At 71.1% G+C, this 56,959-nt stretch carries 53 protein-coding genes (1 of these 53 only partly in view); 29 read left to right on the forward strand and 24 right to left on the reverse strand.

The features are described 5' to 3' along the window. Positions 1-225: 225 nt before the first annotated feature. From ABZT12_RS01870 to ABZT12_RS01885, 4 genes are all read right to left on the reverse strand, one after another. Positions 226-756, reverse strand: coding sequence for a hypothetical protein (locus ABZT12_RS01870; RefSeq protein WP_356375629.1), 531 nt, complete (start codon positions 754-756; stop codon positions 226-228). A gap of 125 nt (positions 757-881) precedes the next feature. After that, positions 882-1,595 carry a TetR/AcrR family transcriptional regulator gene (locus ABZT12_RS01875; RefSeq protein WP_356375632.1) on the reverse strand — a complete coding sequence of 238 codons (714 nt, stop codon included), beginning with the start codon at positions 1,593-1,595 and terminating at the stop codon, positions 882-884. Positions 1,596-1,683: 88 nt separating this feature from the next. Continuing rightward, on the reverse strand, positions 1,684-2,382 hold the full coding sequence (locus ABZT12_RS01880) for a DUF6445 family protein (protein WP_356375635.1): 699 nt from the start codon (positions 2,380-2,382) through the stop codon (positions 1,684-1,686). 224 nt (positions 2,383-2,606) lie between these two features. Beyond that, on the reverse strand, positions 2,607-3,008 hold the full coding sequence (locus ABZT12_RS01885; protein ID WP_356375638.1) for an ATP-binding protein: 402 nt from the start codon (positions 3,006-3,008) through the stop codon (positions 2,607-2,609). A gap of 226 nt (positions 3,009-3,234) precedes the next feature. Between ABZT12_RS01885 and ABZT12_RS01890 the strand changes: the two genes are divergently transcribed. The 4 genes from ABZT12_RS01890 (at position 3,235) to ABZT12_RS01905 (ending at position 5,848) form a co-directional block, all read left to right on the forward strand. Then, positions 3,235-4,086, forward strand: coding sequence for a helix-turn-helix transcriptional regulator (locus tag ABZT12_RS01890; protein ID WP_356375640.1), 852 nt, complete (start codon positions 3,235-3,237; stop codon positions 4,084-4,086). A gap of 8 nt (positions 4,087-4,094) precedes the next feature. Continuing rightward, positions 4,095-4,292: a DUF397 domain-containing protein gene (locus ABZT12_RS01895; protein WP_356375643.1), complete on the forward strand. Its 198-nt coding sequence runs from the start codon at positions 4,095-4,097 to the stop codon at positions 4,290-4,292. Positions 4,293-4,383: 91 nt separating this feature from the next. Next, positions 4,384-4,857, forward strand: a complete 474-nt coding sequence (locus ABZT12_RS01900; protein WP_356375646.1) for a carboxymuconolactone decarboxylase family protein — start codon at positions 4,384-4,386, stop codon at positions 4,855-4,857. A 253-nt stretch (positions 4,858-5,110) separates the two neighbouring features. Then, positions 5,111-5,848, forward strand: a complete 738-nt coding sequence (locus ABZT12_RS01905) for a DUF4142 domain-containing protein (RefSeq protein ID WP_356376691.1) — start codon at positions 5,111-5,113, stop codon at positions 5,846-5,848. Between the two features lie 12 nt (positions 5,849-5,860). On the opposite strand, the gene ABZT12_RS01910 is transcribed toward ABZT12_RS01905, so the two are convergent. Next, a complete protein-coding gene (locus ABZT12_RS01910; protein WP_356375649.1) occupies positions 5,861-7,507 on the reverse strand; it encodes a glycoside hydrolase family 13 protein in 1,647 nt (548 codons plus the stop codon). Positions 7,508-7,563: 56 nt separating this feature from the next. Further along, on the reverse strand, positions 7,564-8,523 hold the full coding sequence (locus tag ABZT12_RS01915; protein ID WP_356375652.1) for a nucleoside hydrolase: 960 nt from the start codon (positions 8,521-8,523) through the stop codon (positions 7,564-7,566). Positions 8,524-8,772: 249 nt separating this feature from the next. Between ABZT12_RS01915 and ABZT12_RS01920 the strand changes: the two genes are divergently transcribed. Then, positions 8,773-9,564 (forward strand): hypothetical protein, encoded by a 792-nt coding sequence (locus ABZT12_RS01920; RefSeq protein ID WP_356375655.1) that lies wholly within the window; start codon positions 8,773-8,775, stop codon positions 9,562-9,564. A 65-nt stretch (positions 9,565-9,629) separates the two neighbouring features. Here ABZT12_RS01920 and ABZT12_RS01925 read toward each other — a convergent pair whose 3' ends face one another. Further along, positions 9,630-10,973: a helix-turn-helix domain-containing protein gene (locus ABZT12_RS01925; protein WP_356375658.1), complete on the reverse strand. Its 1,344-nt coding sequence runs from the start codon at positions 10,971-10,973 to the stop codon at positions 9,630-9,632. Positions 10,974-11,364: 391 nt separating this feature from the next. Beyond that, positions 11,365-11,976 carry a Uma2 family endonuclease gene (locus tag ABZT12_RS01930; protein ID WP_356375661.1) on the reverse strand — a complete coding sequence of 204 codons (612 nt, stop codon included), beginning with the start codon at positions 11,974-11,976 and terminating at the stop codon, positions 11,365-11,367. 168 nt (positions 11,977-12,144) lie between these two features. On the opposite strand from ABZT12_RS01930, the gene ABZT12_RS01935 reads away from it, so the two are divergent. Beyond that, positions 12,145-13,386 (forward strand): amidohydrolase, encoded by a 1,242-nt coding sequence (locus ABZT12_RS01935; protein WP_356375663.1) that lies wholly within the window; start codon positions 12,145-12,147, stop codon positions 13,384-13,386. Here the strand turns inward: ABZT12_RS01935 and ABZT12_RS01940 are convergent, their stop codons facing one another. The 5 genes from ABZT12_RS01940 to ABZT12_RS01960 form a co-directional block, all read right to left on the reverse strand. Beyond that, the gene (locus ABZT12_RS01940) at positions 13,387-14,775 is read right to left on the reverse strand and encodes an extracellular solute-binding protein (RefSeq protein WP_356375666.1); all 1,389 of its coding nucleotides are present in this window, start codon (positions 14,773-14,775) and stop codon (positions 13,387-13,389) included. After that, the gene (locus tag ABZT12_RS01945) at positions 14,775-17,369 is read right to left on the reverse strand and encodes a substrate-binding domain-containing protein (protein ID WP_356375670.1); all 2,595 of its coding nucleotides are present in this window, start codon (positions 17,367-17,369) and stop codon (positions 14,775-14,777) included. Before ABZT12_RS01945 ends, ABZT12_RS01940 begins: the two co-directional genes overlap by 1 nt. Positions 17,370-17,373: 4 nt before the next feature. After that, positions 17,374-17,742: a hypothetical protein gene (locus ABZT12_RS01950; RefSeq protein WP_356375673.1), complete on the reverse strand. Its 369-nt coding sequence runs from the start codon at positions 17,740-17,742 to the stop codon at positions 17,374-17,376. 45 nt (positions 17,743-17,787) lie between these two features. Then, entirely contained in the window at positions 17,788-19,179 is a 1,392-nt protein-coding gene (locus ABZT12_RS01955) for a hypothetical protein (protein ID WP_356375676.1), read from the reverse strand. Positions 19,180-19,400: 221 nt separating this feature from the next. Then, positions 19,401-20,039, reverse strand: coding sequence for an NAD(P)H-binding protein (locus tag ABZT12_RS01960; RefSeq protein ID WP_356375679.1), 639 nt, complete (start codon positions 20,037-20,039; stop codon positions 19,401-19,403). A 102-nt stretch (positions 20,040-20,141) separates the two neighbouring features. On the opposite strand from ABZT12_RS01960, the gene ABZT12_RS01965 reads away from it, so the two are divergent. Further along, on the forward strand, positions 20,142-20,588 hold the full coding sequence (locus ABZT12_RS01965) for a hypothetical protein (RefSeq protein ID WP_356375682.1): 447 nt from the start codon (positions 20,142-20,144) through the stop codon (positions 20,586-20,588). A 102-nt stretch (positions 20,589-20,690) separates the two neighbouring features. On the opposite strand, the gene ABZT12_RS01970 is transcribed toward ABZT12_RS01965, so the two are convergent. Beyond that, entirely contained in the window at positions 20,691-21,311 is a 621-nt protein-coding gene (locus tag ABZT12_RS01970; RefSeq protein ID WP_356375685.1) for an SH3 domain-containing protein, read from the reverse strand. A 178-nt stretch (positions 21,312-21,489) separates the two neighbouring features. Between ABZT12_RS01970 and ABZT12_RS01975 the strand changes: the two genes are divergently transcribed. The 8 genes from ABZT12_RS01975 to ABZT12_RS02010 all read left to right on the forward strand — a co-directional run bounded on the left by ABZT12_RS01975 (position 21,490) and on the right by ABZT12_RS02010 (position 32,586). After that, complete coding sequence (locus tag ABZT12_RS01975; RefSeq protein ID WP_356375688.1) at positions 21,490-22,413, forward strand: hypothetical protein; 924 nt, start codon at positions 21,490-21,492, stop codon at positions 22,411-22,413. Positions 22,414-22,559: 146 nt separating this feature from the next. Next, positions 22,560-23,558 (forward strand): endonuclease/exonuclease/phosphatase family protein, encoded by a 999-nt coding sequence (locus ABZT12_RS01980; protein ID WP_356375691.1) that lies wholly within the window; start codon positions 22,560-22,562, stop codon positions 23,556-23,558. A gap of 27 nt (positions 23,559-23,585) precedes the next feature. After that, positions 23,586-25,559, forward strand: coding sequence for an FUSC family protein (locus ABZT12_RS01985; RefSeq protein ID WP_356375694.1), 1,974 nt, complete (start codon positions 23,586-23,588; stop codon positions 25,557-25,559). Positions 25,560-26,314: 755 nt separating this feature from the next. Continuing rightward, a complete protein-coding gene (locus tag ABZT12_RS01990) occupies positions 26,315-27,688 on the forward strand; it encodes a VWA domain-containing protein (RefSeq protein ID WP_356375697.1) in 1,374 nt (457 codons plus the stop codon). A 124-nt stretch (positions 27,689-27,812) separates the two neighbouring features. After that, positions 27,813-29,045, forward strand: a complete 1,233-nt coding sequence (locus ABZT12_RS01995; RefSeq protein ID WP_356375700.1) for an AAA family ATPase — start codon at positions 27,813-27,815, stop codon at positions 29,043-29,045. 59 nt (positions 29,046-29,104) lie between these two features. Further along, entirely contained in the window at positions 29,105-29,713 is a 609-nt protein-coding gene (locus ABZT12_RS02000; protein ID WP_356375703.1) for a hypothetical protein, read from the forward strand. Between the two features lie 200 nt (positions 29,714-29,913). Continuing rightward, positions 29,914-31,644: a methionine--tRNA ligase gene (gene metG / locus ABZT12_RS02005; RefSeq protein ID WP_356375706.1), complete on the forward strand. Its 1,731-nt coding sequence runs from the start codon at positions 29,914-29,916 to the stop codon at positions 31,642-31,644. Positions 31,645-32,094: 450 nt separating this feature from the next. After that, positions 32,095-32,586, forward strand: a complete 492-nt coding sequence (locus tag ABZT12_RS02010) for a hypothetical protein (protein WP_356375709.1) — start codon at positions 32,095-32,097, stop codon at positions 32,584-32,586. A 218-nt stretch (positions 32,587-32,804) separates the two neighbouring features. Here ABZT12_RS02010 and ABZT12_RS02015 read toward each other — a convergent pair whose 3' ends face one another. The 3 genes from ABZT12_RS02015 to aspS all read right to left on the reverse strand — a co-directional run bounded on the left by ABZT12_RS02015 (position 32,805) and on the right by aspS (position 36,299). Next, a complete protein-coding gene (locus ABZT12_RS02015; protein ID WP_356375712.1) occupies positions 32,805-33,233 on the reverse strand; it encodes a hypothetical protein in 429 nt (142 codons plus the stop codon). A 212-nt stretch (positions 33,234-33,445) separates the two neighbouring features. Then, the gene (locus ABZT12_RS02020) at positions 33,446-34,411 is read right to left on the reverse strand and encodes an intradiol ring-cleavage dioxygenase (RefSeq protein WP_356375715.1); all 966 of its coding nucleotides are present in this window, start codon (positions 34,409-34,411) and stop codon (positions 33,446-33,448) included. A gap of 124 nt (positions 34,412-34,535) precedes the next feature. Next, positions 34,536-36,299, reverse strand: a complete 1,764-nt coding sequence (gene aspS / locus ABZT12_RS02025) for an aspartate--tRNA ligase (RefSeq protein ID WP_356375719.1) — start codon at positions 36,297-36,299, stop codon at positions 34,536-34,538. Between the two features lie 165 nt (positions 36,300-36,464). Between aspS and ABZT12_RS02030 the strand changes: the two genes are divergently transcribed. Beyond that, a complete protein-coding gene (locus ABZT12_RS02030; RefSeq protein ID WP_356375722.1) occupies positions 36,465-38,648 on the forward strand; it encodes a SpoIIE family protein phosphatase in 2,184 nt (727 codons plus the stop codon). On the opposite strand, the gene ABZT12_RS02035 is transcribed toward ABZT12_RS02030, so the two are convergent. The 3 genes from ABZT12_RS02035 to ABZT12_RS02045 form a co-directional block, all read right to left on the reverse strand. Beyond that, positions 38,588-39,664 (reverse strand): AI-2E family transporter, encoded by a 1,077-nt coding sequence (locus ABZT12_RS02035; protein WP_356375725.1) that lies wholly within the window; start codon positions 39,662-39,664, stop codon positions 38,588-38,590. The two genes, ABZT12_RS02030 and ABZT12_RS02035, sit on opposite strands and share 61 nt — an antisense overlap. 65 nt (positions 39,665-39,729) lie before the next feature. Further along, positions 39,730-40,707 (reverse strand): pirin family protein, encoded by a 978-nt coding sequence (locus tag ABZT12_RS02040; protein ID WP_356375728.1) that lies wholly within the window; start codon positions 40,705-40,707, stop codon positions 39,730-39,732. 111 nt (positions 40,708-40,818) lie between these two features. Further along, entirely contained in the window at positions 40,819-41,292 is a 474-nt protein-coding gene (locus ABZT12_RS02045) for an SseB family protein (protein WP_356375731.1), read from the reverse strand. Between the two features lie 152 nt (positions 41,293-41,444). Here ABZT12_RS02045 and ABZT12_RS02050 point away from each other — a divergent pair, with 152 nt between their 5' ends. From ABZT12_RS02050 to ABZT12_RS02065, 4 genes are all read left to right on the forward strand, one after another. Next, positions 41,445-43,271, forward strand: a complete 1,827-nt coding sequence (locus ABZT12_RS02050) for an acyl-CoA dehydrogenase (protein WP_356375734.1) — start codon at positions 41,445-41,447, stop codon at positions 43,269-43,271. A 178-nt stretch (positions 43,272-43,449) separates the two neighbouring features. After that, entirely contained in the window at positions 43,450-44,745 is a 1,296-nt protein-coding gene (locus ABZT12_RS02055; protein WP_356375737.1) for a M18 family aminopeptidase, read from the forward strand. A gap of 84 nt (positions 44,746-44,829) precedes the next feature. Continuing rightward, positions 44,830-45,069, forward strand: a complete 240-nt coding sequence (locus ABZT12_RS02060; RefSeq protein WP_356375740.1) for a DUF6458 family protein — start codon at positions 44,830-44,832, stop codon at positions 45,067-45,069. A gap of 359 nt (positions 45,070-45,428) precedes the next feature. Then, entirely contained in the window at positions 45,429-45,920 is a 492-nt protein-coding gene (locus ABZT12_RS02065) for an LURP-one-related family protein (RefSeq protein WP_356375743.1), read from the forward strand. Positions 45,921-45,934: 14 nt separating this feature from the next. Here the strand turns inward: ABZT12_RS02065 and ABZT12_RS02070 are convergent, their stop codons facing one another. Next, positions 45,935-46,732 (reverse strand): carbon-nitrogen family hydrolase, encoded by a 798-nt coding sequence (locus tag ABZT12_RS02070; protein WP_356375746.1) that lies wholly within the window; start codon positions 46,730-46,732, stop codon positions 45,935-45,937. 220 nt (positions 46,733-46,952) lie between these two features. Here ABZT12_RS02070 and ABZT12_RS02075 point away from each other — a divergent pair, with 220 nt between their 5' ends. Next, a complete protein-coding gene (locus ABZT12_RS02075) occupies positions 46,953-47,777 on the forward strand; it encodes a maleylpyruvate isomerase family mycothiol-dependent enzyme (RefSeq protein WP_356375749.1) in 825 nt (274 codons plus the stop codon). Positions 47,778-47,964: 187 nt separating this feature from the next. Here ABZT12_RS02075 and ABZT12_RS02080 read toward each other — a convergent pair whose 3' ends face one another. Both ABZT12_RS02080 and ABZT12_RS02085 read right to left on the reverse strand, forming a co-directional pair. Next, complete coding sequence (locus ABZT12_RS02080; protein WP_356375752.1) at positions 47,965-49,293, reverse strand: MFS transporter; 1,329 nt, start codon at positions 49,291-49,293, stop codon at positions 47,965-47,967. Beyond that, positions 49,290-49,928, reverse strand: coding sequence for a GntR family transcriptional regulator (locus tag ABZT12_RS02085; RefSeq protein WP_356375755.1), 639 nt, complete (start codon positions 49,926-49,928; stop codon positions 49,290-49,292). Before ABZT12_RS02085 ends, ABZT12_RS02080 begins: the two co-directional genes overlap by 4 nt. A gap of 324 nt (positions 49,929-50,252) precedes the next feature. Here ABZT12_RS02085 and ABZT12_RS02090 point away from each other — a divergent pair, with 324 nt between their 5' ends. The 8 genes from ABZT12_RS02090 to ABZT12_RS02125 all read left to right on the forward strand — a co-directional run bounded on the left by ABZT12_RS02090 (position 50,253) and on the right by ABZT12_RS02125 (position 56,130). Further along, on the forward strand, positions 50,253-51,164 hold the full coding sequence (locus ABZT12_RS02090; protein WP_356375758.1) for a D-alanyl-D-alanine carboxypeptidase: 912 nt from the start codon (positions 50,253-50,255) through the stop codon (positions 51,162-51,164). Between the two features lie 56 nt (positions 51,165-51,220). Further along, the gene (locus ABZT12_RS02095; RefSeq protein WP_356375760.1) at positions 51,221-51,703 is read left to right on the forward strand and encodes an ATP-binding protein; all 483 of its coding nucleotides are present in this window, start codon (positions 51,221-51,223) and stop codon (positions 51,701-51,703) included. Positions 51,704-51,834: 131 nt separating this feature from the next. Beyond that, positions 51,835-52,254 (forward strand): WXG100 family type VII secretion target, encoded by a 420-nt coding sequence (locus tag ABZT12_RS02100; protein ID WP_356375763.1) that lies wholly within the window; start codon positions 51,835-51,837, stop codon positions 52,252-52,254. A gap of 45 nt (positions 52,255-52,299) precedes the next feature. After that, the gene (locus tag ABZT12_RS02105; RefSeq protein ID WP_356375767.1) at positions 52,300-52,614 is read left to right on the forward strand and encodes a WXG100 family type VII secretion target; all 315 of its coding nucleotides are present in this window, start codon (positions 52,300-52,302) and stop codon (positions 52,612-52,614) included. Between the two features lie 119 nt (positions 52,615-52,733). Beyond that, positions 52,734-54,350, forward strand: coding sequence for an RNase A-like domain-containing protein (locus ABZT12_RS02110; RefSeq protein ID WP_356375770.1), 1,617 nt, complete (start codon positions 52,734-52,736; stop codon positions 54,348-54,350). A gap of 16 nt (positions 54,351-54,366) precedes the next feature. Beyond that, complete coding sequence (locus ABZT12_RS02115; protein ID WP_356375773.1) at positions 54,367-55,086, forward strand: hypothetical protein; 720 nt, start codon at positions 54,367-54,369, stop codon at positions 55,084-55,086. Positions 55,087-55,109: 23 nt separating this feature from the next. After that, on the forward strand, positions 55,110-55,409 hold the full coding sequence (locus ABZT12_RS02120) for an RNase A-like domain-containing protein (RefSeq protein WP_356375776.1): 300 nt from the start codon (positions 55,110-55,112) through the stop codon (positions 55,407-55,409). 40 nt (positions 55,410-55,449) lie between these two features. Next, positions 55,450-56,130 (forward strand): contact-dependent growth inhibition system immunity protein, encoded by a 681-nt coding sequence (locus ABZT12_RS02125; RefSeq protein WP_356375779.1) that lies wholly within the window; start codon positions 55,450-55,452, stop codon positions 56,128-56,130. 60 nt (positions 56,131-56,190) lie between these two features. On the opposite strand, the gene ABZT12_RS02130 is transcribed toward ABZT12_RS02125, so the two are convergent. Next, positions 56,191-56,959, reverse strand: the 3' portion of a protein-coding gene (locus tag ABZT12_RS02130) for a dihydrolipoamide acetyltransferase family protein (RefSeq protein ID WP_356375783.1). It continues 665 nt past the right edge of the window; only the last 769 of its 1,434 coding nucleotides appear in the window; the start codon falls outside the window, past its right edge — the gene reads right to left on this strand; the stop codon is at positions 56,191-56,193.

The raw sequence follows: 56,959 nt of genomic DNA on the forward strand, positions 1-56,959 counted from the left end.
CCGTGCGCTCCGCTACCCCGCCAGGTTCCGCGTTGCGCGGCGCCACCCCCGACGCCCCGCGAGATCACCTGTGCGCACCGCCGCCCCGCAGGGGCCGCCCCTCTCACCCGGCGACCCCCACGGACCCGAGGGCACCGACGGCCAGGCGAACCGCAAGGCGAACGGCCGTGGTGCGGGTTCTCCCGTCACCACGGCCGTTCGACTCGCCTGGGATCGCCGGTGAGTTCAGACGCGTGCTCCCGATCGTCCGGCGCCGGCTGGATCGTGGGACGCGAGGGCCCAGATCACGAAGACGTCGATCGCGATCATGATCACTGACCACACCGGCGCGTAGGGGAGGAACACGAACTGGAGGATCGCGCTCAGGCTCGCCAGCACGATGCCGCTCACCCGCGCCCAGCCGGCGCCCTTGAGCACGCCGTAACCGGTGGCCGCCGCGACGACGCCGAGGCAGAGGAGGATGACGCCCCAGCCGGTGAGGTTGATCTTGTAGACGTAGTCGCCGACGCGGGTGTACACGTCGTCCTTGGAGATCGCGGAGATGCCCTGAAGGATGGCGATGACGCCGTTCACCAGCAACAGGACGCCGGCGAAGACGACGCCGCCGGTCGCCAGGTGGTTGCCCCCGGCGGACTGCCCGTGACCGCCCTGGCCGGTGGTGTGGCGGGTGTCGCCCCAGGCCGGGGATGTCTCATCGCCTCCGGCGGACGCCGAGGGCGGTTGTGTCGAGTGTGTCGAGTGCGGCTGCTGCGTCATGGCCCTTGCCCGTCTCTCCCGGGGCGGCGGCACCGTACGCGCCGACCGCCGTGGTGTCGTGCTACGACCATCCGGCCGCGTGGCACCGCCCACCACGGGGGTTACGCCATCCGAGTGAACGCCGCTCAGGACGCCGTGCCGGATTCCGCGCCGGATTCCGCGCCGGACTGCGCGCTGGGCCCGGCTTCCCGCCCCGGTCGGCACAGGTCCGTCAGCTCGGCCTCGTAGAAGGATTCCGGGGAGAAGCCCATGCCGTCGAAGTGGCCGGCGAGTTCCAGGGAGAGGACTCCGTGCAGGCGGGACCAGAAGGTCAGGGCCCGGTGCAGGACGGCGGGCGGGGCGGGGTGCCCGCCGACCCAGTCCCGGTGGTCGGCGAGGTGGCCGTCGAACGGGCCGGCCGGGTCCGCCACGGGCAGTTCGGCGCACGCGTCCAGCAGCGTCGTCATGATCTCGCGGGCGATCGCGGTGATGTCGTCGGGCGCGTGATAGCCGGGGACCGGGGTGCCGTAGATGAGGAAGTAGCGCTGCGGGTCGGCCACGGCCCAGGCGCGCAGGGCGTGGGCGAGACCGGCCGGGCCGGCACCGGCGGCGCGGGCCGCGAGGCAGGCGTCGGCGAGGCTCCGGTACGCGTCCCGGACCAGCTCGGTGATCAGCTCGTCACGGCTGGCGAAGTACCGGTACAGGGCGGGGCCGGTCATGCCCATGTGCTTGGCGATCGCGTTGAGGGAGAGCGCCGACGCGCCCGCCGTCGCGAGCTGCTCCCAGGCGCGCTCCTTGACCTCCGCGCGGACCTGGGCGCGGTAGCGCTCGCGCGGCGTCCGGGCCTCTGTTCCGGCCATGACCGACCACCTCCCACAGTGCTCGGTTACAAGCTATCACGAAGGTTACCGGCTCTACCGTCCGTCGCTTCGCTCCTCGGCCGCCGGGTCAGGCCATCCAGAAGAAGACGGCCGTCATCCGCTTCTCCTCCAACGTGGACCCGTGGTAACCGGTCGCACTGTGCACGAGGTTGGCGTGGTAGAGGAGGAGGCTGTTGTAGCGGTGCGGGACGCGGACGTCCTCCTCGAAGGCGTCGGGGGCGACGAAACGGGTGCCGAGGGCATCGACGAGGTTGTTGTGGGGAGCCTGTACGACGTTGCCGCCGAGGCGTCCGCCGGGCAGGTGCTGGCGGTAGAAACTGGTCCCGCAGTCCTTGGGGACCGAGGGGTTGAGATAGAGCACGGCGGCGTACCGGCACAGGGCGCGTGAGTCGGTGTGCGGCCGGGGTTCGCTCTCGCCCTCACCGACGACCTGCACGCAGTTGTGATTAAGGGTCCCGCCCCCGGGCGCCTGCTGCACCCACAGCTCCTTGGCCCCGGTCGCCTTCTTCACCAGCCCCTCGACACGGCCCAGTTCGGACGGTTCGAGCCCCGGCATGGTGCGCAGCCCCGGCCAGGCCTCCGAGATGTACGGATACCCCTTGACCCAGTCGTCCTTGGCGAGACACCGCTCCCGTACGGCGTCCGCGTCGGGCAGCACGTTCTCCAGCACCCAGTAGTCACGGCCCTTGGTGGGCTTGCGGTACGGCAGCACAGGCAGGGCGGCACGGGGAGCGGATTGCTGGGGACGCGGGGGGAGTTGGGGCATGGGGCCGAACGTATAGCCGCCGCTGACCAGCGCTCTGCCATGCCCAGGTCAACATTCCGTCAACTGTGACCGGTCGAAAACAGGTCGGCCGGGTCGGACACCTGCTGCGCCTTCCTGGCCCAGCGTCTCAACTCGGCTGTGTCGGAGCAGGAGTTCACCCGCAGGCGGACGTCGTCCGACACCTCGTGCCCTGCCGCCTCCACGAGCCATGTGGTTCCATCGGATCAGGCCGCCGCAAGGTCGCACCACACGTACTTGCCCCGGCTGCCGTTCCTGGACAACGGCTGCCAGCCCCAGAGATCCGAGCACGCCTTCACAAGACCGAGGCCTCGGCCGTCTTCCAGCTCGGTGAGCGTTGCCAAGTCCTGTGGTGGGCGCGGGGGTTCGGGGTCCGCGTCCCACGCGCCGATACGGAGGGTGCCGGGCTTCCAGATCACCCGCAGGGAGACGGCCCCTTCCGTATGACGTACGGCGTTGGAGACCAGCTCCGTCGCGAGCAGCTCGGCGACATCGGCGAGACCGATCAGCCCGTGCATCGTCAGGATGAGGCGCAGCGTCCGACGACAGACCGTGACGGCACGGGGATCGCGGGGGATCGAGAGGGAGTACTCCCAGGGTTCGGGCATGCGTGAACTCCGTTTGCGCGGTGGGGGGTTGGCGGTGAAGGGGCGGTGGCAGTGCCGCAGCCGTCATGGCAGGACGGAGTGGTGCGCTTCCGGTGTCCCGGCATTCCGCAGCGTGTGCGGTGCGTCACTGACGGTAGAGCCATAATTTGGGACCGTGCAAGTCGTTGCCGTAATCTGCCCTCCAACGAGGCGCCGAGTCGCTTCAGTGGGGCACGAGGAGGAAGCCGTGGCGCGCAGGAAGCAGCCAACCGCGCGGCAGGAGCGTCTGGGCGCCGAGTTGCGGAAACTGCGTGAGGCCGCAGGAATCAAAGGACGTGAAGCTGCGGCCCTGCTCGGGGCGGACTCAGCCCAGATCAGCCAGATCGAGTTCGGCACAGCGGGCGTGAGCGAGGAGCGGGTACGCCGGCTGGCCGCTCACTATGCCTGCAATGACACTGACTTGGTCGATGGATTAGTCGCCATGGCTACTGACCGAACGCACGGCTGGTGGGAAGAGTACCGAGGCCTGTTGCCGACGTCCTTTCTCGACCTGTCCGAGCTTGAACATCACGCAACCTATCGACGTGACGTGGATTTCCTGCACATCCCGGGGCTTCTCCAGACCGAGGACTACGCCCGTCGTCTCTTCGAGTTCACCACACCCGAACTCCCCGAGAGCGAACTCGACGCATGCGTGAATCACCGCATGCGCCGACGGCTCGTCATCGAAGACCCCGCGCCCATCCCCTACGAGGCCGTGGTGCACGAAGCCGCGCTCCACATCAGGGTCGGCGGCCGGACCGCTTTCCGGTCTCAGCTGATCCGCATCCTGGAGCTGGCGGACGCGGACAACGTGACCGTGCGCGTTATCCCGTTCGACCTCGACGACTTCGCCGGTGCGGGCAGCAGCATGGTGTACGCGGGAGGTGCTGTTCCGCTGCTCGACACCGTCGTGCGTGATGCACCGCATGGCACCATGTTCATAGACTCCGCGGCTCAACTAGACCACTTTCGAACGCTTTTCCGTAAAGTGCAAAGGGTGTCACTCGACTGCGATCGGTCGCGTGACGCCATCCACCAGTTGGCTAAGGAACTGTGAGGCGAACCATGGCCACTCCCACCCACTGGCAGAAGTCATCCTTCTCCGGCGGCGGCGAAGGCAACGCTTGCGTCGAACTCGCCGCAACCCCCGCCACCCTCCACCTCCGCGAGAGCGACACCCCCGCCACCACCCTCACCACCACCGCCCCGGCGTTGGCCCACCTCCTCCAAGCCATACGCACCGGCGGGCTGCCCACTCCCTGAGACCGCCGTCACACGCGCCGCATGTCACAACTCCGCCGTCCAGCCCCGTCAGTCATGTGTACGCGCAGACATGCAACGGAGGAGTGACCCCATGAGCGCTCGACTGAACGCCTACGCCAACCCGGTCGCCGGGAAGTTCCTGAAGCACATCGTGTCGGCGGGGAAGGTGATCGAGGACTCGTCGCTGCCCGCCGCGACGCAGGAACTCGTGAAGATCCGGGCCAGCCAGATCAACGGGTGCGGGTTCTGCACCGACATGCACACCAAGGACGCGACCGCCGCGGGCGAGACGGCGCAGCGGCTGAATCTGGTCGCGGTGTGGCGGGAGGCGACCGTCTTCACCGACGCGGAGCGTGCCGCGCTGGAGCTGGCCGAGGAGGGGACCCGGATCGCTGACGCCGCCGGGGGCGTCAGCGACGAGGTGTGGGCGAACGCGGCCAAGCACTACGACGAGGACCAACTCGTCGCCCTGGTGTCGATCATCGCGCTCATCAACACCTTCAACCGGCTGAACGTCATCCTCCAGATGCCCGCCGGCGACTACCAGCCGGGCCAGTTCGGCTAGACCGACGCCCCGGCCACGAGTCGAACTACGGCCAGGACGACGGCCGGAGGGACCGGCTCAGTGCCGTGCTGCCACGCCGGTCCCCCCGGTCCCCCACCCGCCCGGTGTGACGCCTCACACTCGGGCTTTACCAAAACAAAAGACTTCTGGTGGCACCCCGCTCCGTACTCCCCACTGTCCGTACCGCCGACGGGCGGTCCATGACACAGGAGGCACGGTGCGATTTTCGCGGAACGCGACGGGAACTCTGGTGGTGGGCGGTGCCCTGAGCCTGACTCTCGCCGCTCTCGTCTACCCGTCCATGCTCGGCTTCACCAAGGTCTCCACCACGTCCGAGCGTGTCATCGCCAACACGCAGTGGGGACCACTGACGGAGGCCGACCGGGACTTCGTGGTCAAGGTGCGCGCGGCGGGGCTCTGGGAATACCCCGTCGGTCAGATGGGTCTGAAGAAGGGGCAGTCCACAGCGGTCATCACGGCGAGCAAGCACCTGATCGACGGGCACGCGGCACTGGACTCCAGTTGCCGCAAGATCGGTCCGATGCTCAACGTCGCGATCCCCAACCAGCCCAGCCCGCAGCAGCAGGGCTTCATCAACACACTGAACGCGGACAGCGGCAAGCAGTTCGACACGGACTTCGCCAACATCCTGCGCGTCACGCACGGGTCGATCTTCAACACGATCGCGAAGATCCGCTCCACGACCCAGAACACGCTGGTGCGGACGCTGGCCGACCAGGCCAACGCCACCGTGCTGGACCACATCACGGTCATGGAGAGGACCGGCCTGGTCAACTTCAGCCAGGTCCTCTTCCAGGAGACGACCCCGCCGAAGCTGCCCGCCGTCGACCTGACCCCGCCGCCCCCGGCCGCGGGCCAGCCCGAGGTCGTCCTCACTCCGCCGGTGAACAGCACCACCCAACCGCCGCTCCTGCCCGGCGAGACACCGACGCAGAACACGGCTCCCAGCCCGACCCCGACCGTCGGATGACCGTGCCGGCCGTTACCCCAGCCAGACCGTCGTGTCCGGGCCCAGCCGGCCGGCGTCCAGTGGCGCGCTGCTCAGCAGGACCTCGCCGGGCGGCAGCACGACCGGCGTACCGGACAGGTTTATTACACACCGCCAGCCGTCGGAACGGGTGAAGTCCAGTACCCCGTACGGGACTTCGGCCGCCCACGTGAGTTCCTCCCCGGCCAGCAGTTTGCGGCGCAGCCGCAGCGCGGTGCGGTACAGCTCCAGGGTCGAGCCCTCCTTCCCGTCCTGCGCCGCCACGGCGTAGGAGGCGAACCGGGCCGGCTGCGGCAGCCAGGCACCGGCCGGACCGAAGCCGTACGACGGACCGGTCGTCGTCCAGGGGATCGGCACCCGGCAGCCGTCGCGGCCCTTGCGGGTGTGGCCGGTCTGTTCCCAGACCGGGTCCTGGAGCACCTCGACGGGCAGTTCGGCGACCTCGGGCAGACCGAGTTCCTCGCCCTGGTAGACGTACGACGAACCGGGCAGCGCCAGCATGAGGAGGGTGGCCGCCCGGGCCCGGCGCAGGCCGGCCTCCTCGTCGGCCGCCGGTTCACGGCCGCCGGAGAGCAGCCAGGCGTTCTCGTCCGTTCCCGGCGGGAGGATCAGCCGGGAGGCGTGGCGTACGACGTCGTGGTTGGAGAGGACCCAGGTGGCCGAGGCGCCGGCCGCGCGGGCGGTGGCGAGTGAGCCGGTGATCACCGAGCGGAGTGTCTCCGCGTCCCAACCGGCTTGCAGGTACTCGAAGTTGAAGGCCTGGCCCAGTTCGTCGGGGCGGGCGTAGAGGGTGCGGCGGGGGCCCGGCACCCAGGCCTCGGCCACGGCCGTGCGGGGCGGGCTGTAGGTGTCGAAAAGGCGGCGCCAGTCGCGGTAGATCGCGTGGACCTCGTCGCGGTCGTAGAAGGGGTGGGCGCCAGGCGGGAAGCACTCCAGGGCGGCCTCTCCGGTGAACTCCGGTCCGCCGCCCAGGTCCCGCAACGGGTCCGCCAGATCCTTGACCAGCGCGTGGGCGACGTCGACGCGGAAGCCGTCGACTCCCCGGTCCGACCAGAACCGCAGGGTGGCGAGGAAGTCGGCGCGGATCTCCTCGTTGTCCCAGTTCAGGTCGGGCTGTTCGGGGGTGAACAGATGGAGGTACCACTGGCCGTCCGCCACCCGCCGCCACGCGCTGCCGCCGAACACCGACTGCCAGTCGGTGGGCGGGAGTTCACCGGCCGCGCCGCGTCCGTCGCGGAAGACGTAACGGTTGCGGGCGGGCGAACCGGGGTCCGCGCGCAGCGCCTCCTCGAACCACGCGTGCCGGTCCGAGGTGTGGTTGGGCACGATGTCGACGATCACCTTCAGGCCCAGCCGGTGTGCCTCGGCGGCCATCGCGTCGAAGTCGTCGAGCGTCCCGAGGCGGGGGTCCACGTCCCGGTGGTCGGCCACGTCGTAGCCGCCGTCGGCGAGTTCGGACGGGTAGAAGGGGCTCAGCCACAGGGCGTCCACGCCCAGCGCGGCCAGATGGGTCAGGCGCGCGGTGACACCCCGGAGGTCCCCGAGGCCGTCACCGTCGGCGTCGGCGAAACTGCGCGGATAGACCTGGTAGACGACGGCCTGGCGCCACCAGTCGGGGTCGCGGGAGGAAAGGTCGGGCACGCGGTCTCCTCTGCTGGGGATCGGTCACGGGAACGGGGAACGGCCACGGACGTTCGTCAGCCCTCGACCGTCGCCAGGTACAACTGCACGTACCGCTCCACATCCACGTCCAACCCCACGTCCACCAGCGCCTGTTGGCGGATGCCGTGATGGATCTCGGACTCGCCGGGGCGGGGGCGGCGGTCGACGATCGTCTGGCCGCGGGACGGCCCGGGGGCGAGGGAGACCTCGACGGGCAGGAGGGCGGTGGTCAGACCCTCCGGGTCGGCGACCGCGCAGATCGCGCCCGCGTCACCGAGGCCGCCCGTGGGGGTGGGATCGCCGGAGACCTCCGGGTGGCGGTGGGCGAGCAGCTCCCCCGCCAGTCTCAGCCGGGGCTCCGTACTGGCCCGCAGCCGTCGGACGTCGGCGGCCGGGACCACGACGCGCTCGAAGACGTCCAGGCCGTACATGGTGATCGGCACCTGGGCGGTGAGCAGGATCGCCGCCGCCTCGGGGTCGTGCCACACGTTGAACTCCGCGACCGGGGTGGCGTTCCCGACCGCCACCGCACCGCCCATGAAGACGATCCGCTGGATGTTGCGGGTCACCTCCGGGAAGGTGCGCAGCAGGAGCGCGATGTTGGTCAGGGGCGCGGTCGGGATCAGGGTCACCGGGCGCGGTGAGGCGAGGATCTCGCGACGCAGCAGGGTCACCGCGTCCACGTCGACGGGCCTGCGGGCCGACGCGGGCAGCCCCAGGTCGCCCATGCCGTCGGCTCCGTGGACGTGCGCGGCCGTGCGGAGGGGCTCGATCAGCGGCCGGGCCGCGCCGCGCGCGACGGGGATGTCACCGGCGCCCGCGTGGTCCAGGACGACGAGGGTGTTCCGTACGACCTGGTCCACGTCCGTGTTCCCGGCGACACAGGTCACCGCCCGCACGTCCAGGCCCGGGTGGCGCACGGCGAACAGCAGCGCGAGGGCGTCGTCGACCCCGGTGTCGCAGTCGATGACGACGGGGATGGGCTGACCGGTCACGGCAGGCTCCTCTCACGGGCGGTTCGGTCGGTCAGGGGTGACCTTACGCATCCGGCCACGGCACACCGCCGGGCCGTCCGGGGCGCCCGGCGGCGTGCCGCTCACCCGGACGGCCCGGCGCGCTGGTGGGCGGGCGCGGGCGATGGTGCCGTGAGAGCACGCGGCGACGACGCGCCCGCCCCCCACCTGAGCCTCGGCCCCCACCCCGACTTCAACCCAAGCCTCAGCCCGCCGTAGGAGGGACCCTCGATGACCCGTTCCCCGGCCCGTCCCCTCCTCTTCGCGGCGCTCTCGACTCTCTCGGCGGGCGCGCTGCTGACGACGGCCGCGTGCTCGGGCGGCCTCGCGGTGCGGACACGGACCGCGTCGTCCCGTACGACCGGACCGGCCGGCACCCCGACAGCGCACCCCTCCCCCGCCGCCGCCCCCGCCCTCACCGAGGCACAGGCCCGGGCGGCCCTGATCACCGAGACGGACCTCGGCGCGCCCTGGGTTCCCACCGAGGGCACCGCGGCCTGGCGGGACGGCATCCTCAAGGCGAGCACGGCGGACCCGGACTGCCGGCGACTCCTGGACGCCCTGTACGCCGACGAGATCCTCGGGCCGCCGACCGCGACCCAGGCGGTGACCGTCCTGGACGACCCGGACGACGGGACCCAACTCCGCTACCAGGTCGGTGGCCGCCCACGGGCGGAGGTGGACCACACCCTCGCCTGGCTGAGGGAACTCCCGCGCAGGTGCCATGAGTTCACCGCCACGACGACCCGCTCCGGCCCCCAGCGGGTCCAGGTCACCGACGGCGCGCTGCCGCCTCTCGGCGACGCGGGCCAGTCCCTGCACATCACCCTGACCGGCGCGACCGCCGACGGCGAGCCCAGCACCCTCACCCTCGACACGGTCACCGTCCGCCTCGGCGACGACGCCCTCACCGTCACCGACGGCGGCCCCGGCACCGTCTCCCAGGACACGGCCCGGCAGGCGGCCCGAGCGGGCACCGACCGGCTGACGGAGGTGCGGAAGCAGGGGCGGGTGCAGGTCTAGGCACGGGGGCACACCGGTCGGCCGGTCAGGCGGTCAGGCGGTCAGGCGGTCAGGCAGTCAGGCGGTCACAGGGGAGGCTGGGCGGGGGCCGGGCCGAGGGTCGTGGTGCCGGGGGCCGTACGGTGGCCGAGTCCCGTGCGGTAGGCGTCGAGCGCCGCCTCCACGCGGCCGGTGCGGCGCAGCAGATCGCCGAGGAGGCGGCACAGGTCGGCGAGGTCACCGGCGGCGCCCGCCCGTTCCAGCAGGCTCAGCGCGCGGACGTAGTGCTCCTCGGCGGCCTCTGTGTCCCGGCTGTCCTCGGCGATGATGCCCAGCAGGCGGTGGGCGGCGGCGGAGTGCAGGGCGCCGCGTTCGGAGCTGAGGTCGTTGAGGACCTCGTACAGCAGGGTCGCGGCCTCGTCGGACTTGGCGCGCCGGTGCAGTACGTCGGCGAGTTCCACGGCGGCCTGGCTGCTGTAGAGCTTCGCGCGGGTGGCGCCCAGCATCGCCAGCGCGTTCCTCAACTCGGCCTCGGCGCGCTCCAGATCGCCGTCCTGCGCGTACATGTAGCCGCGCATCCAGTGGCAGTTGGCGAGCTCGGTACGGAGCTGGAGCTGGCGGTACAGTTCGGCGGCCTTGACCAGGGAGGCGTCGGCCTCGGCGACCCGGCCCTCCGCTATCAGCGTACGGGCGACGGAACGGTGCATCCGTGCCACCAGCGCCGGGTCCCCGGACTGCGGCGCCAGCGCCAGCGCGAGTTCGGCGGCCTGCGCGGCGCGAGCGTGCGCGCCCATGTCCATGTACGGCCCGATCGCGCTCGCGTAGAGCAGCAGCAGCGCGTCCGGGTCGTGCAGTCCGCCCCGGTTCAGCTCGTCGAGCGTGGACTCCAACAGGTATACGGCGTAACGGAGTTCACCGCCCAGGTAGTGCGCCACCGCCCTTCCGCGCAGGGCCGGTACCCGGGCCGGGAGCGGCTCGCCGGCCAGCCGGGCCTCGGCCCGCTCGAAGTACGTCCGGGCCGCCGAGAGGTCGCCGGTGTCCAGCCCGCACTCGCCGAGGCCGAGCAGCGCGGCGGCCTCCTCGTCGGCCAGCCCGTGCGCCTCCGCCTCCGCGAGCAGTACGGCGTAGAGCGTGGCCGCCTCCTCAGACTCGCCCATGGCGAGGGTGCGTTGGGCCTCCGTCAGCCGTAGCCGCAGTTCGGTGGCGAGGTGGGCGGGGCGGCCGGTCACCAGCTCGTCGTAGGCGACCCCGAGCCGCTCCGCGAGGTGCCGCAGCGCCTCGTCGGAAGGGCGGACCCGGCCCGCCTCCACCGTGGAGATGTACGCGGGCGTGTAGGCGGGCTCGGCCAACTGCTTCTGTGTGAGCCCACGTTCGTGCCGCAACTGCTGCACCCTGCGCCCGATGACCTCCGGGTCGTCCCGCTTCACCATGCGGTTAATCATGCCAGTAAGCCGAGTTAGCACCGGGCCGTTAACTGGCTTGTTCGCGTAGGGAGTTGATGATTGCCGCCCGAGCGGCCCCGGGATGACCGAAAGCGTCCGCTCCGGGTCCCAACTCCCCCTGGCCCTCTTCCCGTTGGGCGTTGTCACCCCCTAGGTTAGGGAGCGCGTTAAGCGTGCTTAACTCATCGCTGTCGTCGTATCGCCGTCGTAGTGAGGTAGCCGTGCTCGGACGCCCCACCCTGCGCCAGGACAGCATGTCCGCGCGTTACGTCAGAGGATTCTGCGCCGCCGTCGTGGCGGTCGCCGCGCTGATCATCGCGGCCAACGCCGGCCCCGCCCGAGCCGCGGAGGCCCCCGCGGTGACCCCGGCGGCCGGGCATCACGCGCCGGACTCCGGCGGAAGCATCAGATCCTTGCGGGAGTAGAGCGGCAGACCGCCCGTGTCGAGCTTCCAGGTGCCCAGCTCGGTCATGACGGCGAGCGGGGTCCCGTAGGGCTGTCTGTGCAGGCGGTTCCCGTAGCCGGGGCGTCCGCCGCAGGTGTCGATCCCCCACTGGTACGTCCAGGTGCCGTCCCGGGGGTCGAGGATGAGGTAGTGCGGGATGCCCATGGCCGGGTAGTCGCGGCTCTTCGCCTCGTAGTCGTTGCCCGGGTTCGACGGGGAGACGATCTCCACGGCGAGGAGGATCTCGCGCGGGTCCAGCGGATCGTCCGTCAGCATCGCCGCACGCGTGGTGACGATGAGGTCCGGGATGCGCAGTGTGCCCAGACCGGCGTCGTCGGTGTCGGTGGCTTCGAAGACCCCGACACCGTCCGGAACCTGCGGGGCGAGTTGGTCCCGCAGGTCCGCGGCCGTCACCTGATGCCGGGGACGGGGGCTCGTCGTCATGACGAACATCCCGTCGCTGATCTCGGGATAGGTGAAACCCGGTGGCGGTGTGAAGTGGTCGCGCAGCGCCCGCAGGTGCCGGTAGACGGCCTGCTCCGTCATGCGCCTCTCCTTCGGGACAACCACGGGGTTCCCCGGTCCGCCGGGCGCCGGGCCGAGGCGTCGTCCCCCGTGACCTCGCGTGCGATCCATCGTAGCGACGGCGGGACCCGTCCGCCCGTGTCCGTCCTCGTCGGCCGGAGCCGGCGGTCCGGTGGGACTTACGCTGAGATGGTGACCTCTTCCGCCGCGCGTACCGCGCTGGACCTCACCGCCGATCTGCCCCTCCCGGTTCTGGAGGACTTCTACCGGGATCTGCACCGGCATCCGGAGCTGTCCCTCCAGGAGCACCGCACGGCGGGGCGGCTCGCCGAGCGCCTCACGGGGGCCGGGTTCGAGACCGCCTGCGGCATCGGCGGCACCGGTGTCGCCGGGGTGCTGCGCAACGGCGCGGGGCCCGTCGTACTGCTGCGGGCCGACATGGACGCGCTGCCCGTGCAGGAGGAGACCGGACTGCCGTACGCCTCCGGGACGCCCGGTGTGATGCACGCCTGCGGGCACGATCTGCACGTGACCTGGCTGGCCGGTGCCGCCGAGGCGCTGGCCGCCGGGCGGGACGCCTGGTCCGGGACGCTGCTGGTGGTGGGCCAGCCCGCCGAGGAGACCGGCCGGGGCGCGGCCGGCATGGTCGCGGACGGACTGTACGAACGGTTCCCGGCGCCGGACGTGCTGCTCGCCCAGCATGTGGCGCCCGGACCGGTGGGGCTCTACCCGCACTCCCCGGGCCTGCTGATGTCCGCCTCCACGGACGTGGACATCGTCGTCCACGGGCTCGGCGGGCACGGCTCCCGTCCGGAGACGACGGTCGACCCGGTCGTCACGGCCGCCTATCTCGTCACCCGGCTCCAGACGGTCCTCTCGCGCGAGATCGCCGCCCGCGAGTCGGCCGTACTGACCGTGGGCCGGATCGAGGCCGGCACCCGGCACAACATCATCCCGTCCACCGCCCGCATCGCCCTCAACCTGCGCACCCAGTCCGCCGAGGTGCGCGAGCGGATGCTCGCCGCGATCCGCCGTATCGCCTCCGGCGAGTGCCTCGCGGCCGGCTGCCCGCGCGAACCCGAGGTGACCGTGGGCGACAACTTCCCGGTGACCGTCAACGACGCGGAGACCGACCGCCGTGTCGCCGCCGTGCACACCGACGTCTTCGGCCCCGGCACGGTCTTCGACCCGGGCCCGGCGATGGGCAGCGAGGACTTCCCCCATCTGGTCCCGGCGGGTGTGCCGTACTCGTACTGGTTCGTGACGAGCACCCCGGCCGCCGTGTGGGACGCGGCCCCGGGCACCGACCTGATGGAGAAGTTCCAGGCGGTACCCAGCAACCACAGTCCGCGCTTCGCCCCCGATCTGTCGACGGTCGCGCCGGGCGTACGGACGCTGGTGTCGGGCGCGCTGGCGTACCTCACGGAGTGATCAGCCGGGCAGCGCCTTCCGCAGCGCCGCGTCCAGCCGCTTCGCGAGCACCGCGTCGCTCGGCGCGTTCTCCCCGAAGAGCGCGCCGAGTTGGGCGCTGAACGTCTGGGTGAACGCGCCGTAGAGCGGAGTGCGCGGGCGCTGGACCGCCTTGCGCAGTGCGGGGAGCAGGATGCGGCGGGCGTACGCGGGGCGCCCGGCCGGGTCGCGCGGCATCCGGTCGGCGCTCTCGCCGGTGGCGGACCCCGAGGACGCCGACGGCGTCGGGGCGGCGGCGACCGGACAGGTCACGTCGTCGTCCTCGTACGCCGAGACCCGGGTCGCCGCGAACCCCGCGTCCAGCAGACAGCGTTCGCTGCCCCTGTCGGTGAGGTAGGTCATCAACTTGGTTGCCATGTACGCCCGTTGGGAGGACTGGGTGACCGCCAGGTTCTGCCCGCCGAGCACCGCGTGCCCGGGCAGCGGCGCCACCCCCAACTGCTGTGAGGTGAAGGACTGGTGGAGGGTGCGGTAGGCGTAGGGCCACTGCCGCAGGAACTCCGTCCGGCCGTCCGCGAAGTCGTTGAGGGAACCGGTCTCGTCAGAGTGGAAGGCGTCGGGGAGGGTGTACGCGGTCTCCGTGCGGGAGCGCAGTTCGTCGATGCCGGTCGTCAAATCCCTGACGGAGGCGTCGTAATGGCCGTCCCCGTCGGTCAACTTGAACCCCGGTACGGCGGAGGCGAACGCCTCGACCGCGTTGACGGTACGGCCCTCGTAGGCGGCGAGCTGAGTCGTCCAGCCCTTCACCTCGGGCAGCGCGCCGCTGACGTCGCCGCTCAACGTCTGGAGCTGCTTCCAGTCGATGCCCCGGCTCAGGTCGGTCTGCTGCACCCCCGCCCGCTTCAGCAGATCGGGCCGGTAGTAGAGCAGCCCCACGTCGCTGTTGAACGGCATCGCGTACGCCTTGCCGCCCCAACGGGCCGTCTCAGCGACGGAGTTGATGACATCGCCGTCGTCGTCGACCGCCTCGGCGGGCAGCGGCCGGATCAGACGGGCGGCGGCGAACTCCGGCACCCACGTCACGTCCAGGTTGACGACGTCGTAGTCGGCGCTCCCGGACTGGAGGGCGCCGAGCAACTGGCTGCGCTGTTCGTCGGCGTTGCCGGGGAGTTCGACAAGGCGGGCCCGGTAGCGGGAGCCCTTCCTCCGCTGCTGCCGGTTCCAGGCGTCGATCAACTGCTCGCGGATGCCGCCCTTGCCGGTGACGTCCCGGCCGCTCGCCACCACGATCTCGCCGGACCCCTGGTCGTCGGCGGGCTGCCGTACCGGGTGGCCGCCGCACCCGGCGACCAGCAGCAGAGCCACCAGTAGCGGTGCCGCCGGTGCCGTGAACCGCCGTCGTCGGACCATCAGTCCTCCCCCGTGCCGGTGCGCGCGACCTCGTCGTGCAGTCCCGCGCCGAGATCCGTGTCGGCGTCCAGACAGCGCCCGCCGCTCGCGTCGGAGACCCGCTCGTCGGGCTTGCCCCGGTCGCAGCCGCCGCCCACCAGCGACACCATCGCCACCGGCACCTTCACCGCGCGCGCCTTCTTCAGTACGGCGTCCAGGCGGGCGCCGGTCAGCCGGTTGTCGTCCTCGTCGTCGGTGACGTAGACGATGAGCCGGGGCCGCTCGTCGTCGGTGCTGCGGTGCGCCATGTCGTCGAGCGCGGCGAGCAGCGCGGCGGCCGGGTCGGCCTCGGCGTCCTTGACCCTGGCCTTGTGGTCGATGGCGCGTTCGGCGTCCGCGCGCCGGTGCCGGCCGAAGCCGAGCAGCGGGCTGGTGGAGTGGCCCTCGGCCAGGCCGGAGACCGTCCACACCCCGTACTCGTCCTTGTCGCCGAGGCCGCCGAGGGACTGCTTCAGCAGCCCGGGGCCGCCGCTCGCTCCCTGCCAGAGGGCGCCCATCGAACCGGAGTCGTCGAGGAGGAAGAGCACCCGGCCGGCCCCGTTGGCGCCCCGGTACCTGCCGAGCGCGGCGTCCACCTGCGTGTAATCGTGGGGCGCGGGCAGCATCCCCGGCGTGGGCTGCACTCCGGGGCCGGGCGAGCGGGGGTCCTGCAGGTTGCGTGCGCCGTTGGGCCAGCGGAAGCCGTCCGCCGCGAACACGGCCCGGCCCCCGCTCCCGGTGAGCCACGTGTGGAAGTCGTCGGCCGCGGTGTCCCGCGCCGACTCGTCCCGGTCGGCGCCCTGCCAGCCGACCCGCACATAGGTCGGCTCGACGCCGGACGTGTCGTCCGGGTACTCGGCGATCCGCGGGCTGCGCGTCGTACGGTCGCAGCCGACCCCGCTCTTCAGCAGGAACTCCGGGACCAGCGCGGCGGTCCGGTTGTCCACGGCGTCGTCGTCGGGCAGCGTGCACAGCAGGTCGGCCGCGGTCTGCGAGGGCGGGCCCGGCTCACGGACCAGTCCCTCGCCGGTGCCGGCGTCGGAGTGCTGGTAGAGGCCCATCGTGGCGAGCAGCGCCGCGTCGGTGAACTCCGGGTCGGGGCGGCGTACTTCGGCGGCCGGGTCGCGGCTGCGCAGATCCTTGATCAGGTCGGTCAGGCCCCGGTCGGTGCGCGCGGGCTCGGCGGCGGCGATGCCCTCCGGTACGGCGAGGACGAGCGGCGAGTAGGCCAGGGGCCCGCTGTCGGGCGTCAGCGTGACGACGGAGTCCGGGTCCTGCCCCGCGGTCACCCGGCCGACGTCGGCGCTCGATGCGGGGATCCAGATGTCCGGCTGCGGTCCGATGTCCCGTTGCGGGTCGGTGTCCTCGCCGCGGGGTTCCCGCCACTCCCCCGACTGCCGGTGCAGCGCGGTGATCGCGGCGGCGGATCCCGCGCTGTAGACGGTGATGCCGCTGCGCCGGCAGCCGTGGCCGGTGGTGTTCGCCCCCGACGTCAGATACGCGTCGACCCCCGTACGGACGGTGGACTCCAGGTCCGGGTCGACCAGCACGCGCAGTTCGAGCGGCGGGGCGCAGGAGGGGCTGCCGGCGGCGAGCGTGTAGAGGCCGTACGAGCCGAGGCCGGCGGCGCCGAGCGCCAGCACGAGCGTGACCCGGACCGCCCTCCCGGATCGGGATCGGGATCGGGATCGTAATCCGCGCCACCACCGCCCCAGCCGTCCGGTGACCGCGCCGGCCCCCCTGCGCGGCAGGGCCGACAGGGCAGCCCGCCGCAGCCGTAGTGAACTGCCCTGCTCCGCTTGGGCTTTGGGCACTTCCGTCCGCCGCGGGGGCGGCACCGACCGCGCCGACAGCAGCACGTCCTCGTCGGGTTCGGCCCGCCCGCGCGGCTCCCAGGGATCGCCGCGCACGGTCCGGTGGCCTGCCGCGCCCATCCGCTGCCGCAGCGCACCGGCGAGCTCCCCGAACCACACCTCGCCGTCCCGGTCCAGCAGCCGTACGAGCTGCTCCGTGAAGGGGGTCGGGGTGTCGCCGTCGCCCGCGTCGATGCGGTGGTTGGCCTGCACGCCCAGCTGGAGCAGCACGCGCCGCTTGTCCCGGAAGTTCTCCCAGATCCAGCCCGCGTTGCCCGCGAAGCAGCAGTCCAGGACCACCACGATCCGCTCGGCCCGGCCGGCCGCGAGCACGGTCAGCACGGTGGTGAACATCTCCGCCCCCGGGAAGACCGCCTTCCCGCCCGCGACCACGCTCGCGTTGCGCATCTGGAGGAAGAGTTCGTCGCCGGCGCTGGGTATCGCGCCGTGCCCGGCGAAGTAGACCAGCAGCAGGCCCTCGGCCTCGTCGGCGGTGGTGCGCAGCACCCGGTTGAAGCGGTCGAGGGACGGCGACCGCAGCACCCGTATCTCGTCCTCGCCGAACACCCGGCCCCTGGACAGCACGTCCCGGAGCCGGTTGAGGTTGTGTTTGACGGCCGGCAGATCACCGGGCACGCCGTGCGGCGGCACGGTGAGGTCGTACTCGGACACGCCGACCAGCAGCGCCCGGTTCGCCTTTCCGCGCGGGTCGAAGGCGGCCACCGGGCTACTCGTCGTCGTCGGAGTGCACCACGTCCACCTGGACCCCGGGCGATTCCCCGTGCTCGACTTCGCGCCGGTTGCCCCGCCACGCCTCCACGGCGCGTCGGACGTCCCGCACCAGCTCGCTGAAGACGGGTCCGGCCGCGGAACCGACGAGCACCACGACGATCTCCGCGCCCATGCCCATCGGCGCGCCCGGCTCCGGCTCGCTCGGCTGCCCCTCGTCGATGCGTAACTCGCCCGCGCGCACCCGCTCTTCGAGCGGTCCCTCGCGCGCGAGCCACGCCATCAGCGCGCCCACGTCCCGCGTGTCCGCGGTCACGTCGAGCCGTACCCGGATCTCCTGGTTGGCCACACCGTCCCCCTTAGCCATGACTCAACATCATGGCACCCCTGTTGCCGCTGGGGGAGGGTTGCTTCAGGAGTTGAGCGGCTGCGTCCGCAAGTGGAGCAGTTGTTTCCGTACGTGATCCAGGGCGCCCTGGTGCCGCCCCGGCACCCTGCTCCTCAACTCGACCAGCAGGAAGCCCAGTTCACGGGCGCAGTCGGTATCCCGGATCTCCGTCCACTGGTGGTGGGCGCGGTCGACGGCGGCCTCCACCTCGGGGGCGTCCGCCTCCTGTCCGGCGGCCAGCCGTGCCGCCGCCACCGCGAGCCACACCCGGCAGCTGTGCACCGGGTCCCCGGCGAACATCGCCAGATCCGCCCGGACCTCGGTCCAGTGCAGCACCTGCGCGGAGCCCGGCCCGTGGGCGCGCAGTGCCAGCCGCTCCGCCTCCGCGGCGAGGGCGTCGGCCTCACCGTGCCGGCCGGCCTGGACGGCGTCGGCGATGGTGGAGTGCGGGTCGGCGGAGTGCTGGTCGGTGGAGAGCGGGTCGGCACCGTCGTCGGCGGGGCTCCGGCCGGCCTCGCCCGGTCGGGCGGGTCCGTGCGGTGCGTCGTGTGCGTGGGGCGCGTCGTGTGCGTGGGGCGCGTTCTGTACGTGGGGCGCGTTCTGTACGTGTGAGGCATGCGGTGCGTGCGGCCCCTCCGACGCGTCCGGTCCGGCCGGCGCGTGCGGTCCCGCTGCCGCGTCCGGTCCGGCTGCCGCGTGCAGCCCGTCCGGCACGTGCGGCCCGACCGGCCTTTGCGCGTACGGTCGTTCGGGTCGGTACGGGGACCCGGGGGCGGTGACCCCGGACTGGCCGGCCGTGGCGAGCAGCACGTCCGCGTACCCCTCCGCTCCCACCTTGACCAGCGCCCGCTGATGCAACTGCTCGACCGGCGGCCGCCGCCCGCTGCGCAGGATCGTCGCGACCGCCTTCATGTACGCGGGCACGGCCACCCCCCGCCGCGCGGGCGCCGGTGCGATGCGACCGTAAACCGCGTTCCCCGGCCCCGAGTCGAGCGGGCGGGCCCGCAGCCACTCCCAGGCCGCCGCGTCGGCGTGCAGATCGAGGATCAGGGTGGTCGATCCGGGGGCCCGCAGCCGCAGTTCCTCGCGGACCCAGTGCCAGGGCAGGGCGGTGTAGCGGACGGTCGCCGGGGTCGTCCGGGCCAGCGCGAGGTGCGGCAGCCGCTGTCTGCGGTCGAGTTGGAGCTGTCCGGTCACGAAGACGGTGAGCGGGCCGGCGGCAGCGGCGGCGGCTCGCAGCCGGGTCAGCACCGCCTGCGGCTCCAACGGGTCGGCCATCTCCACCACGTTGGCCGTGTCGGTGCCGGACAGCACGGCGGGCTCGACGGCCGCCAGTACCGGCAGCACCGACGCCGCGTCCACCAGGCACCCCTTGCCGATGGGCGAGGCCGCGAGCAGCAGCACCGTTCCGGGCATCGCGCCCTCCCCGCATAGAGGCCGCCGGTGCCCCCGTGACGCACCGACGACGTACCGACACGTATCGACCACGTACGGACGACGGAGCCGACCTTACCGACGCCGCGTCGCAGCACCGTAACGTCCGCTGCCGCAAAGGGAGATGTCCGGACCGCCGTACGGCGTCCATCGTCGTGTCGTCGGCGGGGTGGCCGCCGCGGTGCCGCGCGGGCGCACGGCCGTCAGTACGCGACCGACATCCGGGCCCGCGGATGCGCGTCCCGCTCCAGCTCGTCCACGAAGGCGACCGCGTAGTCCTCGGCGCTGATCCGGCTGTTCCCGTCCGCGTCGGTGAGCAGGGCGTCCCCGCCGGTACGGAACCGGCCGGTGCGCCGCCCGGGGCCGATCTCGGCGGCGGGGGAGACGTAGGTCCAGTCCAGGTCGTCGTCGAGGGTGCGGTAGAAGGCGAGGACGTCCGCGTGGGCGCGGGCCTCGGGCAGGTAGGCCTCGGGGAAACCGGGCTGGTCGGCGGCGGCCTGTCCGGGGGCGACCTCCAGGCTGCCGGCCCCGCCGACGACGAGGAGCCGCCCGACACCGGCCGTCCGCACCCCCTCCACCAGGCCCCGGTTGAGGGCGAGGAACGGCTCGCGCGGGTCGCCGCCCGTCCTCGGCGGCACGCACGCGGAGGCGACGGCGTCGGCGCCCCGCGCGAGCCCGGCGACCTGCGCCGGGTCCGCGGCGTCGGCAGCCGCGGCGGCGACCCCGGGCAGCGGCGACTGGCCGGAGCGGCTGACGGCCAGCACCCGGTGGCCGCGGGCCGAGGCCTCGGTGGCGATCCGGCTGCCGACCATGCCGGTGGCGCCGAAGAGAACGAACCTCATGCGCCCCAGCGAAACACGGCCGTGCGCGGGCCGCACCCCGAGTTGCCACCGCCCCTGTCCAGGTGTGCATTGGAAACGGGGGCGACAGAGAGGAGTGCTCCCATGGCTCATGCGGCACTTACATCCGGCGGTGTCACCGGAAGCGCGCCCAGTGGTCTGCCCGACGTCTTCGACGCCCGGGTCCACCGGACGGCGAGGGTGGCGATCCCCGTCGTCATGGGGCTCGTCTACGGCGTGTGGGCGGCGACCAACCGCCGCGACGGCGGGCCGCTCACCGTCTGGAACATCCTGTTCGGCGTCGTGACCGCGCTCGCGTTCATCGTGCTGTGTCTCGCGGTGGCCCGGTTCGCGCCGCTGCTCACGCGCGAACTGCACTCGCTGGTGAAGTCCGCCTTCGCCGGCGCGGCGGTCGGCTTCCTGGTCAGCCAGAGCGGGCAGAGCGTGCTCAGGTGCGCCGCCTTGGGCGCGGCGGTCATGGCGGGCTCCTTCGTGGCGTTCTTCTACCGCTACTACACCCGCGAGGAGGCGGACGGTGACCGCGTCGGCTGACCGCGCGGACACCGCACAGGGAATGGGCCCCGGCACAGCTGCCGGGGCCCACTTCTCTGTGCGGTCGGCCGGGTGTCTGTCGCTCTCCCGTCCTTTCCGCGGTCAGCCGCTGGGGGACCAGTTCCAGATGCCGCCGCCGGACGACGAGCCGGAGGCGCTCCAGCTCCACGAGCCCGAGACGCTCCAGGACCCGGAGGCCGAAGTGCTCCACGAGGACGAGTTGTCGCTCCGGTCGGGGTCGTTGTTCCCGTGGGAGCCGCCGTCGCCGGAGCGGTCGGCGTTGCCGGAGTCGTGGGAGTTGCCGGAGTCGTGGGAGTTGTGGGAGCTGTCGCCGTCCCGCCAGCCCGGGCAGGGGTCCGAGCAGGACGGCGCCCACCGGCCGTCGGTGTCGACGAAGGCCGCGCTCGCCCAGGCATGGGCGCCGACGAGCCAGTACCAGTCGGGGTCTCCGTTGACCCTCTGCCCGCGGACCACGCACTGCACGCGGTCCTGACTGCCCGGGGAGAGCGAGTCGACGACGGGAGAGTGCGTGGTGGGCGACTGCCGCACTTGCAGATCCGTGCGGGAGACGATGGTGCCCCAGAGCGGACTGCCGCCACCGCCATGTCCTTCGGCGTACGTGGTCGGTGCTGCCGCCGCCGTGGTGCCCGCCGCCGCGACGGCGAGCGTGCCACCGGTGAACAGGGCCGCGGCCAGAGTCCGCAGGGCCGGAGTGGTGCGCATGATCAGCCTCCTTTTCCCCCGCTCCAGGAAACACCCGTTCGGGGGACCCCTCCACCGGAGAGCGCGGACCCCGGTCCCGCCAAGGGCTCCGGGGCCGCCCGCTCCGTCCGGCTTGACATTGCACCCGAATGCAGTCATCACGGTCGCGTACCGCACCGCCAGGCCCTTGCCTGGAAGAGTGCCCTCACCCCTCCGGAGCGCCCTGTCGGCCCTGCTCATCGCCGTGTCCTGCGTCCTCGCGCCGCTCGGCGCGCTGGCGGCCTGGGCCACGCACAGCCTCACCGACACGCCCGCCTACGTCACCGCGATGGCGCCGCTGGCCGCCGATCCGGACGTACGGAACGCGATCGCCGACACCCTCGGGGAAGGCATCATGCGCGAGGCCGACCGCCGGACCGACGTCCGCCCGATGCACGGCCAGGTGGCGCCCTTCGTGCACGACGCGGTGCGCTCGTTCACCCAGACCGAGGCCTTCCGCTCCGCCTGGGACGCGGGCAACCGGGCCACCCACGAGGCCGTACTTCAGGCCCTGCTGGACGAGCGGGACCGCCCGGTCACCGTCGACCTCGCCCCGGTGACCGCTCGGGTCAAGCATCAACTCGCCCGCGACCACGTGCCGTTGGCGAACCGCATCCCGGTCGCGCACACCGAGGTCGCGGTTCTCCCGGCCGGGGACCTCGGCCGGCTGCGGAAAGGGTTCCACGTGCTCGAAGTCGCCGGATTCTGGCTGCCGTCGGCCGCCGTCGTGTTCGCCGTGACCGGTATCGCCGTGGCCGTACGGCGGCGCCGCGCGATCACCGCGACCGCGCTCGGCACCGCCCTCGGCGGCGCGCTGCTCGCCCTCACCCTCGCGATCGGCCGCCACTTCACCCTCGCCGACCTGCCCGACGAGGTCTCCCACCCGGCCGCCGGCGCGGTCTACGACGCCCTCACCGCCACGCTGCGCACGGTCTCCTGGCTGCTGTTCACCCTGGGCCTGACGGTGGCCCTGACGGTGTGGCTCACCCGGAACGTCCGTCTGCGACGTCCGCCGCGACCGCGACGCCCCCCGGCGGGACCCGCGCCGGATGCGGCACCGGAGCCGACGCGAGCCCGAGCCTGACCGCGTCCGGGGTGCGGCTCGGGGCGATCGCGGCGAAGGCGGCGCCGATCCACCCCGCCCCCGCCTCCGGTGCGAACCGCCCTGCCCGCCTCCGCACCGCGTGGGATGATCCGGACACCCCACGCCCGCGAGCGGAAGGCCGTCCCGTGGAGACCGCGACCGCCGAGTGGACCACCTACGACGACCCGCCCCTACGGCGGCCCCGGCGACGCCGCTGGTCGTGGCCGGCCGCGCTGCTCCTCGCCGCGGTGAGCGTGGTCGTCGGCTGCCGGGCCGCCGGCACCGACGGCCGCACCCCGGTACCGCAGCTCCTCGCCTTCCTGCCCTGGCTCCTCGCGCCCACCGGCCTCGCCCTGCTGTGCGCGCTGCTCGCCCGCTGGCGCACCGGGCTGGTGTGGGGGACCGCCCTGCTGGGACTGCTGGCCTGGTTCATCGAGCCGTACGGCCGGAGCGGCGATCCGGACGGGGTGGCCGTCGCCGAGTTCCGGGTGCTCACCTCGAACGTCGAGTTCGGGCACGGCACCGGTTCCCTGGTCCCGGCGATCCGGCGGCAGCGGCCGGACATCGTCTTCGTGGAGGAGTGCGAGTACACCTGCCAGGCCACACTGGAGCGGGAGTTCGGCACCGACTACCCGAACCGGCGGGCCGTGGCGGGCTCCGGCTCCCGGGGTTCGGTCATCCTCAGCCGCTTCCCGCTCCGGGGCACCGCGGGCGTGCCCGGCACCATGGGCATGCCCGGCGCGGTCGCCGACGTACGCGGCCACACCGTACGCCTGCAACTGGCCCACCCCATGCCGCCCCTTCCGCGTCAAGTAACGCTGTGGAAACGCGAGTTGGGTCGCCTCCGGGACTTCGCCGCGGCCGGCCCCGGCACCCCCACCGTGCTGGCCGGCGACTTCAACGCCTCCCAGGACCACGCGGCCTTCCGGCAGCTCCTCGACACCGGCCTCTCCGACGCCGCCCGCCTCACCGGCCACGACCGCACCCCGAGCTGGCCGGCCCGTACCCTCCCGGCGATCGGCACCCAGATCGACCACGTCCTGATCTCCCGGGACTTCTCCGCGAACACCGCTCGCTTCCTCGACCTCGCCCACACCGACCACCGCGCACTCCTCGTCGACATCACGCTCCACCAGCGCGGATGAGGCAGGCGGGACGCCCATAATGACCGCATGTCCCGCGAGTTCCCCCACAGCCTCACACCCCCCGACTGGCTGGCGCGGAACCTCCGGCCCCAGCAGGCTCCCGTCAACCGCCCGGCCGTCGTCCGCGCCGCCGTCGCCATGGCCCTCCCCCTCGCCCTCGGCCTGGCCGCCGGGGAACCCGCCTACGGCGCGCTCGCCTCGATGGGTGCCCTCTCCGGAGTCATCAGCGACACCGCCGACGCCTACCGCATGCGCATCCTCAACATCGCGATCCCCCAGTTCTTCGGCGCCGTCGGCGTCACCCTCGGCTCCCTGGCCCACGGCCGCGGCTGGGTGACCGTCGCCGCCGTCACCTGCGTCGCGCTCGTCTCCGGGATGATCTCGACGATCGGCGCGGTCGCCTCCGTATCGGGACTGCTGCTGCTCCTCAACACGGTGATCGGCGCGGGGCTGCCCATGCCGGGCCCGTGGTGGCTGGCGCCCGCGCTGCTGTCCGGCGGCGGCCTGCTCGTCCTCCTCCTCACCCTCCTCGCCTGGCCGCTGCGCTCCGGCGTCCCCGAACGGGCCGCGGTCGCCGCCGCCTACCGCACCGTCGCCACCCTCCTCAGCGTCTCCGGCACCCCCCGCGCCGAGGAGTACGACGAGGCCCGGCACGCCGTCACCCAGTCCCTCAACCACGCCTACGACCTCATCCTCGCCCGGCGCACCCGCCACCACGGCCGCAGCCCCGAACTCACCCGCCTCATCGCCCAGTTGAACGCCGTCACCCCGGTCGTCGAGGCCGCCCCCGCCACCCGGCTGGCCGGCCGCCCGCCGTCCCCGCAGATCCCCGCCGCGGTCCGCCTCCTCGCCGACGCCGTCGAGACCGGCCGCACCGGCCCCGCCGTACCCGCCGCCGCCCTGCCCGAACCGGCCGACGAGACGGCCCGCGCCCTCGACCACGCCCTGCGGCACGCCGCCGCGGTGGTCGCCGCGCCGGACATCGACCCGACCGGCGCCGGCGACCGCCCGGCCGCCCCGCGCGTCCGGGCCGTCCGCGCCCTGCGCAACGCCACCCTGTCCGCCGCCTCCTGGCGCTACGGCCTGCGCCTCGCGCTCTGCATCGGCATCGCCCAGACCCTCGTCTCGATCGTGCCGGTGCCGCGCTCCTACTGGGTGGCGCTGACCATCACCTTCGTCCTGAAGCCCGACTTCGGCTCGGTCTTCTCCCGGGCCCTGCTGCGCGCCCTCGGCACGGTCGTCGGGCTGGTGGTCGCGGCGGCGGTCCTCGCCGAGGTGCCCGGCTGGGGGTCCCCGCAGAGCACGACGGGCCACGCGGGCTGGTGGGCCGTACCGGTCCTCTTCCTCCTGGGCCCCCTCATCCCGGCCCTCACCCCACGCGGCTACGGCTACCAGACGGCCGCGATCACCCCGGTGATCCTGCTCCTGTCCAACGTCCTCAACCACCAGGGTTCCGGCCTGCTCCTGCCCCGCCTGGTCGACTCACTGATCGGCTGCGGGATCGCGCTCGTGGCCGGCCACCTCCTCTGGCCGGAGAGCTGGCACACCCGCGTCGGCGACCGTCTCGCGGACGCGGTGGGCGACACCGCGCGCTACGTCGAGGCCGCCTTCGTCCAGGAGGCCGACCCGGCCGCCGGCGCCCGTATGCGCCGCGGCCTGTACCGGGATCTGTCCGACGTCCGTACGGAGTTCCAGCGTGCGCTCACCGAACCCCCGCCCACCGGCCGCCGGGCCGCCGCCTGGTGGCCCCTGGTCGTCGCCGTGGAGCGGATCGTGGACGCCACGACGGCGGCCCGGGTCCGCGTGACACACGGCGCCCCGCCGCCGGCCGCCGCGGAGGTCTCCCAAGTCACGCTCCAACTGCGGGAGTTGGCACAGGGCGTACGGGAGTCCGAGGTGTTGTTCGCGGTCCGTACGGATCTCGCGGGCCCGTCGGACAGCGTGCTGGAACCACTGCGCCAGGAGGTGGCGGCGGCACGGTCGATCGCCTCACCGCACTGAAGGACCCCCGAGACCAACCGGAGACTTTACTTCCCCCATGCGAAAACATGGTCTTGCCTTGACCTCGGAGCCGACAGTGCGCGAGGGTGCGGCGGGGGGGTGAACGGCGGCTGAATCCGGGGAGGTTGGGGCGGAACCGGCACGGGGCGGGCGCGGGGCCCGTCTCACGGGGTTCGCCCCTGCCGAAGATCACCGCCGGAGGCCGCTAACCTTACGTGTCCGTCCTGGCCAGGGATTGACGGCTTCAACTCACGCGAAGGGTTGCGCACATGGGCATTCTCACTCTCCTGCGGAACGCGTTCGGCAGGCCACGCAAGGAGCGTGCCGCCGAAGCAGAGGGTGCGGAAGTGGCTCCTACCCAGGACTCCACTCCTTCGCCGACCGCCGACACCGGGACCCCCCGGGTTCCGTCCCCGTCGCCGGAACCCACCCCCTCCCCGGCACCGACCGCGGCGCTCCCCGAGCCCCGGTCGTCCGCGGCGGACGACACCGATGCCGCCGATGACGCCGATGACACTGACGAACACGAGTTGGTAGCGGCGGCGTTCGACAACGTCAGCGTGCCGCGGCCGGCGAAGCCGGTGGGGGAGACGGGTTCCCCGACCGGTGCCGGGTCGGACGGGGATGACGCCGAGGCCGGGACCGCTGAGGCGCCGGACGCGGGTGCTGACGTAGCGGAGACGCCGGTCACGGAACCCGCCGAAGCACCGCAGGCCGCTGAGCCCACGGTGACTGCGGTGCCTGCGGTGCCTGCGGTGCCTGCGGAGGCGGTCCCAGAGACCGAGCCGGAGACCGAGGTCGAGCCGGCCGCGGAGACCGTCGCCGAGCCCGAGGCGGAGGCAGCCGAGGAACCGGCGGCCACCAAGTCCACGGCGGCGGAGACGACTACCGAGGCCGAGGCCGAGGCCGAAACCCCTGCGGTGCCCGCTGCCGCTGTATCCGAGGCACCCCTGACGGAGACGGTCACCGAGCCTGCCGCCGAGGCGGAGCCGGAGGCTTCACGCGTACCCGTACCGGTACCGGCACCCGTACCCGCGCCGGAGACGGTCGCGGTACCCGCCGCCGAGGTCGAGCCCGCCCCGGAGGCCGAGCCGGAGCCCGTCGCCGCGACGGCCCCGGAACCCGAAGCCGTAACGGAGGCTGTCCCCGCCGCCGAGCCGGAGCCCGCCGCCGAGGTACAGCCGGAACCGGAGACTGAAACGGCACCGGCACCGGAAGCCACCCCGGAACCCGAGGCCAAGCTGGAGCCCGAGGCCGAGGCGCAGCCGGAACCCGAGCCGGAGCCCGAGCCCGAGCCGACGACCGAAGCCGCCCCCGCCCCGGTCGCCGAGACCACCCCCGCGCCCGCACCCGCACTCGCGCCCACCCCCGCACCCGCCCTCGCCCTCTCCGCTAGCAGCACGGTCGGGACGGACGCCACGGCTGAGGCGGCCGAGACAACCGAGGCACCCGAGACGGCTGAGGAGACCGGCGGAGCCGCCGGGGCCGACCTTCCCCCCAGCCTCCTCACCGCCTACACCGCCGCCGCCGAGACCCTCGCCGCGCAGGGGCTGACCGGCACGGCCGCCGCCGTCTACCTGGTGCTGGACCGCTCCTCGAGCATGCGCCCGTACTACAAGGACGGCTCGGCCCAGTCCCTCGGCGAGCAGACCCTCGCCCTCGCCGCCCACCTGTCCCCGGCGGCGGCACCCACCGTCCACGTCGTCTTCTACTCCACCGACCTCGACGGCACCGGCGAGCTGACCCTCACCGACCACGAGAACAAGATCGACCGCCTGCACGCCGGCCTGGGCCGCATGGGCCGAACCAGTTACCACGTCGCTGTGGAGGCCGTACTCGCCCACCACGAGAAGTCGGCCACCCCCTCCGCCCCCGCGCTGGTCGTCTTCCAGACGGACGGCGCCCCCGACGCGAAGACCCCCGCCACCCGCTCCCTCACCGAGGCCGCGAAGAACCACCCCAGCGTGTTCTTCTCCTTCGTCGCCTTCGGGGAGCACGACAACAAGGTCTTCGACTACCTCCGCAGGCTGAAGTCGGACAACACGTCCTTCTTCCACGCCGGCCCGGCCCCCCGCGAACTCACCGACGCGGAACTCTACGAGGGCCTACTGGCCAACTGGCGCCCGTAACAAACACGTTCACCATCAGCGGCGGGGCCCGGCAGACAGCCGGGCCCCGCCGTTCTTTCCTCTGCCGCGGCGATCTCTTCCACACGGCCCTCCGCCGCTATCGCCCACCCGATAGATTCACTTCATGCCAGGCCGCCTTCTCGAACTCCACGTCGAGAACTTCCGAAGTCTCCGAGACGTGACCATCCCGCTCGGTCCGCTCACTGTGCTGGTGGGGCCGAACGGTGTGGGCAAGAGCAACGTGCTGGAGGTTTTCGATTTCTTGGCCGACATCATCCGCACGGACCTCCAACCCGCACTCGACTCACGTGATGGGTTCGACGAGGTCGCCTTCTGGGGTGGGGGCAGGCCTCCCACGTCCATGCGCATCCAGCTGAAGGCCACCTGGACGAGTAATTCCACCCTCAACGCTCCGGATGAGTACAGCCTCACCATCAAACGCCGTTCCCTGCCCTCGAATCGGGATCGCAACAAGGCGCCCTACACCTTGTCCCGCGAGGAGAGCTTTCTGTTCAAGCGGACCCAGGGCCGCGGCAGACGCATCACCATCTCGGGGGTGGAGGCGCGGGTGATCGACAGCCGCGCGGACAAGGAGAAGGACAGCAGCTTCGGGATCAGGAGACTGAGCAGCGGGCTGTCCACGCTTCCGCGCCTCGGGCCCGCCGATGGCGGTGACGAGGTCACGCGTGTCGCCGACCGGCTGTCGTCCTTCCGCGTGTTCGACGTCGATGTGGCCGCCGCGCGCCTGCCCACCCGCCTGACCGGTGCGGACTTCCCCACGTTGTCGTCTCACGCCGAGAATCTGGCGGCGTTTCTGATCCACCTCAGCGGCCGCGAGGAGACGTGGCAGGACCTGGTCGAGGACGCGCGCACCGTCCTCCCGCAGCTGGAGGACATCGAATTCGAAGAGGTCGGCGGTTCCACCGACCAACTCACCGTCGTCCTGCGCGAACGTGGCCTGCGCCGCACGACGCCCCTGGCCGACGCGTCCTACGGGACGGTCCGCCTGCTGGGGCTGCTCGCCCTGCTCTACGACCCGAACCCGCCGGCTTTCACCTGCATCGAGGAGATCGACCACGGTCTGCACCCGCAGGCGTTGGAACTCGTCGTACAGCGGCTGCGCGAGGCGTCCGACCGGACGCAGTTCATCGTGGCCACGCACTCCCCCGCTCTGGTCAACCGGCTCCGCCCTGAGGAGTTCCTCGTCTGCGACCGCAACGACGAGGGTGCCTCCATCATCCCGGCCCTGACGACCCAAGAAGTGAAGGACATCGTCGAGGAGTCCGGGGACCAGCCGCTGGGAGAGCTGTGGTTCTCCGGGGTCCTCGGCGGCGATCTCACCGGAGGCGAACTGTGAGCTCCGGCGGAAAGGGCAGCGGCGCCGGACGAACCCGGGCACCACAGCCGGGAGTGATCGTGCTGGCGGGAGAGGACAAGAACGACTGCGACATCATGGCCGCGTTGATACGGGCGCACCGGCCCGACCTGGGAGCCGCCGCCAAACTCGTCCGTATCAACGATCCCGTGCGTCTGCGCCGCAAGACGGGTCCCGATCTCACGGCGGCGGTCAGAACACTCGTGGGCAAAGCCCGGGCCAAGGCTCTCCAGCAAAGGGCGCTCCTGCGCGGATTCGTGGTGCACGAGGATCTGGACGGCTTCACGGACAGCGCCTACGACAGAATCCGCAAGGCGGTATCCGACGAGCTTGATCATCAAAGCTCCGGCTTTCCGACCGCCCTCGCTCTCGCGGCGTGGGAATCGGAGGGATGGCTGCTCCTGTTTCCGGAGGCCTTCCCGCACGTACGTCCCCGGTGGACGGTCCCCGCACAGTCGCGCGGAAGGGACACCGGACGCGTGCAGGAGCCCAAGGAGAAACTCAAGCGCGTCCTCGGACGCCCGGCCTTCCGCGAAAGCGACGGCCCGCTGGTCGCCCGCGAGGCCTTGCGGCACGGTCTGATCCCGTCACCCCAGGGAACGAACCGCTCGTACACCGACTTCGTCGGCGATCTGGAGGAGTGGCGCTGACCCCCAGCACTCCCACGGGTGTGGGTCACGCGAGCCGTCACGGGTCCGGAGACGGGCGGCGTCCCGTTCGAGGACGACGACCGCCGCATCGGACCCTTCCCACCCAGTAAAACGGGAAGCGGGCGGCCCACCCATGTCGGATACGATTTCTGGGTTCGCGCGACACAGACACCAGCAGACCGACCTGGGAGCAGCCCCCGATGGCTCGACACCTCATCACCAGCGCCCTTCCGTACATCAACGGAATCAAGCACCTGGGCAACATGGTGGGGTCCATGCTCCCGGCGGACGTGTACTCCCGCTATCTGCGCCAGCGCGGCCACGACGTCCTCTACATCTGCGCGACGGACGAACACGGCACCCCCGCCGAACTCGCCGCGAAGGAACAGGGCGTGCCGGTGGCCGCCTTCTGCGCGCAGGCGCACGACGCGCAGAAGGCGGTCTACGACGGGTTCGCGCTCGCCTTCGACTACTTCGGGCGCAGCTCCAGCGAGCAGAACGTGGAGATCACGCAGCACTTCGCCCGCCGCCTCAACGAGAACGGTTTCATCGAGGAGCGCGCGATCCGCCAGGTCTACAGCCCGGCGGACGGCCGCTTCCTCCCGGACCGTTACGTCGAGGGCACCTGCCCCCACTGCGGCTACGACAAGGCCCGCGGCGACCAGTGCGAGAACTGCACCCGCGTCCTCGACCCCACCGACCTGATCAACCCCCGGTCCGCGATCTCCGGCTCCACGGAGCTCGAGGTGCGGGAGACGAAGCACCTCTTCCTCCTCCAGTCGAAGCTCCAGCACGAGGTCGAGGAGTGGGTCGCCGCCCACGAGGACGAGTGGCCGCAGCTCGCCTCCTCCATCGCCCGCAAGTGGCTCACCGAGGGCCTGCACGACCGCGCGATCACCCGCGACCTCGACTGGGGTGTCCCCGTCCCCGCCGACACCTGGCCCGAGCTGGCCGCCGAGGGCAAGGTCTTCTACGTCTGGTTCGACGCCCCGATCGAGTACATCGGCGCGACGAAGGAGTGGGCGGACCAGGACCCGGCGAACCGCGACTGGAAGTCCTGGTGGTACGAGGCGGACGCGACCGTCCGCTACACGGAGTTCATGGCGAAGGACAACGTCCCGTTCCACACGGTGATGTTCCCGGCCACCGAACTGGGCGTACGCGAGCCGTGGAAGAAGGTCGACTACGTCAAGGCCTTCAACTGGCTGACGTACTACGGCGGGAAGTTCTCCACGTCGCAGAAGCGGGGCGTCTTCACCGACCAGGCCCTGGACATCCTCCCGGCGGACTACTGGCGCTACTTCCTGATCGCCAACGCGCCCGAGTCCGACGACTCGTCGTTCACCTGGGAGCACTTCACCGCCACGGTGAACAAGGACCTGGCCGACACCCTCGGCAACTTCGTCAACCGCGTCCTGTCCTTCTCCAAGAAGCGGTTCGGCGAGCAGGTCCCGGCGGGCGCCGAGGCCGGTGAGGCGGAGACGAGGCTGGGCGAGGAGATCGCCGCCCTGCTCGCCGAGTACGAGACGCAGATGGAGTCCCTCCAGTTCCGCAAGGCGGCGGCGGCGCTCCGCGCGCTCTGGTCGGCGGGCAACTCCTATCTGGAGGAGAAGGCCCCCTGGCTGGAGATCAAGACGGACCAGGACGCGGCGGCCCTCACCCTGCGCACCGCGATGAACCTGATCCACCTCTACGCGGTCGTCTCGGAACCCTTCATCCCGGCCACGGCGGCCGTCATGCGCGCCGCCTTCGCCCTCACCGAGGACACGGCGGCCTGGGTGTCCCCGGCCGAGGCGAAGTCGCTCACCGCGGTCCCCGCGGGCACCCCCTTCACCGTCCCCCCGGTCCTCTTCGCGAAGCTCACGGACGAGGACCTGGAGACGTACAAGGAACGCTTCGGCGGAGACCCGTCCCAGGTTCCGCAGGCCTGACCCGGTGACGTGCCACGGCACCGAACCGACCGGTTAAAGGCGCACCACCGAGCAGCTGCGCCGGCACATGACTCCCTCACGGGACGTTCTGTGGCCGCGGAGCAGACGGCACTACCACTCGAACCGTAGGGCCCGGACACCCGACGGGCGCCAGCTGATCCCCCGCCCCGAGCAGACCCTGACGCCCTCCGCGCGGCCCTCGCCGTCGTAGCCCCGGGGCGCCCGGACGAGATGCAGACCACCACATACGACGCCTTCGCCAAAGCCGTCGAGTGGCAGTCGCTGAGCTCAGTGCGCAGACGGGTCCTCATGGACGACGCCATGCAGTCCGACTGACCGAACGGCGGAGGTCACGACAGAGAGCATCACCTGAGGTACCAGGCGTACTTGTGCGTTCCTCCGGCCACCCAGGATCATCGGGCGCGACCCGGCAAGCCGTAAAGTTCCGCCATGGCAGTTCCCGAGGTCATCCCGATCGCATACGAACCCAACCACCGCACCGACACGATCGGCCGGTACACGGACGGACAGTTTCTGGCGACGGTCACGTACGCCTTCCCCACCGGCTTCCGCCCCGACGACGGCTGGGAGGACCACAAGCGTCTCTACGCCGTGCTGCACACCTTCGACTCCGCCGGCCACCACCGTGACGCCCAGATCTGGTGCGCCGGCACCTGGTCGGAACAGCAGCGCGACCCCTACGGCGACCAGTCCGTCGTAGGCCGGGCCCGCGCCCACCTGACGAAGCTCCTCTCCTCCCTGCCCGGCCTCAGCTACACGGACATCGCCGTACGGCCCTTCCAACTCACCTACGACAACGTCCTGTTCGGCCTCGTGGTCGACAAGAGCGACGCCGAAGACACCGAGGACGACGACTGGGCCGAACTGCTTCCGGACGGCCTGGGCTTCGGGTCGCCGTGGAAGGGCCAGTACGACATCTGACGCCACTGACGCGGGAGAGCGGCGAGCCGGGCGGGCGCGCCCCCGACTATTCGGTGGGTGAGCGGCGCCGTCCTGTACCGGTGCTCTCCCGGGGGGGGAGACCCTCCGCGGAAAAGCGTGACACTTCCGCGCCAAGTGTCACGCTTTCGCACCTCACCCCCCCCTGCACCAAGCGCCCCGATCACCAACCGGCGCCGCGGGATTCCCGAGGGGCGTGCCTAGGCCGCCGAGTCGGCGTAGAAGTGCGGGGCACCAAGGCCTCGTGCGGGCGGAGTCGGCGGACCGGCGGGCGGTTGTGCTCCCAGGGCCTCACGCGCCGTGGCGATGTGGTCCAAGCCCTGCCTTGCCGTGCGGCCCGCCTGGGCGTACTCGCTCGCCGTGCCGGCCTCCGTCAGCTGGACGGCGGCGGCGTGATGGCACTCCGCCGCCCGTGTCAGGGCCTCGGTCGCCGTCCGGTCGGCGCCCGCCCAGACCTTCGTCTCCGGGACCGGGAGGCCCGCGCCGAGCCGCAGGACCCAACCGCTCGCCTCGGCCTCGGCGTCCAGGTCGGACAGGTCGGACAGGCGGCGGGCCGGTGGCAGGCGTCGCTGGACGGCGACCGCGAACACGGCTCCCGCGATCAACAGCAGGGCGATCAGCACGGCCATTCCCATCGCTTCCTCCAGCCTCTGGTGACATACGGGGTAGTGAATCTCCTACCCCCATCAGACGCCGGGCCACTGTGGGACACCGTCGAGCCGCCTGTGCGCTCCCCGTGAGCCCTCCATGAGCCCACGGGGTCGCCGGGGTCGCCCTACCACGGCCGCGAACGCGCACGCGGATTACGGATACCGATGCGGATGCGGATGCGGTCGCGCTGTTACGACGCCGACGGGGACGGTGACGCCGATCCGGTCGGGCCGCCGGGGCCGCCCGGACCGCCCGGACCGCCCGGACCGCCCGATCCGTCGTGCGTCTCGGACGGCGTCACCCCGAGCGTCAGCCGGCCCCGGACTCCCCTGGCGATGTGCCTGTGGTCGTAGGCGAGGTAGAGGAGTCCGCCCTCGTGACCGTTGTCCGGGTAGATGCCGTCCTCGGTGAGCGTGGTGCGGGTCGTCGTGTTGGAGGCGTAGGGCTCGATGACGGCGGAGGCGAGGACCGACCGTTCGTCGAAGAAGAGCTGGCCGGTGTGGCAGGCGTGGCCGCCCTCGTAGCCGGTCTCGGTCCACTCGCCGTCCACGTGCACCTTGACGTGGATGTGGACACAGCGGCCCTGGTACCAGCCGGGGAACACCGTCCGGAAGGTCACCTTGCCGTGCCGGTCCGTGTGCCAGGTGCCGCGCAGGAAGCGGTCGCTGTCGGTCGGCACTTGATGGCCGCCGCCTCCGCCGCCCGGGCCGCCGGTCGGGGGCGTGCCGGTCGGGGTGCCGGAGGGCGGCGGCCCGGTCGGCGCCGGGCCGCCACCGCCGCCACCGCTCTCGTAACCCGAGTAGACGCCGGTCGCGTTGCAGTGCCAGATGTCGACGGCCGCGTTCCTGAGCGGCTTGCAGGTCTTGGCGTCGATCACCCTGAGTTCGAGGGAGAGGGGGATGCCCTCCTGGTCCTCGGTGACATCGCGGCGGATCTTGTCGGCGTCGATGTAATAGGGGCCCTCCACCAACTCCGAGGTGAGCGTGTAGCAGGCGTCGTCCGAGGCGGACGGGTGCGCGGGGGACTCGGTCTGCGCCGACGCGTTCACGGCCAGCGCACCGCTGACGCCCACCGCGGTCATCGCCGCACCGCCCGCCACCAGGACCGTGCGCCGGGCCAACCCTCGTCTGTCTTCCGGTACTTGGGATTCCGTCATGGCCCCGGACGCTAGAGGCGACGAACGTGACATGAACATGAGAAAGAGCTGTGAATCGGGATCACACGCGAAAGGGCTCGAAACCGACGTCGGTTTCGAGCCCTCGCCCCAACGAACGGACGGACTACTTCGGCTGCGGCTTGCGCACCGACAGGTGAAGCTCCCGCAGCCGCGTCTCGTCCAGCTCGGTCGGCGCGCCCATCATCAGGTCCTGGGCGTTGCCGTTGAGCGGGAAGGAGATCGTCTCGCGGATGTTCGGCTCGTCGGCCAGCAGCATGACGATGCGGTCGACACCGGGGGCGATCCCGCCGTGCGGCGGGGCGCCGAAGCGGAACGCGCGGAGCATGCCCGCGAACTGCTCCTCGACGGTCTCCCGGTCGTAGCCCGCGATCTCGAAGGCCTTCAGCATGATCTCGGGCTCGTGGTTCCGGATCGCGCCGGAGGACAGCTCGACACCGTTGCAGACGATGTCGTACTGCCAGCCCAGGACATCCAGCGGGTCCTGGGTCTCCAGCGCCTCCAGGCCGCCCTGGGGCATCGAGAACGGGTTGTGCGAGAAGTCGATCTTCCCCGTCTCCTCGTCCTTCTCGTACATCGGGAAGTCGACGATCCAGCAGAAGCGGAAGACGCCCTCCTCGAAGTGGCCCGCGCGCTTGGCCGCCTCGACCCGCACCGCGCCCATGATCTTCGAGACCTCGTCGAACTCGCCCGCGCCGAAGAAGACCGCGTGGCCGGCGGCGAGCGACAGGCGCTTGGTCAGCTCGGCGACGTTCTCCTCCGTCAGGAACTTCGCGATCGGGCCCGTCAGCGAGCCGTCCTCGGCGACCCGGACCCAGGCCAGGCCCTTCGCGCCGAGGGTGACGGCGAAGTCACCGAGCTGGTCGAAGAACTTGCGGGGCTGCCCGGACACGTCCGGCACCGCCAGAGCCCGTACGTGCTTGCCCGCGAACGCCTTGAACTCCGAGCCCGCGAACACGTCGGTGATGTCGACGAGTTCGAGCTTCGCGCGCAGGTCCGGCTTGTCGGAGCCGTACTTCAGCATCGACTCGCGGAAGGGGATACGGGGGAAGGGCGAGGTGACCGGCTGCCCGCCGCCGAACTCCTCGAACAGCTCCGTCATGAGCTTCTCGATCGGCTGGAAGACGTCCTCCTGCTCTACGAAGCTCATCTCCACGTCGAGCTGGTAGAACTCGCCCGGCGAACGGTCCGCGCGGGCGTCCTCGTCGCGGAAACAGGGCGCGATCTGGAAGTAGCGGTCGAAGCCGGAGATCATCAGCAGCTGCTTGAACTGCTGCGGCGCCTGCGGCAGGGCGTAGAACTTGCCCGGGTTGAGGCGGGAGGGGACCACGAAGTCACGGGCGCCCTCGGGCGAGGTCGCGGAGAGGATCGGGGTCGCCATCTCGTTGAAGCCCAGCGCCGTCATCTTGTGCCGGATGGCCGAGATGACGGCCGTACGCAGCATGACGTTGCGGTGCATGCGCTCACGGCGCAGGTCCAGGAAGCGGTACTCCAGACGCCGCTCCTCGTTGACCCCGTCCTCCGTGTTGATCGTGAACGGGAGCGGCGCGGCGGCGCCGAGCAACTCGACCTCGCCGACCTCGACCTCGATCTCGCCGGTGGGCAGATCGGGGTTCACGTTCTCGGCGCCGCGGGAGACGACCCGGCCGTCGACACGGACCGTCGACTCCTTGGTGACCTTGTCGAGGGCCTCGTACGCGGGGGTGCCGGGGCGGGCGACGAGTTGCGTGATGCCGTAGTGATCGCGCAGATCGATGAAGAGGATGCCGCCCAGGTCGCGCCGATTGTGCAGCCAGCCACTCAGCCGGACGTCGGTGCCGACGTCAGAGGCGCGGAGCTCGCCGCAGGTGTGGGACCTGTACCGATGCATCGTCGTTCATCCAGCCTTCGCGGATCGGGGTCTGTTTCACGTGAAACGTCCGAGGCCGGAGCCCGGACCTCCCAAGGGTACCGGCCACCCATCGATCGCCTCCCCACCATTAAGTCCGTACTCCATCGGTGGCACAGTTCGATCGCACCTTCTTACAGTGGGGCAATGCGCACTGGTGAGCCCCTGCCCGCCGTGGGAGAGGTACTCGCCGCCCTCGCGACCGGCCTGTGGTACTGGAACACCGCCACCAAGCTGGTCACGGTCGACGCCGAGGCGGCACGGCTGCTCGGGCTGCCCGCCGAGCGGACCACCCTCACGGAGGCCCAGACCCGGGCCCGTCTCCACCCCGTCGACTGGAACGAGATCACGGGTGTCGTCGGGCTGGCCGTCGCCGAGGACACCCTCGCGGAGGTACGCATCAGGGTCATGGACGGACGCGGCCGGGTGATCCGTACCGTCCGCAGCCGTTCCAAGCCCTCGTACAACCGCGTCAACCGCTCCTACGAGCTGATCGGCACCCTCCAGGAGGTCACCGAGCCGGCGCCGGGCACCCCGGCGGGGCGGCGGGCGGTCACCGGGGACTGGCGGCGCTCCCGGGAGGCGTTCCTGCTCGACGCGGGCCGGGCGCTGGCCGAGGCGCGGTCCACGGCGGAGGTGCTGCGGGTCGCGGCCGGGCTGTCGATGCCGGGCTTCTCGCCGGACGGCCTCGCGGTCTTCGGGGTGGAGGCCGGCCGGCTGACGATCGTCGGCCACCACGGGCAGCAGCCCGGCGACGAGGGCCCCTTCGCCCAGATGTCCCTGGCGACGGACTACCCGGCCGCCGAGGTGGTCCGCACGGGCCGTGCCGTCTACCTCTCCTCGCCCGAGCAGTACAGGACGCACTACCCGGTCACCTGGCCGCTCGCTCAGGGCTTCGGCCGGCAGTCCTGGGCGTTCCTGCCGCTGACCGTGGCCGGCCGCACGATGGGCGCCTGGATGGCCGCCTTCACCTATCCGGTCGCGTTCACCCCTGACGAGCGGTCCGTTCTGACGACCGTGGCCCGCATGCTCGCGCAGGCCCTGTCCCGCGCCGGTGTCCAGGAGTCCGAGCGGGAGCTGACCGACGGGCTCCAGCGCTCCATGCTGCCCACCCTGGGCCCCGAGATCCCGGGCATGAACGTCGCCGCCCGCTACATCCCGACCGGCGGCGGCCTCCAGGTCGGCGGCGACTGGTACGACATGATCCCGCTGCCCGGCGGCACGCCCTCCGGAGGCGGACGGATCGCGCTGGTCATCGGTGACGTCCAGGGCCACGACGTACGCGCCGCCGGTCTCATGGGCCAGCTGCGGATCGCCCTGCGCGCCTACGCCTCCGAGGGCCACCGGCCGGACGCGGTGCTCTCCCGGGCCTCCCGGTTCCTGCACGGCGTCACCCACGCCGACCCCCGGCTCCCCGACCCGCGCTTCGCGACCTGCCTCTACGTGGAGGCCGACCCGGCGACCGGCGTCCTGGAGATCGCCCGGGCCGGCCATCCCGACCCCGCGATCCGTATGGCCGACGGAACCGTGCTGACCCGGCCCACGGCGGGCGGCCTGCCCCTGGGCATCGATCCGGACGCCGACTACCCGACGACGACACTCGCCCTGGAGCCCGGCGAGACCATGCTGATCTGCACCGACGGCCTGATCGAGACCGGCGGCCACGACCTGGACACCGGCTGGCAGCGGATCCGGACGATCCTGGAGCAGCACAAGGGCGACCTGGAGGAACTCGCCGACGCACTCGTCCAGGGCGTGCTCGGACCCTCCTCGCACCACACCAGAGGGCCGCTGGCCGACCGCCGCGAGGACGACATCGCCGTCCTGCTGCTGCACCGCGAGGACGGTGAACACGGCCGCGGCGGCGGCCCGGTGGGCATGACGGCAGCGACCCCGGTCCGGCGCACGATGCTCACCGTCGCCCAGGCCGAGCCCGAGCGGGTGGCCGCGGCCCGGCAGCAACTGCGCGAACTGCTGCACGACTGGACCTGCGCCGACCAGGTCGACTCGGTGGTGCTGCTCGTCTCCGAGATGCTCACCAACGTCCTCGTGCACACCGACACCGACGCCCTGCTGACCGCCGAGGTGACCGGCGAGCCGGGCGGACGCCGGATCCGGGTCGAGGTCACCGACGCCGGCGACGATCTCCCGCACCGCCGGCAACCCGGTGAACTGGCGTCCTCCGGGCGGGGGTTGCTCCTCATCGAACTCCTCGCCACGAGCTGGGGCGTGGCTCCCAGGGGCGCCGGCAAGAGCATCTGGTTCGAGCTCTACGAGCCCGACGGGCCGGGGCCGGCCGCGGGCCCGGCGGAGGTTCCCGGCGGGGCGTAGCGCGAGCGCAGTTCGTGGACGACCCCGTGGGCCGCGGCCGTCAGCGGCACCGCGAGCAGCATGCCGAGGATTCCGGCGACGGACGCCCCGGCGGTGATCGCGAGCAGCACGGCGGCCGGGTGCATCTGGACCGTCCGGCTCTGGATCACCGGCTGGAGGACGTGCCCCTCCAGCACCTGTACGGCGAGGACCACGCCCAGCGCCCACAGCGCGACGACGACACCCCGGTCGGCGAGCGCGACGAGCACCGCGACGGCCCCCGAGATGAACGCGCCGAGGTAGGGGATGTAGGCGCCGACGAAGACGAGCGCGCCCAGCCCCACCGCCCCCGGCACACCGAGGACGAGCAGCCCGACGGTGATGCAGAGGGCGTCGATGAGGGCGATGAGGGTGGTCCCGCGCATGAACCCCTCGACGCTCTCGAAGGCCCGCCGGGCCATGGCCTCGACGGTGTCGGCGGTGCCGCGCGGGGCCAGGGACCGCAGGCCGCCGGCGGCCCGGTCGGAGTCGCGCAGGAAGAAGAAGACGAGGAGCAGCGCCAGTACGGCCATCGCCAGGGTCTCGCCGACGACGCTGACGCCGCTGATGACGTTGGAGGCGGCCGTCCCGCCGAACTTGGAGAGCAGCTCCTTGGCGTTGCCGGCGAGGTCGCCGACCGAGGTGCCGGCCGACCCGAAGTGCTTCGCGAGCGAGACACCGGCCTGTTTGAGCGAGGCCAGGATCTGGTCCCCGGTGTCGATGAGCGCGGCGACCACGATGTACGCGGCCCCGCCGACCACGGCCACCACGGCGACACAGGTGAGCCCGGCGGAGACCGACCGGTTGACCCCGGCCTTCACCAGCCGCCGGTGCAGCGGCCCGAGCAGGGCGCTGCCGAGCAGCGCGAGCAGCACGGGGGTCACGGCGGTCCGCAGCTCGGCGCAGAGCCGGATCCCGACGTAGACGACCCCGCTGAGGAGGAGCAGGACGGCGCACCAAGCGGCGAACCGGCGTACGGGATCGGGGAGCAGGTGCACGGTCCCAGCCGATCACGCGGAGGGCGGGCCGTCCCCTCGGAACGGCCCGCCCGGGTGACGCGGTGTCAGGAGCTGGGTCCGCTCTCGGTCATCCCGTGGACGGCCGGGACGGTGCCGAGTCGGCCCTTCTGGAAGTCCTCGAAGGCCTGCTGGAGCTCTTCGCGGGTGTTCATCACGAAGGGTCCGTAGTGGGCCATGGGCTCCCGGATGGGCTGTCCGCCGAGGAGGACGACCTCCAGGTCCGGGGTGTGGGAGTCCTGCTGCTCGTCCGCGCGGACGGTGAGCGAGGAGCCCGCGCCGAAGACGGCGGTCTGGCCCGTGTGGACCGGACGGCGGTCGGCGCCGACCGTGCCCTTGCCGGCCAGGACGTAGGCGAGGCCGTTGAAGTCCTCGCGCCACGGCAGGGTGATCTCCGCGCCGGGCGCCAGCGTGGCGTGGATCATCGTGATGGGGGTGTGGGTGATGCCGGGTCCCTGGTGGCCGTCGAGCTCACCGGCGATGACGCGCATCAGCGCGCCGCCGTCGGGGGACGCGAGCAGCTGCACCTGGCCGCCGCGGATGTCCTGGTAGCGGGGGGCCATCATCTTGTCCTTGGCGGGGAGGTTCACCCAGAGCTGGAGGCCGTGGAAGAGACCGCCGGACATGACGAGGGACTCCGGCGGCGCCTCGATGTGCAGCAGGCCGGAGCCCGCCGTCATCCACTGGGTGTCGCCGTTGGTGATGGTGCCGCCGCCGCCCTGGCTGTCCTGGTGGTCGAAGATCCCGTCGATGATGTAGGTGACGGTCTCGAAGCCGCGGTGGGGGTGCCAGGGGGTGCCCTTGGGCTCGCCCGGCGCGTACTCCACCTCTCCCATCTGGTCCATCATGATGAAGGGGTCGAGATGGCGGTAGTTGATCCCGGCGAACGCTCGGCGCACCGGGAAGCCCTCGCCCTCGAAACCGCTCGGCGCGGTGGTGACGGTGAGCACGGGACGTGCCACGGCGTCGGCCGGTGCTGCCACACGGGGCAGGGCGAGCGGGTTCTCTACGGTCACTGCGGGCATGTCGACCTCCTGGTGCGATGCTCCGAGTTTAGTTGAGCATTGAACTTTCTGCTACCCCCAACAGAGAGAGCCCGGAGGGCATTCCCTCCGGGCTCACACAGGGTGCGGCGGTCAGCCGTACATGCGGCGCATCGCGAACTCCACCATCTGCTCAACGGCCTTGGCGTCGAACACCATCCGGTGCTCGCCCTCCATGTCGACGACGAAGCCGTACCCCGTCGGCAGCAGATCGATCACCTCGGCGCCGGTGATCACGAAGTACTTGGACTCCTTGCCCGCGTACCGGCGCAGCTCCTTGAGCGAGGTGAACATCGGGATCACCGGCTGCTGGGTGTTGTGCAGCGCGAGGAAGCCCGGATTGTCGCCACGCGGGCAGTACACCTTGGAGGTCGCGAAGACCTGCTGGAAGTCCTCCGCGGACATCTGGCCGGTGGTGAAGGCGCGCACAGCGTCCGCGAGCGAGGGCGGCGACGGCTCGGGGTAGAGCGGCGGCTGCTGGCCGTAGCCGCCGGCCATCTGCTGCTGCGGCGGGACGTACCCCTGCTGAGCAGCCCCTCCGTCCATGGGCTGGCCGTATCCATACATGCCCGCAAGAGTACTGAGTCACAGATGGCCCGAGAGGGCTTGCTTCTTATTACCGGCGGGTAGCATCATCGTAGGCACTTGTTGTCATTGATATGTGCAGTCGAACGAGCGCGAGGAGCCAGCGCCTCGCCGATCTCTACGGAGCAGTCGCCATGGGGCACTACAAGTCCAATCTCCGCGACATCGAGTTCAACCTCTTCGAGGTCCTCGGGCGCGACAAGCTGTACGGCACCGGTCCGTTCGCGGAGATGGACACGGACACCGCCAAGAGCATCCTGGAGGAGCTGACCCGCCTCTCGGAGAACGAGCTGGCCGAGTCCTTCGCCGATGCCGACCGCAACCCGCCGGTCTTCGACCCGGAGACGAACACCGCGCCGGTGCCCGCCTCCTTCAAGAAGAGCTACAAGGCCTTCATGGACGCCGAGTACTGGCGCCTGGGCCTGCCCGAGGAGATCGGCGGCACCAACGCGCCGCCCTCCCTGATCTGGGCCTACGCGGAGCTGGTGCTCGGCGCCAACCCGGCCGTGTGGATGTACTCCTCCGGCCCGGCCTTCGCCGGCATCCTCTTCGACGAGGGCACCGAGCAGCAGAAGCACATCGCCAAGCTCGCCGTGGAGAAGACCTGGGGCTCGACCATGGTCCTCACCGAGCCCGACGCGGGCTCGGACGTAGGCGCCGGCCGCACCAGGGCGGTCCCGCAGGACGACGGCTCCTGGCACATCGAGGGCGTCAAGCGCTTCATCACCTCCGGTGAGCACGACATGGAGGAGAACATCCTCCACTACGTCCTCGCCCGCCCCGAGGGCGCCGGCCCCGGCACCAAGGGCCTCTCCCTCTTCCTCGTCCCCAAGTTCCTCTTCGACTTCGAGACCGGCGAGCTGGGCGAGCGCAACGGCGTCTACGCGACGAACGTCGAGCACAAGATGGGCCTCAAGGCCTCCAACACCTGCGAGATGACCTTCGGCGACCGCACCCCCGCCAAGGGCTGGCTGATCGGCGACAAGCACGACGGCATCCGCCAGATGTTCCGGATCATCGAGTTCGCCCGCATGATGGTCGGCACGAAGGCCATCTCCACGCTCTCCACCGGCTACCTCAACGCCCTGGAGTACGCCAAGGAGCGCGTGCAGGGTCCCGACCTCGCGCAGTTCATGGACAAGACCGCGCCGAAGGTCACCATCACGCACCACCCGGACGTGCGCCGCTCGCTGATCACGCAGAAGGCGTACGCCGAGGGCATGCGCGCCCTGGTCCTCTACACCGCCTCGATCCAGGACACGATCGCGGTCAAGGAGACCGAGGGCGCGGACGCCTCCACCGAGCACGCGCTCAACGACCTCCTCCTGCCGATCGTGAAGGGCTACGGCTCCGAGAAGGGGTACGAGCAGCTCGCCCAGTCGCTCCAGACCTTCGGCGGCTCCGGCTTCCTCCAGGAGTACCCGATCGAGCAGTACATCCGCGACGCCAAGATCGACACCCTCTACGAGGGCACCACCGCCATCCAGGGCCAGGACTTCTTCTTCCGGAAGATCGTCCGCAACCAGGGCGCGGCCCTCAACTCCCTTGCCGAGGACATCAAGAAGTTCCTCGCGCTGGGCACCGGTGGCGAGGACCTCGCGGCGGCCCGCGAGCACCTGGCCAAGGCGGCCGTCGAACTGGAGGCGATCGTCGGCCTGATGCTGACCGACCTCGCCGCCACCGAGCAGGACGTCAAGAACATCTACAAGGTGGGCCTGAACAGCACCCGCCTGCTGCTCGCCTCCGGTGACGTGGTCGTCGGCTACCTGCTCCTCAAGGGGGCCGCGGTCGCCGCTGAGAAGCTGGAGACGGCCTCCGTCAAGGACAAGCCCTTCTACACCGGCAAGATCGCGGCGGCGAAGTTCTTCGCGGCCAACGTCCTGCCCGGCGTCACCCTGTCCCGCAAGATCGCCGAGGGTGTCGAGCTGGACCTGATGGAGCTGGACGAGGCCGCGTTCTAGCGGCCCGCCCGGGGGTACCGGTGTCCTGATCGACCGGGACACCGGCCGGCCCCGGCCGGGTGTCCCGGTGGCGCGTTCCGGGACGCATCGGCACAGCCCGCTGAAAGTCCACACCGCCCTCACGAGGGCCCTCTCCCAACCCCGGGAGCGGGCCCTCGTACGTCGTTAAGGTGAACCCATGAGCGCACCCACCCGCTTCGACCGCGGACTCACCGATGACCTGATGTCCTACCTGGCGGCGAGCCCCACGCCCTACCACGCCGTGGCGAACACCGCGGAGCGGCTGGAGAAGGCCGGCTTCCGCCAGGTCGCGGAGACGGACGCCTGGGACGCGACGAGCGGCGGCAAGTACGTGACACGCGGCGGCGCGATCGTCGCGTGGTACGTCCCCGAGGGCGCCGACCCGCACACTCCGTACCGCATCATCGGCGCGCACACCGACTCCCCGAACCTGCGGGTCAAACCGCGGCCCGACACCGGTGCGCACGGCTGGCGCCAGGTGGCCGTGGAGATCTACGGCGGCCCGCTGCTCAACTCCTGGCTCGACCGGGACCTCGGCCTGGCCGGCCGGCTGAGCCTCCGGGACGGCTCCGCCCGCCTGGTGAACGTGGACCGCCCGCTGCTCCGGGTGCCCCAACTCGCCATCCACCTGGACCGTTCCGTGTCGAGCGAGGGGCTCAAGCTCGACAAGCAGCGCCACCTCCAGCCGATCTGGGGCATGGGCGACGTGCGCGACGGCGACCTCATCGCCTTCCTGGAGGAGGAGTCGGGACTCGCACGGGGCGAGGTCACCGGCTGGGACCTGATGGTCCACTCCGTGGAGGCGCCCGCCTACCTCGGCCGCGACCAGGAGCTGATGGCCGGACCGCGCATGGACAACCTGCTCTCCGTGCACGCCGGGACGGCCGCGCTCACCGCCGTCGCCGGCAGCGGGAACCTGTCGTACATCCCCGTCCTGGCCGGCTTCGACCACGAGGAGAACGGCTCGCAGTCCGACACCGGCGCGGACGGACCGCTGCTCGGCGGGGTGCTGGAACGCTCGGTCTTCGCGCGCGGCGGGTCCTACGAGGACCGGGCCCGCGCCTTCGCCGGCACCGTCTGTCTCTCCTCCGACACGGGCCACGCGGTCCACCCCAACTACGCCGAGCGGCACGACCCGACCCACCACCCGCGGGTCAACGGCGGCCCGATCCTCAAAGTGAACGTCAACAACCGCTACGCCACGGACGGTTCGGGCCGCGCGGTGTTCGCCGCCGCCTGCGAGAAGGCCGGGGTGGAGTACCAGACGTTCGTTTCCAACAACTCCATGCCGTGCGGCACGACGATCGGCCCGATCACCGCGGCCCGGCACGGGATCAGGACCGTCGACATCGGCGTCGCCATCCTCTCCATGCACAGCGCCCGCGAACTCTGCGGCGACCAGGACCCGTTCCTGCTGGCCAACTCGCTGGTGGCGTTCCTGGAGGGTGCGTAACTCGCAAGGAACGCATGGGTGTTGTCTTCCCGGGTACCCGGTTGCCGACCGGAACGCAGCGGACCGGAAAGGGAGGCGACACTCATGGGCTTGGGCGGATGCATCATCCTCATCGCCGTCGGCGCGATTCTCACTTTCGCGACGGACTGGCACATGCAGGGAGTCAATCTCGACCTGGTCGGCGTCATTCTCATGGCTGTCGGGCTGATCGGTGTAGTGACGTTCAGCAGCATGGCCCGGCGCCGGCGAGTTGTCATACCGAACCAGACGACTGTCGTCGAGGACGAGGAGTCGCGGCGCTACGGCGGCGGATACGGCGTGTGACCGCACCCCGGCCCGGCAGGGGCGACCGGCGGCAGTGACAACGGTGAGTGCTCGACGACCCGGCCCACAGGACCGGAGCCTCGCAGGCCCGGAGGCCGCAGGCCCATGTGCCCGTAGGCGCGCAGGCCCGTAGCGGCGCGGACGAAGCGGCGAGTGGTACGAGCAGTGTGCGGACTTCAGCGGCTGAGGGCCCGGCGACAGCGCCGGGCCCTCAGCCTGTCCGCCCCCTCCCCGTCCGCCTCCTCTCGTCCGCCCCTCCCCGTCCGGGCCGGCACGGTGGGGCCGGCGTGGTGAGGCCGGATTGCGCCCGTCGGCCTACCGGGGGCGTTTCGGGCGCGCTGCCGGGGAAGCCGTACCGCATGAGATTCCTCGTACGCGATCGGCTCCTCGGCATCGGTGAGGACTACTGGATCGAGGACCAGCACGGCGACAAGGCGTTCCTGGTCGACGGGAAGGCCATGCGGCTGCGGGACACCTTCGAGTTGAAGGACCGGCAGGGCCACGTCCTGATCAGCATCCACAAGAAGATGCTCGCCCTGCGGGACACGATGGTCCTCGAACGGGACGGCGAGACCCTGGCGACCATCAGACACAAGCGGCTCTCCCTGCTGCGCAACCACTACCGGGTCGCCCTGGCGGACGGGACGGAACTCGACGTCAGCGGCAAGATCCTGGACCGCGAGTTCGCCATCGAGTACGACGACGAACTCCTCGCCCAGATCTCCCGCCGCTGGCTGCACGTGCGGGAGACGTACGGCGTCGACATCGTCCGGGACGACGCGGATCCGACGCTGCTGATCGCCGTGGCGGTGTGCGTGATCCACCTGGCGGAGAAGGAACGGGAGGACTGACCCGCGGCGGGGCGTCAGGGGCGGCGGGGGGCGGCGAGGCCCAGCACGCGGTCCTTGAGGGCGGGGAACTGGTCCCGGGTCGTGGCGGTCCGGCCGGGGTCGAAGTCGACCGTGAGGATCTCTTCCCCTGCCCCCGCCTCCGCGAGGACCTCGCCCCAGGGATCCACCACGATCGAGTGACCGGCCTGGGGAACTCCCGCGTGGTCGCCGGCCGTTCCACACGCGAGGACGAACGACTGGTTCTCCACGGCGCGCGCCTGCGCCAGCAGGGTCCAGTGGGAGCGGCGGCGCTCGGGCCAGCCCGCCGAGAGGACGAAGGTCTCGGCGCCGGCGTCGACGAGACCGCGGAAGAGTTCGGGGAAGCGGAGGTCGTAGCAGGTCGCCACACCGATGGTCGTGTCGGGCAGACGGACCGTCACCAGTTCATCGCCCGCGCTCATCAGGACGGCCTCGCCCCTGTCGAAGCCGAAGCGGTGGATCTTGCGGTAGACGGCGGCGAGTTCACCGGAGGGGGAGAAGACGAGAGACGTGTTGAAGAGGGACCCGGAGGGGTCACGCTCGGGGATCGAGCCCGCGTGCAGCCACACGCCCGCGTCGGTCGCCGCCTTGGCCATCGCCTCGAAGGTCGGCCCCTGGAGCGGCTCGGCCTCCCGGTCGAACAGCTCGTAGGCGAACGCGCCCGTGGTCCACAGCTCGGGAAGGACGACGAGGTCGGCACCGGCCTGCTCGCGCACGAGGGACGCCACCCGTTCCCGTCGCGATGCGACCGATTCGTCCTCATCTACGGCGATCTGGATCAGAGAGGCGCGCACACTACCACCGTCCTGGCATTCGAGCCGTTCACTCGGGCCTACGATCGTCACACGAAAGCACTGCCGGGGTGCTTCACAGCAGCGTAACTTGGGGGTCCCCCCCGATTCGAGCACAGCCGAGAAGTGGGGAAGTTCCAAGACACCTGCCGACAGCCACCTCCCGCTGGCACCGCCGCCACGACCCGCCACCTTGTACCGACCGCCGAGGGGTCCCGTTTCCGTGAGTCTGCCACCCACTCTCCAGCCCTACGCCGACGCCTGGACCCACTCCATCGAAGCGATATCCGAGCTGGTCCAGCCCCTTGCGGAGCGGGAGTGGAACCGGCGCACCCCGTGCCCCGGCTGGTCGGTGCGGGACATCGTGTCCCACGTCATCGGGCTCGACAACGAGATGCTGGGCGACCCGCGCCCGATCCACACCCTGCCGCGGGACCTCTACCACGTCACCAACGCGCACCAGCGGTACATGGAGATGCAGGTCGACGTCCGCCGCCACCACACGGCGCCGGAGATGACGTCGGAGCTGGAGTACACGGTCATCCGGCGCAACCGGCAGCTGCGGAACGAGTCGCGCCAACCGGACACGATGGTCCGCGGCCATCTCGGCGCGTCGGTCACCCTTGAGGAGTCGATGCGCAACCACGCGTTCAACGTGTGGGTGCACGAACAGGATCTGCGCGCCTCCCTCGGCCGCCCCGGCAACCTCGACTCCCCCGGCGCGCACATCGCCCGAGACGTGCTGCTCGCGGCGCTCCCCCGGATCGTCGCCGAGGAGTCCGGCGCCCCGCGCAGCTCGGCCATAGTCTTCGACGTGCACGGCCCGGTCGAGTTCCTCCGCACGATCCGCGTCGACATCCAGGGCCGGGGCACGCTGGAGACGGCCCCCGCACTCGGCCCGGCCGCCACCTTCACCCTCGACTGGGAGACCTACGTCCGCCTCGCCTGCGGCCGGGTCTCGCTGGAGTCGGTCGCCGACCGCGTCAAGGCGGAGGGCGAGCCGGAACTGACGGCGGCGATCCTGCGCAACTTCACAGTGACGCCGTAGGACGGTGACCTGACGTTGACGGACCTGGACGACGTACGGCCTGCGGGCCGTGCGCCGGGGCCGTAGGGCCGCAGGCCCGTGGGTGAAGAACGGCGGACTGCGGCGCGGTGCCGAAGCTACGCCCGCGCCGCCCGGCGTGGTGAGCCCGGTGAGCGGGTACGCGGGTGAGGAGCGGGGGGCCGGGTGGTCATGCGGGAACGTGCACCGTCTCCACCCGGCTCGCGACGAGCCGTTCGCGCTCCCTGCGCGCCGCCCGGCTCCGCAGGCGCAAAATCTGGCTGACGCCGAACGCCTGGAGCACGAAGACCACGGAGAAGGCGATCGAGTAGTTGTCGCCGGTGGCGTCGAGCAGCACGCCGACCGCGAACAGCGTGGTCATCGAGGCGACGAAGCCGCCCATGTTGGTGATGCCGGAGGCGGTGCCCTGCCGCTCGGGCGGGTTGGCGGGCCGGGCGAAGTCGAAGCCGAGCATCGAGGCCGGGCCGCAGCAGCCGAGCACCGCGCACAGCACGATCAGCAGCCACATCGGCGCGTGGTCGCCGGGGTAGACGAGCGTGACCGCCCAGACCACGGCCGTCGCCGCCACCGTGCCCAGGGCGAGCGGCAGCCGTGCCGCGTGGTGCCGGGCGACGATCTGGCCGTAGACCAGGCCGACGACCATGTTCGACAGGACGACGAGGGTGAGCAGTTCGCCGGCGGTGGCACGGGAGAGGCCCTGGTCCTCGACCAGGAACGGCAGGCCCCACAGGAGCAGGAACACCATCGCGGGGAACTGGGTCGTGAAGTGCACCCAGAGTCCGAGGCGGGTCCCCGGCTCCCGCCAGGACGCGGCGATCTGCCGTCGTACGTAGGCCGCACCCAGGTGCGGGAACGGCTCCGGCTCGTGGCCCTCGGGGTGGTCCTTGAGGAAGAGCAGCAGCAGGACGAGGACCACGACTCCGGCGAGCGCGCTGCCCGCGAAGGCCGCCGTCCAGCCGATGCCGTGCAGCAGCCGGGCGATCACCAGGGTGGAGACGAGGTTTCCGGCCATCCCCGCGAGGCCGGCGAGCTGGGCGACCAGCGGTCCGCGCCGGGCCGGGAACCAGCGGGTGCCGAGCCGCAGCACGCTGATGAACGTCATCGCGTCACCGCAGCCGAGCAGGGCGCGGGAGGCGAGCGCCGTGCCGTAGGTCGGGGAGAAGGCGAAGCCGAGCTGGCCGGCGGTGAAGAGGACCACGCCGATGGTGAGCACCTTCTTGGTGCCGAGCCGGTCGACGAGCAGGCCGACGGGTATCTGCATGCCCGCGTAGACGAGCAGTTGGAGGATCGAGAAGGTGGAGAGGGCGGAGGCGCCGACGTGGAAGCGCTCGGCGGCGTCCAGTCCGGCGACGCCCAGGGAGGTGCGGAAGATGACGGCGACGAAGTAGACCGAGACGCCGATGCACCAGACGGCGACGGCCCGCCGGCCGCCCGGGGGGTCGCCGGGCAGCGAGAGCGACGAGGAAGAGGACGGGGGCGAGGGGGGCCGCGCGCTCATCGGACCTCGCCCCGGGCCAGGTGGGAGAACCAGCTGACGTGCCGGTGGACGACCGACACCGCCGCCTCGGCGTCCCCGGCGCGCAGCGCTTCGAGGATCTCCTCGTGCTCGGTGAGCGTCTTGGCGATCCGGTCGGGGTGCGAGTGCATGACGGCGACACCCATCCGCAACTGCCGGTCCCGGAGCTGGTCGTAGAGCCGGGAGAGGATGTCGTTGCCGCCGCTGCGGACGATCTCGGCGTGAAAACTGCGGTCGGTGACGGCCGCGGCGGCGAGGTCTCCGGCGGCGGCCTGCGCCTTCTGCCGGTCGAGGAGTTCTTCGAGCCGCCGGATCAGCGCGGGCGGCGCGGGTACGGCCTTGCGGGCCGCGTGTGCCTCGACGAGTTGCCGGGTCTCCACGACGTCGGCGATCTCCTGGGAGGAGACGGGCAGGACGAGGGCGCCCTTCTTCGGGTAGAGGCGGAGCAGCCCCTCCGCCTCCAGCCGCAGCAGCGCCTCCCGCACGGGGGTGCGGGACACCCCGACCGCCTCGGCGAGTTCGCCCTCGGTGAGGAGGGTGCCGCCTTCGTAGCGGCGGTCCAGGACGCCCTGCTTGACGTGGGCGTAGACGCGTTCGGCGGCGGGGGGTTGCTTCACGGCGAGCGGAAGGCGCGACACAGAAGACGCAGAGGACGCAGAGGACGCGGAAGACACAGGCGACACAGGCGACACGGACGACACGGCAGGCATGTGCACAGCATAGATACAACAGGTACGCGTGAAGAGGGGCGTCCACAATACGGACGTAGGCGGGGGCATGGGCAGAAGCGGGGCGTGGCGCGGACTCACGCCTCCGGGGACCCGGTTGCGCGCTCACACAACCTTCTGTGCTACTTACGAGTCACACATGTGCGGCCCCTTCCGGCTTCCCCTCAACTCGGCCGCACGACAAGGGCATTCAACGTATTCGGGGTATCTCACTTGTTTACTGCCACCACCGGCACCAAGAGCAGCCGTATCCGCAGAGCCGCCGCGGTCACCCTGACCACCGGCGTGGTGCTCGCGGGCACAGCCCTGACCACGGCACCCGCGCAGGCCGTCGCCACGCCCTCGATCGTGGCCAAGGGCGGCTACGTGATGAACAACGCGACCGGCAAGACGCTGTACACGAAGGCCGCGGACACCACGCGTTCCACCGGCTCCACGACGAAGATCATGACCGCGAAGGTCGTCCTGGCGCAGTCGAACCTCAACCTCGACGCCAAGGTCACCATCCAGAAGGTCTACAGCGACTACGTGGTCGCCAACAACGCCTCCCAGGCCCACCTGATCGTCGGCGACAAGGTCACCGTGCGACAGCTGCTGTACGGGCTCATGCTCCCGTCGGGCTGCGACGCGGCGTACGCGCTGGCCGACAAGTACGGGTCCGGCTCGACGCGGGCGGCGCGCGTGAAGTCGTTCATCTCCAAGATGAACTCGACGGCGAAGACGCTCGGCATGACGAAGACGAAGTTCGACTCGTTCGACGGCATCGGCAACGGCGACAACTACTCGACGCCGCGCGACCTGACGAAGCTCGCCAGCAGCGCGATGAAGAACTCCACGTTCAAAACGCTGGTCAAGACGAAGTCGTACACGGCGAAGACGGTTACCAAAACCGGCAGCACCCGCACGATGGCCGCCTGGACCAACACCAACACGCTGCTGAGCAGTTACAGCGGCACGATCGGTGTGAAGACGGGCTCCGGCCCCGAGGCGAAGTACTGCCTCGTCTTCGCCGCCACCCGCAACGGCAAGACCGTCATCGGCACGGTCCTCGCGTCGAGCTCGGTCACGCAGCGCGCCACGGACGCGACGAAGCTCCTCAACTACGGCTTCGCCACGATCGGCTGACGCCCACTCACCAGCAGGACGAGGCCCGCCGCACACCAGCGGCGGGCCTCACGTGCGTGACGAACACCCCCCAGGCCCGCGGCCCGAACTTGCCCATGAACGGCTCCTGTCCGCCCGGTCCCCCCAAGCGCTACGACCGTTTCGACGCCGTCAGTTATCCGCCGTACCCCGGCAGCGTCCCCCGCGCCCGCAGACACGTCGTGCGGCTCCTCACCGACTGGGGTCATCCCGGCTCCGCCGGCGACGCCGCCCTGCTCGCCAGCGAGTTGTGCACCAACGCCCTGCTGCACGGATGCCTGCGGGACCGGTTGTTCCGCGTGGAGACCTCCCTCGCGGGCACGGCGCTGCGCGTCGCGGTCACGGGCCCACGAGGAGAGCGCGTGCCATCCGTCAACGACCCAGCGAGCGAAGACCAGTTCGGCCGGGGACTTCTCATCGTCCGTACGCTTGCCGCCCGTTGGGACATCGAGCGGCTCACCGTCGGCAAGACCGTGTGGGCGGAGTTGGACGTCACGGTGGTCTCACGTGACCGGAACTGAGGCTGGGCACACGCCGGTTAAAGGTTTCGTGGTTCGGGGCCGACCGTAGGATCATTGCGACGGCAAGCGACGTGAAGCGCGCCGACGCGACGGGCGCGGAGACACGTACGGGGACGGGGGCGGGACACGGCATGGCGGTGCCTGGAATCGGGGCGGGCCAGGGCGGCGGGGGCCCGGACCTGCGGGTGACCTCCGCGGACCTCACCTCGCTCGCCCGTGACCTGGACGAAATGCAGGTCCACCTCGACAAGCAGGTCAGACGCATGGACGCGATCGTCGACCGCGTCGAGGCCGGCTGGCGAGGCCCGGCGGGGACGGCGTACCGCGAGTTCCACCGCGCGGCGACCGAGGACGCCGTACGCATCCGCGAAGTGATGAAGCTGCTGGAAGAGGCCGTGCGCATGAGCCGCGACGGCTTCTCCGCGCACGACATCGAGGTGCTGGAACGGATGCGGAGCATCCAGGTGGACGTGGCGAGCGAGGTCGACAAGCTGTCGACGCCCGGCACGGAACCGGCCGCACCCCCTCGCAGCAGCCTCGACTCCTTCTGAGCAGCGCGCGCCGACCGCCAACTGACCGAGTTCACAAGGGGGATCATGTCCAACGGGGCCTCCGCCGACGACCACATAGCCGTGTCCTTCGCCACGCTCCACGACCTCACCGCCGAGCTGGAGGACATCCTCAAGCAGCTCAACGGCCGACTCGACGACCTCTACGACCGTGCCGTCCCCGTCGTCCTGTCCTGGAAGGGCGAGGCCCGCGACGTCTTCGTCGACAAACTCGACGAGTGGGACCGCTCGGCACAGGACCTCCAGGCCGCCCAGCAGTGGCTCCACGCCTACGTCACCACCGGCCACGCCAACTACACGGCAGCCCACCGGGCGGTGCTGCGCGGGTGGGGGGCGACCTGATGGCCGACCGTCCCAGCGACGCGGAACGCCAGGAGGAACGGGACCGGCTGAGAACGGCGGCGCCCGACGCCGGCGGTGGTTTCGACGTGCGGCCGCCGCACCTCTACTACACCTCGGCGGTGGTACGGGACAGCCAGTTCGACTACGACAAGGGCGGGAGCACCCTCGTCAGCGCGCTCAACGCGTACAGCCAGTCGGCGGGCACCGGTTGGGGACCGGACTCCTTCGCCAAGGCTTACATGAAGATCGCCGGGAAGTTCATGCAGGTCTGGGCGACCAGTGTCGTCAGCGTCGGCGGTGTCGCGGTCGGTCTCACCGTGACGGCCAACAACTACCAGCAGGCGGACTGGACTTCGCGCGGGATGTACGGTCCGCCGCCCCGCCGCACTCCGCCGGCTGTCATCGACAAGGAGCCCGACTACGGGAAGATCAACGACATCAAGTGGAGCGGGACGGGCGAGGACGCCGACTCCTGGGCGATCTCGGGAGCACTCGGTGAGATCCCGGACTTCCTGGCCGACGTCATTCGGCCGGCCATCGAGTACGGCCTGAACCTCGGGAAGACCCACGAGATCACGCCGGGGGCCCGGGAGGACGATCTCCGGGGAATGGCCACCGCGTGGGGGGCGGCGGGGAGTGCCGCGCTGAAGGCCGGGGACAACTTCACGTCCGACATCGGCTACCTCACCGATCCGCAGGGGAACAACGAGTGGCAGAGTGCGATGAAGTCGTTCTGCCAGGCGATCTGGGGGACCACCGCGTGGGGCCGCAGCCGTGACGCCCAAGGCAACATCGCCCAGCAGGGCGCCCGGAGTTGGAAAACCTCGGGAAACGTGGCACCCGGTCAGCGCCGCCCGATCCTGGAAGTCCTGCACCACACCGCCGAGACCATGCAGAGGACCTGCGACGAACTGGCCCAGGTCGCGAAGACCTGCCGGGAGACCACCAGTGACCTCGCCAAGACGGCGGCCAGGGGGATGGTGCAGGACCTGACGACCGGGCTCAACCCCCTGGAACTGCTGGAACTCGCCGCCACCGCCATGTTCGGCAAACTGGTCATGGCCTTCCGCCAGCACATGGACCGTGCGGCGGCGGACCGAGCCGTCGAGATCTACCAGCAGAAGTTCAGCGATGCGGCGAGCACGCTCCTCGAACTGGAATGGGAACTGGACGAGGCGCTGCGGAGCGCGCCCACGTTCAATGCCGAGGAGGCCAGGGCGGAGGCTTTCGGCGCGCGTGCCCTCAATGACTTCAAGAAGGAACACAAGTGGACGGTCCCGAATGACGCGGCCGGAAACCACAGATACCCCCTCGACTTGGCCAACCAGGAATACATCGAGAACTCACACGGCGTCGACAAGCACATCGGGAAGACGGACGACCAGCTCGCACAACGCTTGCGTGACCAGAGCAATATTCCTGCCGCGTCCACCTTCGTGAACCTGTCCGAAGCCCAGAAGTACACGCAGCTGACCATCGATAAGAATCAGGACGCTATCAGAGATTACGTGAACAGCGGTCCTCCGTATGCTCCGCCGAGCCGGACCTTCACCTATCGTGATACCCAGGGCCCGGTGACAGGTACCAGTATCTCGAAGGCCGAGTATCAGGCGGCGCTTGCTTCCCAGCGGAAACCGAACGTCGTCCAGTCACACGGCGTGCAGATTCGAGTGAAACCCGCCCCGGGAATGGATCCTCCGTTCACGCTCATCACGTCCACGCCTACAGATACCTGAGAAACGGCAGAACAGCATGCTTGAGGAAGAGACGCTCACCTACTTCCGGTTCGCGGGCGCGCGAACCCTGCTGTCGGTATTCCGGCATGGCGTCCCCGGTCCGGCCGAGGAACGCGCCGCGGCGCTGGAGCCGGCGCTACGGTCCCTGTGGCTTGCCGGCGAGCGAGGCGGAGGAAATCTCTACGAGGTGGCCGCCGAAGTGCGCCTGATGGCCGACGTCCTCGAATCCGGCCACGGCGACACAGCCGCGTTGCCCGAGGACCTGCGGGAGATGACGGCCGGGTGGGATGGAGCCCAACCGTGGACGACACTGCGGGCAGTCGCCGCGCACACCGAGTCGTGGAAGTCCGGCTTCGTGACCAAACTTTCCGAAGCCGTCCCCACCAGCCAAGAACTCGCCGACCGCTTCCCCAGGTTGAACGAACTGCTGTCGAACTACTTCGGCCAGGACGGGATCGCCACCGAGGACGACCTGACCGAGTCCGAGGGTCTTCAGCTGTTCATCGAGGAATGTCACCGCCATCCGATCTGTCTGTGGAATTTGCCTCCTGTCGTAGCGGAGTGCGCGGAAGCGATGGCCATCTTCCACAGCGAGGAATCCCTGCACCGGTTCTTCGAAGTCGAACACGGCCTGGGATCCGGCGCCCTCGCCTGGTCGGACTGGCTGCCTCTCATCGTCGAGACCTTCTCCACCCATATGCGCGAACAGCACCCCCCGCACTGGATCTCCGCGTAATCCGCACCACCAGGAGTCAGGACATGCCCACCCGCACCGCCACCTACCCCGATCGTGAGACCGCCCAGTGGGCCACCCAACAGGTCGTCACCGCCAATGAGCAGGTGATTCACCGCTGGCTCGCCCAGGCGACACGGTCCCGGCTGACCATCGAGGCGTCCTGGCCCTCCCGCGCCGAACCCGTCGGGCGGGTGCTGTTGCAGGCGATGATGCTGGCCGGGCGGGGGCCCGTCGACGTGCGGGCGGCCCGCGTCGTCCTGAAGCGGGACGCGTCCCGGCCGCACGGGTTCGCCGTGCACGCCACCTTCCCCGTCCACCTGTAGCGCGTCCCCCAGCGACCCGACTCCGTAGAGGCTGATCCCCGTGCCCCTGAGCCCCCTCGAACACGACCGCCGCTACGGCGAGTTGGACCAGGTGATCCGCGCCTACGCCGGTCAGCCCGCCGACGACACCCCGGACAAGCCGAGCCTGGCCCTCACCGCGTACCTCCGCCACACCTGGCACACCCGCCCCTGGGCCCTCGCGATCGCCGAACGACAGCTACGGGAGTACGCCGAGCACCCGCCGGGCCGACTGCGCCTGCGGCTCGGCGAGTTCTACGCGATCCCGGACGTGGGGCTGCCCGAGGGCGAGATCCAGCGGTGGCTGCACTGCCTCGCCGACCACATCAAGCACAGCGTCGAGGAGGGCGAGGTCCCGCCCCCGGCCGCTCCCGGTACCCATTGGGAGTGGCACGCCCGCTTCCCCGAGACCGGGCAGTTCCTCGGGGGCTGGTTCTCCCAGGACATGCCGGACGAGTTCGCCGACCACGACGCGGTGATCGACGACTACCGCGCCTCGACCGACCCGCACCTCGTCGCCCGTCTCACCGGTGAACTGCACGAACTCCTCGCCCTGGACCTCGGCGAGTCCGACTACGCCCTCGCCGTCGCCGAGTTGGGCATGGAGGTCGACGCCCCGGCCCCGTACTCACCGAGCGGCTGGCTGGCCGTGACCGCGGAACGCCTCACCGCTCCGCGAGCGGAGTACGGGCCGCCGACGTGAACTCGCCGGTGGGCGAGGGAAGTGGCCGCGCTCCCGAACGGACCGCGCGGCCCCCCCTCCCTACCCCCAGGTGATCAACCGCTTCGGCTCCTCCAGGATGGCCGCCACGTCCGCCAGTACCTTGGAGCCCAGTTCCCCGTCGACCAGGCGGTGGTCGAAGGAGAGGGCCAGGGTGGTGACCTGGCGGGGCTTCACCTTGCCCTTGTGGACCCACGGCTGGAGTTTGATCGCGCCGATCGCGAGGATCGCGGACTCTCCGGGGTTGAGGATCGGGGTGCCGGTGTCGACGCCGAAGACGCCGACGTTCGTCATGGTGACCGTGCCGCCCTGCATCGCGGCGGGCGAGGTCTTGCCCTCACGGGCCGTGGAGACCAACTCGCTCAAGGAGGCCGCCAGTTGGGGCAGCGTCTTCTCGTGCGCGTCCTTGATGTTCGGGACGATCAGGCCGCGCGGGGTCGCCGCCGCGATGCCCAGGTTGACGTAGTGCTTGAGCACGATCTCCTGGTTCGCCTCGTCCCAGGACGCGTTGACGTCGGGGTTGCGCTTGATGGCGACCAGCAGGGCCTTGGCGATCAACAGCAGCGGGTTCACCCGCAGGCCCTGCATCCCGTACTTGTCGGACCCCTTCAACTCCTCGACCAGCTTCATCGTGCGCGTCACGTCCACGGTGACGAACTCCGTGACGTGCGGTGCCGTGAACGCCGAGCCGACCATCGCCGCCGCCGTCGCCCTGCGGACGCCCTTGACGGGGATGCGGGTCTCGCGGGTCCCGTCGTACGTCGCCACCGGAGCCGGCGCGGGAACGGCGGTGGGAGCGGGAGCGGATGTC

This window comes from Streptomyces sp. NPDC005423 (genome assembly GCF_040606415.1).
GTDB lineage: Bacteria > Actinomycetota > Actinomycetes > Streptomycetales > Streptomycetaceae > Streptomyces.

Excerpts from the sequence above, each read along its gene's own strand:
- ABZT12_RS01925 (WP_356375658.1), bottom strand. The coding sequence starts at position 10,973 with ATGGTGAAGCGGGACGACCCGGAGGTCATCGGGCGCAGGGTGCAGCAG.
- ABZT12_RS02045 (WP_356375731.1), bottom strand. The coding sequence starts at position 41,292 with ATGTATGGATACGGCCAGCCCATGGACGGAGGGGCTGCTCAGCAGGGG.
- ABZT12_RS02100 (WP_356375763.1), top strand. The coding sequence starts at position 51,835 with ATGGCGGTGCCTGGAATCGGGGCGGGCCAGGGCGGCGGGGGCCCGGAC.
- ABZT12_RS02030 (WP_356375722.1), top strand. The coding sequence starts at position 36,465 with ATGCGCACTGGTGAGCCCCTGCCCGCCGTGGGAGAGGTACTCGCCGCC.
- ABZT12_RS01880 (WP_356375635.1), bottom strand. The coding sequence starts at position 2,382 with ATGCCCCAACTCCCCCCGCGTCCCCAGCAATCCGCTCCCCGTGCCGCC.
- ABZT12_RS01940 (WP_356375666.1), bottom strand. The coding sequence starts at position 14,775 with ATGGTCCGACGACGGCGGTTCACGGCACCGGCGGCACCGCTACTGGTG.
- ABZT12_RS01995 (WP_356375700.1), top strand. The coding sequence starts at position 27,813 with ATGCCAGGCCGCCTTCTCGAACTCCACGTCGAGAACTTCCGAAGTCTC.
- ABZT12_RS02060 (WP_356375740.1), top strand. The coding sequence starts at position 44,830 with ATGGGCTTGGGCGGATGCATCATCCTCATCGCCGTCGGCGCGATTCTC.
- ABZT12_RS01970 (WP_356375685.1), bottom strand. The coding sequence starts at position 21,311 with ATGCGCACCACTCCGGCCCTGCGGACTCTGGCCGCGGCCCTGTTCACC.
- ABZT12_RS02115 (WP_356375773.1), top strand. The coding sequence starts at position 54,367 with ATGCTTGAGGAAGAGACGCTCACCTACTTCCGGTTCGCGGGCGCGCGA.
- ABZT12_RS02015 (WP_356375712.1), bottom strand. The coding sequence starts at position 33,233 with ATGGCCGTGCTGATCGCCCTGCTGTTGATCGCGGGAGCCGTGTTCGCG.
- ABZT12_RS01885 (WP_356375638.1), bottom strand. The coding sequence starts at position 3,008 with ATGCCCGAACCCTGGGAGTACTCCCTCTCGATCCCCCGCGATCCCCGT.
- ABZT12_RS01900 (WP_356375646.1), top strand. The coding sequence starts at position 4,384 with ATGAGCGCTCGACTGAACGCCTACGCCAACCCGGTCGCCGGGAAGTTC.
- ABZT12_RS01965 (WP_356375682.1), top strand. The coding sequence starts at position 20,142 with ATGGCTCATGCGGCACTTACATCCGGCGGTGTCACCGGAAGCGCGCCC.
- ABZT12_RS02080 (WP_356375752.1), bottom strand. The coding sequence starts at position 49,293 with ATGAGCGCGCGGCCCCCCTCGCCCCCGTCCTCTTCCTCGTCGCTCTCG.
- ABZT12_RS01870 (WP_356375629.1), bottom strand. The coding sequence starts at position 756 with ATGACGCAGCAGCCGCACTCGACACACTCGACACAACCGCCCTCGGCG.
- ABZT12_RS01930 (WP_356375661.1), bottom strand. The coding sequence starts at position 11,976 with ATGACGGAGCAGGCCGTCTACCGGCACCTGCGGGCGCTGCGCGACCAC.
- ABZT12_RS02120 (WP_356375776.1), top strand. The coding sequence starts at position 55,110 with ATGCCCACCCGCACCGCCACCTACCCCGATCGTGAGACCGCCCAGTGG.
- ABZT12_RS01950 (WP_356375673.1), bottom strand. The coding sequence starts at position 17,742 with ATGGCTAAGGGGGACGGTGTGGCCAACCAGGAGATCCGGGTACGGCTC.
- metG (WP_356375706.1), top strand. The coding sequence starts at position 29,914 with ATGGCTCGACACCTCATCACCAGCGCCCTTCCGTACATCAACGGAATC.
- ABZT12_RS01875 (WP_356375632.1), bottom strand. The coding sequence starts at position 1,595 with ATGGCCGGAACAGAGGCCCGGACGCCGCGCGAGCGCTACCGCGCCCAG.
- ABZT12_RS01960 (WP_356375679.1), bottom strand. The coding sequence starts at position 20,039 with ATGAGGTTCGTTCTCTTCGGCGCCACCGGCATGGTCGGCAGCCGGATC.
- ABZT12_RS01895 (WP_356375643.1), top strand. The coding sequence starts at position 4,095 with ATGGCCACTCCCACCCACTGGCAGAAGTCATCCTTCTCCGGCGGCGGC.
- ABZT12_RS02065 (WP_356375743.1), top strand. The coding sequence starts at position 45,429 with ATGAGATTCCTCGTACGCGATCGGCTCCTCGGCATCGGTGAGGACTAC.
- ABZT12_RS01985 (WP_356375694.1), top strand. The coding sequence starts at position 23,586 with ATGTCCCGCGAGTTCCCCCACAGCCTCACACCCCCCGACTGGCTGGCG.
- ABZT12_RS02040 (WP_356375728.1), bottom strand. The coding sequence starts at position 40,707 with ATGCCCGCAGTGACCGTAGAGAACCCGCTCGCCCTGCCCCGTGTGGCA.
- ABZT12_RS02050 (WP_356375734.1), top strand. The coding sequence starts at position 41,445 with ATGGGGCACTACAAGTCCAATCTCCGCGACATCGAGTTCAACCTCTTC.
- ABZT12_RS01920 (WP_356375655.1), top strand. The coding sequence starts at position 8,773 with ATGACCCGTTCCCCGGCCCGTCCCCTCCTCTTCGCGGCGCTCTCGACT.
- ABZT12_RS02105 (WP_356375767.1), top strand. The coding sequence starts at position 52,300 with ATGTCCAACGGGGCCTCCGCCGACGACCACATAGCCGTGTCCTTCGCC.
- aspS (WP_356375719.1), bottom strand. The coding sequence starts at position 36,299 with ATGCATCGGTACAGGTCCCACACCTGCGGCGAGCTCCGCGCCTCTGAC.
- ABZT12_RS02020 (WP_356375715.1), bottom strand. The coding sequence starts at position 34,411 with ATGACGGAATCCCAAGTACCGGAAGACAGACGAGGGTTGGCCCGGCGC.
- ABZT12_RS02055 (WP_356375737.1), top strand. The coding sequence starts at position 43,450 with ATGAGCGCACCCACCCGCTTCGACCGCGGACTCACCGATGACCTGATG.
- ABZT12_RS01955 (WP_356375676.1), bottom strand. The coding sequence starts at position 19,179 with ATGCCCGGAACGGTGCTGCTGCTCGCGGCCTCGCCCATCGGCAAGGGG.
- ABZT12_RS01935 (WP_356375663.1), top strand. The coding sequence starts at position 12,145 with ATGGTGACCTCTTCCGCCGCGCGTACCGCGCTGGACCTCACCGCCGAT.
- ABZT12_RS02010 (WP_356375709.1), top strand. The coding sequence starts at position 32,095 with ATGGCAGTTCCCGAGGTCATCCCGATCGCATACGAACCCAACCACCGC.